50 protein-coding genes and 4 pseudogenes (2 of these 54 cut by a window edge) are annotated in these 56539 nt (G+C 68.7%); 31 read left to right on the top strand and 23 right to left on the bottom strand.

Annotation, left to right across the window (positions count from 1 at the left end; all coding sequences use genetic code 11):
- A protein-coding gene (locus tag ACQEXA_RS20655; protein WP_432932435.1) for a DUF1963 domain-containing protein crosses the window boundary here: on the bottom strand, positions 1-704 show its 5' portion. 190 nt of this gene lie to the left of the window's left edge; only the first 704 of its 894 coding nucleotides appear in the window; the start codon lies at positions 702-704; the stop codon falls past the left edge of the window.
- 264 nt (positions 705-968) lie between these two features.
- Here ACQEXA_RS20655 and ACQEXA_RS20650 point away from each other — a divergent pair, with 264 nt between their 5' ends.
- Positions 969-1367: a YunG family protein gene (locus ACQEXA_RS20650; RefSeq protein ID WP_432932436.1), complete on the top strand. Its 399-nt coding sequence runs from the start codon at positions 969-971 to the stop codon at positions 1365-1367.
- Between the two features lie 205 nt (positions 1368-1572).
- Here ACQEXA_RS20650 and ACQEXA_RS20645 read toward each other — a convergent pair whose 3' ends face one another.
- A complete protein-coding gene (locus tag ACQEXA_RS20645) occupies positions 1573-2391 on the bottom strand; it encodes a DUF1028 domain-containing protein (protein WP_432932438.1) in 819 nt (272 codons plus the stop codon).
- 133 nt (positions 2392-2524) lie between these two features.
- On the opposite strand from ACQEXA_RS20645, the gene ACQEXA_RS20640 reads away from it, so the two are divergent.
- Positions 2525-5071: a SpoIIE family protein phosphatase gene (locus tag ACQEXA_RS20640; RefSeq protein ID WP_432932440.1), complete on the top strand. Its 2547-nt coding sequence runs from the start codon at positions 2525-2527 to the stop codon at positions 5069-5071.
- 217 nt (positions 5072-5288) lie between these two features.
- On the top strand, positions 5289-5672 hold the full coding sequence (locus ACQEXA_RS20635; protein ID WP_433130760.1) for a hypothetical protein: 384 nt from the start codon (positions 5289-5291) through the stop codon (positions 5670-5672).
- A gap of 214 nt (positions 5673-5886) precedes the next feature.
- On the opposite strand, the gene ACQEXA_RS20630 is transcribed toward ACQEXA_RS20635, so the two are convergent.
- Complete coding sequence (locus ACQEXA_RS20630) at positions 5887-6573, bottom strand: hypothetical protein (RefSeq protein WP_432932444.1); 687 nt, start codon at positions 6571-6573, stop codon at positions 5887-5889.
- A gap of 172 nt (positions 6574-6745) precedes the next feature.
- On the opposite strand from ACQEXA_RS20630, the gene ACQEXA_RS20625 reads away from it, so the two are divergent.
- From ACQEXA_RS20625 to ACQEXA_RS20615, 3 genes are all read left to right on the top strand, one after another.
- On the top strand, positions 6746-7951 hold the full coding sequence (locus tag ACQEXA_RS20625; RefSeq protein ID WP_432932445.1) for a HupE/UreJ family protein: 1206 nt from the start codon (positions 6746-6748) through the stop codon (positions 7949-7951).
- Between the two features lie 126 nt (positions 7952-8077).
- Positions 8078-10051, top strand: a complete 1974-nt coding sequence (locus ACQEXA_RS20620) for a fibronectin type III domain-containing protein (RefSeq protein WP_432932447.1) — start codon at positions 8078-8080, stop codon at positions 10049-10051.
- A 73-nt stretch (positions 10052-10124) separates the two neighbouring features.
- A complete protein-coding gene (locus ACQEXA_RS20615; RefSeq protein WP_432932449.1) occupies positions 10125-11204 on the top strand; it encodes a WxL protein peptidoglycan domain-containing protein in 1080 nt (359 codons plus the stop codon).
- Between the two features lie 139 nt (positions 11205-11343).
- On the opposite strand, the gene ACQEXA_RS20610 is transcribed toward ACQEXA_RS20615, so the two are convergent.
- Positions 11344-11814, bottom strand: coding sequence for a GNAT family N-acetyltransferase (locus ACQEXA_RS20610; protein ID WP_432932451.1), 471 nt, complete (start codon positions 11812-11814; stop codon positions 11344-11346).
- A gap of 383 nt (positions 11815-12197) precedes the next feature.
- Here ACQEXA_RS20610 and ACQEXA_RS20605 point away from each other — a divergent pair, with 383 nt between their 5' ends.
- Positions 12198-12863, top strand: coding sequence for a GntR family transcriptional regulator (locus ACQEXA_RS20605; protein WP_432932453.1), 666 nt, complete (start codon positions 12198-12200; stop codon positions 12861-12863).
- 77 nt (positions 12864-12940) lie between these two features.
- Here the strand turns inward: ACQEXA_RS20605 and ACQEXA_RS20600 are convergent, their stop codons facing one another.
- Complete coding sequence (locus ACQEXA_RS20600; RefSeq protein WP_432932455.1) at positions 12941-14995, bottom strand: SpoIIE family protein phosphatase; 2055 nt, start codon at positions 14993-14995, stop codon at positions 12941-12943.
- A gap of 302 nt (positions 14996-15297) precedes the next feature.
- Positions 15298-16389: a hypothetical protein gene (locus ACQEXA_RS20595; RefSeq protein ID WP_432932457.1), complete on the bottom strand. Its 1092-nt coding sequence runs from the start codon at positions 16387-16389 to the stop codon at positions 15298-15300.
- 85 nt (positions 16390-16474) lie between these two features.
- On the opposite strand from ACQEXA_RS20595, the gene ACQEXA_RS20590 reads away from it, so the two are divergent.
- From ACQEXA_RS20590 to ACQEXA_RS20575, 4 genes are all read left to right on the top strand, one after another.
- Positions 16475-16903, top strand: coding sequence for a MarR family winged helix-turn-helix transcriptional regulator (locus tag ACQEXA_RS20590; RefSeq protein WP_432932459.1), 429 nt, complete (start codon positions 16475-16477; stop codon positions 16901-16903).
- A gap of 90 nt (positions 16904-16993) precedes the next feature.
- Positions 16994-17188 carry a hypothetical protein gene (locus tag ACQEXA_RS20585; RefSeq protein WP_433130758.1) on the top strand — a complete coding sequence of 65 codons (195 nt, stop codon included), beginning with the start codon at positions 16994-16996 and terminating at the stop codon, positions 17186-17188.
- Positions 17189-17586: 398 nt separating this feature from the next.
- Positions 17587-19050 carry an ATP-binding SpoIIE family protein phosphatase gene (locus ACQEXA_RS20580; RefSeq protein WP_432932461.1) on the top strand — a complete coding sequence of 488 codons (1464 nt, stop codon included), beginning with the start codon at positions 17587-17589 and terminating at the stop codon, positions 19048-19050.
- A gap of 136 nt (positions 19051-19186) precedes the next feature.
- On the top strand, positions 19187-19732 hold the full coding sequence (locus ACQEXA_RS20575) for an SMI1/KNR4 family protein (RefSeq protein ID WP_432932463.1): 546 nt from the start codon (positions 19187-19189) through the stop codon (positions 19730-19732).
- Between the two features lie 27 nt (positions 19733-19759).
- Here the strand turns inward: ACQEXA_RS20575 and ACQEXA_RS20570 are convergent, their stop codons facing one another.
- From ACQEXA_RS20570 to ACQEXA_RS20560, 3 genes are all read right to left on the bottom strand, one after another.
- The gene (locus ACQEXA_RS20570) at positions 19760-20677 is read right to left on the bottom strand and encodes a class I SAM-dependent methyltransferase (RefSeq protein ID WP_432932465.1); all 918 of its coding nucleotides are present in this window, start codon (positions 20675-20677) and stop codon (positions 19760-19762) included.
- Positions 20678-20989: 312 nt separating this feature from the next.
- Positions 20990-22168, bottom strand: coding sequence for a flotillin family protein (locus ACQEXA_RS20565; RefSeq protein ID WP_433130754.1), 1179 nt, complete (start codon positions 22166-22168; stop codon positions 20990-20992).
- Between the two features lie 10 nt (positions 22169-22178).
- Positions 22179-22430 (bottom strand): hypothetical protein, encoded by a 252-nt coding sequence (locus tag ACQEXA_RS20560; protein ID WP_311700470.1) that lies wholly within the window; start codon positions 22428-22430, stop codon positions 22179-22181.
- Positions 22431-22909: 479 nt separating this feature from the next.
- Here ACQEXA_RS20560 and ACQEXA_RS20555 point away from each other — a divergent pair.
- From ACQEXA_RS20555 to ACQEXA_RS20540, 4 genes and pseudogenes are all read left to right on the top strand, one after another.
- Positions 22910-23459, top strand: a pseudogene (locus tag ACQEXA_RS20555) (response regulator); the annotation flags it as partial.
- Complete coding sequence (locus tag ACQEXA_RS20550; RefSeq protein ID WP_433134586.1) at positions 23456-23743, top strand: DUF6233 domain-containing protein; 288 nt, start codon at positions 23456-23458, stop codon at positions 23741-23743. The pseudogene ACQEXA_RS20555 and the gene ACQEXA_RS20550, both read left to right, overlap by 4 nt.
- A gap of 588 nt (positions 23744-24331) precedes the next feature.
- Positions 24332-25564, top strand: coding sequence for a GNAT family N-acetyltransferase (locus tag ACQEXA_RS20545; protein WP_432932469.1), 1233 nt, complete (start codon positions 24332-24334; stop codon positions 25562-25564).
- Positions 25565-25820: 256 nt separating this feature from the next.
- A complete protein-coding gene (locus ACQEXA_RS20540) occupies positions 25821-26204 on the top strand; it encodes a hypothetical protein (protein ID WP_432932471.1) in 384 nt (127 codons plus the stop codon).
- Positions 26205-26346: 142 nt separating this feature from the next.
- Here the strand turns inward: ACQEXA_RS20540 and ACQEXA_RS20535 are convergent, their stop codons facing one another.
- The 3 genes from ACQEXA_RS20535 to ACQEXA_RS20525 are packed head-to-tail and all read right to left on the bottom strand — an operon-like array spanning position 26347 to position 29296.
- Positions 26347-27273, bottom strand: coding sequence for an NADP-dependent oxidoreductase (locus ACQEXA_RS20535; protein ID WP_432932472.1), 927 nt, complete (start codon positions 27271-27273; stop codon positions 26347-26349).
- 42 nt (positions 27274-27315) lie between these two features.
- On the bottom strand, positions 27316-28623 hold the full coding sequence (locus ACQEXA_RS20530; RefSeq protein WP_433130752.1) for an MFS transporter: 1308 nt from the start codon (positions 28621-28623) through the stop codon (positions 27316-27318).
- A gap of 34 nt (positions 28624-28657) precedes the next feature.
- On the bottom strand, positions 28658-29296 hold the full coding sequence (locus ACQEXA_RS20525) for an HD domain-containing protein (RefSeq protein WP_433130751.1): 639 nt from the start codon (positions 29294-29296) through the stop codon (positions 28658-28660).
- A 133-nt stretch (positions 29297-29429) separates the two neighbouring features.
- On the opposite strand from ACQEXA_RS20525, the gene ACQEXA_RS20520 reads away from it, so the two are divergent.
- Positions 29430-30398 (top strand): GlxA family transcriptional regulator, encoded by a 969-nt coding sequence (locus ACQEXA_RS20520; RefSeq protein WP_432932476.1) that lies wholly within the window; start codon positions 29430-29432, stop codon positions 30396-30398.
- A 119-nt stretch (positions 30399-30517) separates the two neighbouring features.
- Here ACQEXA_RS20520 and ACQEXA_RS20515 read toward each other — a convergent pair whose 3' ends face one another.
- On the bottom strand, positions 30518-30709 hold the full coding sequence (locus tag ACQEXA_RS20515; protein ID WP_432932478.1) for a hypothetical protein: 192 nt from the start codon (positions 30707-30709) through the stop codon (positions 30518-30520).
- Between the two features lie 166 nt (positions 30710-30875).
- Here ACQEXA_RS20515 and ACQEXA_RS20510 point away from each other — a divergent pair.
- Positions 30876-31088, top strand: a pseudogene (locus tag ACQEXA_RS20510) (hypothetical protein); the annotation flags it as partial.
- Positions 31089-31122: 34 nt separating this feature from the next.
- Here the strand turns inward: ACQEXA_RS20510 and ACQEXA_RS20505 are convergent.
- Both ACQEXA_RS20505 and ACQEXA_RS20500 read right to left on the bottom strand, forming a co-directional pair.
- The gene (locus ACQEXA_RS20505) at positions 31123-32352 is read right to left on the bottom strand and encodes an IS110 family transposase (RefSeq protein ID WP_432923411.1); all 1230 of its coding nucleotides are present in this window, start codon (positions 32350-32352) and stop codon (positions 31123-31125) included.
- Between the two features lie 224 nt (positions 32353-32576).
- A complete protein-coding gene (locus tag ACQEXA_RS20500; protein WP_432932480.1) occupies positions 32577-33467 on the bottom strand; it encodes a LysR family transcriptional regulator in 891 nt (296 codons plus the stop codon).
- Positions 33468-33599: 132 nt separating this feature from the next.
- Here ACQEXA_RS20500 and ACQEXA_RS20495 point away from each other — a divergent pair, with 132 nt between their 5' ends.
- The 4 genes from ACQEXA_RS20495 to ACQEXA_RS20480 all read left to right on the top strand — a co-directional run bounded on the left by ACQEXA_RS20495 (position 33600) and on the right by ACQEXA_RS20480 (position 36913).
- Complete coding sequence (locus ACQEXA_RS20495; protein ID WP_432932482.1) at positions 33600-34061, top strand: hypothetical protein; 462 nt, start codon at positions 33600-33602, stop codon at positions 34059-34061.
- Positions 34062-34101: 40 nt separating this feature from the next.
- Entirely contained in the window at positions 34102-34527 is a 426-nt protein-coding gene (locus ACQEXA_RS20490; RefSeq protein WP_432932484.1) for a nuclear transport factor 2 family protein, read from the top strand.
- A 381-nt stretch (positions 34528-34908) separates the two neighbouring features.
- The gene (locus ACQEXA_RS20485; protein ID WP_432932486.1) at positions 34909-35967 is read left to right on the top strand and encodes a zinc-dependent alcohol dehydrogenase family protein; all 1059 of its coding nucleotides are present in this window, start codon (positions 34909-34911) and stop codon (positions 35965-35967) included.
- Between the two features lie 343 nt (positions 35968-36310).
- Complete coding sequence (locus ACQEXA_RS20480) at positions 36311-36913, top strand: hypothetical protein (RefSeq protein WP_432932488.1); 603 nt, start codon at positions 36311-36313, stop codon at positions 36911-36913.
- A gap of 499 nt (positions 36914-37412) precedes the next feature.
- On the opposite strand, the gene ACQEXA_RS20475 is transcribed toward ACQEXA_RS20480, so the two are convergent.
- The gene (locus tag ACQEXA_RS20475) at positions 37413-41069 is read right to left on the bottom strand and encodes a S8 family serine peptidase (RefSeq protein WP_432932490.1); all 3657 of its coding nucleotides are present in this window, start codon (positions 41067-41069) and stop codon (positions 37413-37415) included.
- A gap of 1268 nt (positions 41070-42337) precedes the next feature.
- Positions 42338-42997 carry a PadR family transcriptional regulator gene (locus ACQEXA_RS20470; RefSeq protein ID WP_432932492.1) on the bottom strand — a complete coding sequence of 220 codons (660 nt, stop codon included), beginning with the start codon at positions 42995-42997 and terminating at the stop codon, positions 42338-42340.
- 101 nt (positions 42998-43098) lie between these two features.
- Here ACQEXA_RS20470 and ACQEXA_RS20465 point away from each other — a divergent pair, with 101 nt between their 5' ends.
- The 3 genes from ACQEXA_RS20465 to ACQEXA_RS20455 all read left to right on the top strand — a co-directional run bounded on the left by ACQEXA_RS20465 (position 43099) and on the right by ACQEXA_RS20455 (position 45059).
- Positions 43099-43587 carry a hypothetical protein gene (locus tag ACQEXA_RS20465; RefSeq protein WP_432932494.1) on the top strand — a complete coding sequence of 163 codons (489 nt, stop codon included), beginning with the start codon at positions 43099-43101 and terminating at the stop codon, positions 43585-43587.
- Positions 43588-43621: 34 nt separating this feature from the next.
- A complete protein-coding gene (locus ACQEXA_RS20460) occupies positions 43622-44818 on the top strand; it encodes an FAD-dependent oxidoreductase (RefSeq protein ID WP_432932496.1) in 1197 nt (398 codons plus the stop codon).
- A 64-nt stretch (positions 44819-44882) separates the two neighbouring features.
- The gene (locus tag ACQEXA_RS20455) at positions 44883-45059 is read left to right on the top strand and encodes a hypothetical protein (protein ID WP_432932498.1); all 177 of its coding nucleotides are present in this window, start codon (positions 44883-44885) and stop codon (positions 45057-45059) included.
- 169 nt (positions 45060-45228) lie between these two features.
- Here the strand turns inward: ACQEXA_RS20455 and ACQEXA_RS20450 are convergent, their stop codons facing one another.
- Together ACQEXA_RS20450 and ACQEXA_RS20445 are read right to left on the bottom strand one after the other, a co-directional pair.
- Positions 45229-46074 (bottom strand): alpha/beta fold hydrolase, encoded by an 846-nt coding sequence (locus ACQEXA_RS20450; protein WP_432932500.1) that lies wholly within the window; start codon positions 46072-46074, stop codon positions 45229-45231.
- A gap of 338 nt (positions 46075-46412) precedes the next feature.
- Positions 46413-47195, bottom strand: coding sequence for a DUF3592 domain-containing protein (locus ACQEXA_RS20445; protein ID WP_432932502.1), 783 nt, complete (start codon positions 47193-47195; stop codon positions 46413-46415).
- A 574-nt stretch (positions 47196-47769) separates the two neighbouring features.
- Between ACQEXA_RS20445 and ACQEXA_RS20440 the strand changes: the two are divergent.
- From ACQEXA_RS20440 to ACQEXA_RS20425, 4 genes and pseudogenes are all read left to right on the top strand, one after another.
- Positions 47770-47955 (top strand): annotated as a pseudogene (locus tag ACQEXA_RS20440) (helix-turn-helix domain-containing protein); the annotation flags it as partial.
- Positions 47956-48628: 673 nt separating this feature from the next.
- On the top strand, positions 48629-48892 hold the full coding sequence (locus ACQEXA_RS20435) for a hypothetical protein (RefSeq protein ID WP_432932506.1): 264 nt from the start codon (positions 48629-48631) through the stop codon (positions 48890-48892).
- On the top strand, positions 48889-49230 hold the full coding sequence (locus tag ACQEXA_RS20430; protein WP_432932508.1) for a DUF6221 family protein: 342 nt from the start codon (positions 48889-48891) through the stop codon (positions 49228-49230). Before ACQEXA_RS20435 ends, ACQEXA_RS20430 begins: the two co-directional genes overlap by 4 nt.
- Before the next feature lie 8 nt (positions 49231-49238).
- On the top strand, positions 49239-49526 hold the full coding sequence (locus ACQEXA_RS20425; protein WP_432932510.1) for a hypothetical protein: 288 nt from the start codon (positions 49239-49241) through the stop codon (positions 49524-49526).
- 75 nt (positions 49527-49601) lie between these two features.
- Here the strand turns inward: ACQEXA_RS20425 and ACQEXA_RS20420 are convergent, their stop codons facing one another.
- Positions 49602-50027 carry a DUF6223 family protein gene (locus ACQEXA_RS20420; RefSeq protein ID WP_432932512.1) on the bottom strand — a complete coding sequence of 142 codons (426 nt, stop codon included), beginning with the start codon at positions 50025-50027 and terminating at the stop codon, positions 49602-49604.
- Positions 50028-50223: 196 nt separating this feature from the next.
- On the opposite strand from ACQEXA_RS20420, the gene ACQEXA_RS20415 reads away from it, so the two are divergent.
- A complete protein-coding gene (locus ACQEXA_RS20415) occupies positions 50224-51351 on the top strand; it encodes a sensor histidine kinase (protein WP_432932514.1) in 1128 nt (375 codons plus the stop codon).
- Positions 51348-52010: a response regulator gene (locus ACQEXA_RS20410; protein WP_432932516.1), complete on the top strand. Its 663-nt coding sequence runs from the start codon at positions 51348-51350 to the stop codon at positions 52008-52010. The genes ACQEXA_RS20415 and ACQEXA_RS20410 overlap by 4 nt, the downstream gene beginning before the upstream one ends.
- Before the next feature lie 92 nt (positions 52011-52102).
- Here ACQEXA_RS20410 and ACQEXA_RS20405 read toward each other — a convergent pair whose 3' ends face one another.
- Both ACQEXA_RS20405 and sigJ read right to left on the bottom strand, forming a co-directional pair.
- A complete protein-coding gene (locus tag ACQEXA_RS20405; protein ID WP_432932518.1) occupies positions 52103-53299 on the bottom strand; it encodes an NAD(P)/FAD-dependent oxidoreductase in 1197 nt (398 codons plus the stop codon).
- 93 nt (positions 53300-53392) lie between these two features.
- A complete protein-coding gene (gene sigJ, locus ACQEXA_RS20400) occupies positions 53393-54337 on the bottom strand; it encodes an RNA polymerase sigma factor SigJ (RefSeq protein WP_432932520.1) in 945 nt (314 codons plus the stop codon).
- A gap of 613 nt (positions 54338-54950) precedes the next feature.
- Here sigJ and ACQEXA_RS20395 point away from each other — a divergent pair.
- A pseudogene (locus tag ACQEXA_RS20395) lies at positions 54951-55256 on the top strand (transposase); the annotation flags it as partial.
- 857 nt (positions 55257-56113) lie between these two features.
- Here the strand turns inward: ACQEXA_RS20395 and ACQEXA_RS20390 are convergent.
- Positions 56114-56539 carry the 3' portion of a S8 family serine peptidase gene (locus tag ACQEXA_RS20390; protein ID WP_433130749.1) on the bottom strand. The gene runs 3723 nt beyond the window's last position, so the window shows 426 of its 4149 coding nt (coding positions 3724-4149); its start codon lies off the right edge, out of view; the stop codon is at positions 56114-56116.

Here is a 56539-nt window from a genome sequence, read left to right as displayed (position 1 = left end):
TCGCCGTCGAACTCAGAGCTGTTGATGGTCAGGAGATGGTCCATGCGCCGGCTGCACGTCGGGCACGTGGGCCAGTTCGGCTCCTGTGTCCAGGTCGGGTAGCCGCCGACCTTGATCCCGTCGGAGACGGAGAGGTGGTACCAGTACGACCAACCGGTTTCCTCCTCCAGTTGCTCGAACCTGGCTTCGAGCGCGTCGGCGATGTCCTCCGGTAGGTCCCAGTTCGGGTAGTCGGTGACGCGTTCCGGGTGCAGGACGCACGGGTCCGGCAGGTAGTCGCTGTCGGCACCGCTCGGGCGGGGCGGGGCCGCCGGTGCGAGGTCGCTCCCGGAGCTGTTGCGCCAGAAGATCTCGGGGCGGGGTACGTAGCCGTCCTCGTGATCGAAGGGGCACCACAGCACCTGCAGCAGATCGGTGCCGGTCGGGAAGTCCAGGTCAGGCACGTCGGCGGCGAAGAGCTGGAGCACCGGAACGAGGGGGACCGGTTCGTCGGCGGGCGCGGAGTACGCCGTGTGAGGGTGGTCGTCCTCGCAGTGCGGCCATTGCTGCGACGGCGGCCAGAGCAGGGGCCCACCGAGCGAGCTGTCCCGTGCGCTCGGCTCGCCGATACGCGGATGCAGCCGGACGGCCACCTTCCGAAAGGCGGCCACCTCGGGAAACAGTGTCTCGACAGCGACCGGACGCGGCGGGGTGGTGCGAGCCATCGGACGTGCTCCTCGGGCGGGATCGTGTGTTGACAACGGCCGTGGCCGCGGCGGACTGCAGAGTAGCGTCACGATTTCTGTCCACGGACAGGGAGACATCCGGGCGGGCGGACCGGCTCAAGTCTCCGTCGACGGGCGGTTGATCTCCCTGCCCGGTACGGCTGTTCGTCTTCTGTGTGGCGGCTCGTCTGTGTTCCGGTCGGCCGGGCCCGTGGCTGCCGCTGTGCCATGTCCGGTGTCAGTGGTGGCTGCGATGCTGGCGGCATGACCCCGTGGAACCTGATCGATCTCGACAGGGCCCTGCGAGCCGGCTGGGCCGCCGACACCTGTTCGCCCGACGACCAGGCCAACTGGCAACAGAGCAACCCGGCTTGGGGGCACTGCGACATCACGGCCCTGATCGTCAACGATGTCTTCGGCGGTGATCTCATGGTCGGCGAGGTGCACCTCGAGGGCACCCAGCACGGCTTCCACTGGTGGAACCGGTTGCCGAGCGGTGTTGAACTCGACCTGACCCGCGAGCAGTTCCAGCGCGGGCAGACCATCACGGCTGTTCGGGTCGTCGAGCGTCCACCGGGTCCATTGCCGCGTCGTTGGGAGGAGTACCTCCTGCTGCGCGAGCGTGTCATCGAGCACCTCGGCTCGCTGCCGGAGCCCGTCTGAGGGTGCCGGGGTCGCGTCGTCCGTTTCAGCGGAACGGCACATCGCGTGGAAAGGGCCGCTGGCCGACGTCACCGCCGGCCAGGGCCCCTTCTGTCACGGCGGTGACATGAGGCTTCTGTCACCGCGGCGGTATGCGACTCGAAGTTCGTCGTCCCTTACGGGTTGCCTCGTAACATCCCTTGTGCGCTACCGCTGTTGTCATCCCCTACGCGTCGCAGCCGAGGTCGCCGTCCCGGAGTCGGGCCAGCACCACCGGGTCGATCTTGCCGGGAACCAGGCGGTTCTCCAGGTTCTCCACCCCGGCCCACATGTCCAGCGAGGCGTAACCGCGCGCGGTGACCAGGCTCTGCACCTCCTCCTTCAGCTCACCCGACAGGTCCAGCAGGGCGTCCGGGTCGGGCTTGCCGAACAGCAGCTCGTGCACGTCCAGCAGGCGCCTCAGCTCCGTAACGGGGCCGGGATGGTCGTCCAACCGCAGATCGCAGGCGACATCGCTGCCGCCGCCGTACCCGGCGCCCGGGGACACCACATACAGGGCCGCGCTCTGGCGGCCCCTGCGGTCACCGCCCGCGGCGTCGCCCGCCGCCAGCACCGCGACCAGCCGCCGGTCGAGGGGCACCTCCGGCGAGGACAGCCAGGCCGACTCCATGGCTTCGATCACCTCGGGACCGGTGAGGATGTTGCCCTGGATCGCATAACCGTCGCCTGCGGTCCCACCGGCCCAGTCCAGACACTCTTCGCCTGTGTACGTCGCTCCGGGGCCTTCGGGACCGACGATCCCCATCTGCCGGTGCGCGCGCTCCCGGTCCGTGGCCACAAGACCGGCCACCACGTCCGCCGGCTGCACGCCCGTACGCAGCAGTGCCAGTCCCTGGGGGCGATAGCGGAGGTTGGCCGCCGCCTGGGTGGCCACCACCCCGGCTCCGGCCTCCGCCGCCGGCACCACTGCGCCGACCGCCAGAAACTTGCTCGCCACTGCTACGCCGAAGGCCGGTCCGGACCGGGCCACGATCGAAAATGTCATGAGAGTGGACAGTAGAGCGGCCCGGACACCAGCACCAGGAGATCAGCGGCGCCCAAGGACCAGCAGCGGCCGCGGATCCGACGAGGAGCTGATGCAGACCCTTCGTTACCCCATTCAGGCGTATTGTGCGCATATGAGTGATGTTGGGTGCGGCTGGTGTGGTGCCCCACTACCGCACCAGGCCGGCCGCAACCGGCGGTACTGCAGCCCGGCGCACCGGCAGGCGGCCTGGCGAGCCCGGAAGCGATGGGAGGCGGCAGCAACGGCGCGGCAGGCGCTCGTCCTCGCCGGCGCGGAGCTGCTGGCCCGGGCTCAGTCCGTGGCCCAGCAGATGGGCGGTGCGTCCCCTGCGCCGGCACCGCGGGCCGGCTGCCACAGCGCCGCGGTGGCAGAGGTTCTCGAGCTGGCCGAGCGGTTGGTGCGGCACGCGGTACTGGCCGACCGGCAGGCCGGGGCGAGCTGGGCGCGGATCGGTGCCGGCTTGGGGATCAGCGGAGGAGCGGCCAGGAACCGCTTCGGGCGGACGCAGGCTGTCACGGACGAGGGGTGGGGCGGGCACGACGGTGCTGCGCAGCCCGACCACACCGGCCCAGACCTGCTGGATCCGCTGCTGCTCCCGGCGGTGCGGGAGACGGGCGCGTCCGGAGGCGGTCTCTACCTGTGGGCCCCGGGCGAGCGACTGCTGCAGCTGGCGGTGGTGACCGGGGGAAGGACCGCCGAAGCGTGGGATCGGGTGGTGCCGGAGGTCGGGAGCCCCGTTGCCGACGCGGTACGCAAGCGGTGCCTGGTGCGGGTCGCAAGCCACGCGGAACTCGCCCGCCGCTACCCGAGGATGGCGCTCGCGCTGCCCTACCCCTTGTCGATGGCTGCCGCACCGGTCACCACCGGCACCACTCTGTGGGGCGCGCTGGTGCTGCTGTGGCCCGGATCGCACAAGCCGCTGCAGAGCGCCCACGAGCGCGACCTGGTGGTCAGCACGTGTGATGGCATAGGTGCGCTCCTGCAGCATGCCGCCGCCTGCGGTCATCCGGTTCTTCCCGGGCGGACCCCGCATGTGCTCGCCCCGCCGCGAGCCCGTACGCCGAGCCCCCTGGAGGCGCTGGCCGCCGTGGATCTCATCGACCGCCTCTCGGAGGGCTGCCTCGCGCTGGACCTGGACTGCCGGATCACCTTCGTCAGCGCTGGCGCGTGCGACCTGGTGGGCGGCCACGCCACGGATCTGCTCGGGACGCTGCTGTGGGAAGCGCTGCCATGGCTCGACGAGCCCGTCTTCCAGGACCACTACCGGGCCGCGGTGATCAGCTGCCGGCCCACCTCCTTCACCGCCCTGCGGCCACCGGACCGGTGGCTGGACTTCCAGCTCTACCCGGACGCCTCCGGCACCGGCGTCCGCATCACCCCCACCGACAGCAGCGGCCCGGCGGTCCGGGCAGGGCCGGGCCACAGGGACAGCGCGCCGACGCCGACCCGGGCCCGGGCGCTATACGACTTGATGCACCTGGCCGCCACACTCACCGAGGCCGTCAGCGTGCGCAACGTGGTCGAGATGTCCGCCGACCAGGTCATGCCGGCCTTCGACGCCCAGGGCTTCGTCCTGTCCGTCGCCGAGGCCGGGCGACTGCGCATCGTGGGCTCCCGCGGATACCGGCCCGAGGTCCTCAAGCCCTTCGACGGCCCTCCGCTCACCGACTCATCGGCCCCCACCGTGCATGCTCTGACCACCGGAGTTCCCCTGTTCTTCGCCTCCCCGGCCGAGATGGAACAGTCCCATCCCGACATCCCACGGCGGACCGAACGAGCCGCGTGGGCCTTCCTGCCACTGATCGCCTCGGGCCGCCCGGTCGGCTGCTGGGTGCTGTCCTTCGACCGGCCCCACCTCTTCACCCCCGACGAGCGCGCCATTCTGACGTCTCTCGCCGGACTGATCGCCCAAGCCCTCGAACGCGCCCGCCTCTACGACGCCAAACACCAGCTCGCCCACAATCTGCAGACCGGCCTGCTGCCGGCCACCCTCCCCACGGTGCCCGGTCTGGAAGTGACCGCGCGCTACCTGCCCGCGGCCGAGGGCATGGACATCGGCGGTGACTTCTACGACGTCATCCGACTGGGCGACACCACCGTCGCCGCCGCCATCGGCGACGTCCAGGGCCACAACGTGAACGCCGCCGCCGTCATGGGACAGGTACGCACCGCCGTCCACGCCACCGCCGGCGCACCTCCCGGCGAAGTCCTCGCCCGCACCAACCGCCTGCTCACGGACTTCGACCCCGGACTCTTCGCCAGCTGCCTGTACGTCCACCTCGACCTGGCCCACCACGGCGCCCAGCTGGCCACCGCCGGTCACCCGCCTCCGCTGCTGCGCCATCCGGACGGGCACACCGAGGTCCTCACCCTGCCGTGCGGGCTCCTGCTCGGCATCGACCCCGCCGTCGACTACCAGGCCACCGAGATCCCGCTGCCGCCCGACGCCCTGCTCGCCATGTACACCGACGGCCTCATCGAATCGCCCGGCACAGACCTCGACGACGCCACCGCCGAGCTCGCCGACCACCTCGTACGAGCGGGGGACCAGCCCCTGGACACCCTCGCCGACACCCTCATCCGCCACACTCCACAAACCGACCCGCGCAGCGACGACATCGCCCTGCTCCTGCTGCACCGGCAACGCGGCGACGGATGACACCGGCTTGCCGGCCTGCTCAGCGAGAGATTCCGGTGGTCCCTTCCTCAACTCACCACCGCGTGCGGCAAGAAGCCGACTCCTCGCGCCACAGCCGGCCACGGCGGTTTCACCACCGGCCAGTCGGCCGTACGACCTAGGCTCGCGGGGTCGCGGTGGCGTCGGTCCGGCAGGTGCTCGCGCACGTCGACGAGGGTCCCACTTGGATTCCTGGTACATGTTCGAGGTGCCTCGACGCACAGAGTTGCTGCAAGATAAATTGCCGCCACATTCACTTCTGTATGAAACGCAAACCGAACTTCCGGTTGAATTCGTCGAGGTGGCGAGCAGTGGCCTCACCGTCGGTTACCTGTGGGGGACCGACTACGATGACGCGGCAGGGTACGAGCCATACACACCCGCGGGCCAAGCCGCCCTCGATGCCGGTGAGGAGTGGCTGGCACGTCTGAGCGAGGCAAAGGAACGCGGCCTGTCTCCGTCCGAAGCCCTGCGCGAGCTCTCGTCCTTGCCAGGAAACGCGCGGTCCGGCGCTGTCCTGCCTGGCTCACTACGAAGGGCCCCCTCCCTGGAAAAACTGCAAGACATTTCAGGGCGCGAGTGACGAAGACATGACCCAAGGCGTCATTGCCCTCACTTCGGAGGTCTCAATCGACGCCGATGAACTCCGCCGCTGCGGCGCGTGGGAGGGCTCTGCGAGTGCCGTTGGGGGCATGGGACTTGATCTCGTTGATCACGTCCGGAGTATCGCAGCGGGGTCGGACAAGAGGAGAGGACGGCCGGCCCGGCAAGCTCACCGCCAGTTCAATGCCCGTTCCTCACGCGCTCGGTGTGTCGAAGTCGTCCAGCCAGATCACGATTCCGGTCAGGTCGTGCAGGACGGCCGCGGCACCCGCTCTGATGGCGGCCGCGCAGCGCCGGGTGGTGAACGAGGCGGGGTCGTAGGTTGAGGACATGCCGAGGCCTTCGCCGCGGAACGAGGCGCCCGACCAGTCGACTGCCGTCACGTTGTAGGTGGGCTCGGCGAGTTCCGCGCCGACGACGAGGAACCGTTGGGACAGATGGTTCGGGGTGACCGTCGCCAGCGGGTCGATGAGGTCGTTGCCCGCGCTGACGACGAGGTCCGGGATCATTTCGAGGGCCTTGGTGAGGGTGGGAAGGAGGTCGGACGTGCCGTCGGCCCGCACCGTCCTGAGGTCGACGTGTTCGGCTTCGGCCCAGTCCTCGACGGCCGTCACGAGCGCCTTGGTCGGCCGGTCGTCACCCGCACTGACAAGGACCACCCGGTAGCCCTTCGGGGGGTGGACGCCGGTCCACGACCCCGGCCGGGGTGTGGTCGTCGACTCGGGAGCGGGCGAGGAGGAGGCGTCGACGAACCCGGCGCCGAGGGCACCCACGGCGGTGGGCTGGGGATGCGGCCCTGACCAGTCGTCGGCGGAACTGCATCCGGTGACCAGGGCGGCGGACGCGACGAGCACGGCAAGGGTCCGAAGCGGGGGGCGCAAGGCGTTCGTCCTCCGAGTGGTGTGAGTGGTGCGTCCCCATCCTGCGGTGCCCGCTCCCGCAAGTCGCCCCCGGAAGGGCGTTTCCTCGAACCTGTTTTCGTACGGTTCGTCGACGAGCCGAGCCGAGTTCACCCGTGACATGGACGGTGCCCTGGCAACTCTAAGGAGCCACATGTCACGACACGTCCGTCGCGCCGTCATCGGGATCACCGTCGCGGTGATCACCTTTCTGAGCCTGGTTGAGCCCGCGTCCGCCCACGGGTTCACGTCGACGGTGTACGTCCACGCCACCGCGAGCGGGGAGAACCGCATACGCACGACGCTGGAGCTCGAGTACGACCTCTTCATCGTCTCCGCCGCCGACTACGAGAAGGACGACCCTCTCTTCCGGGCCGGAGACGCCGCGTTCGACGCCGGCGACACCGCCGGCCAGGCTGCGGCGCTCAACTCCCATGCGCAGTCCGCCGTCTCGTATGTGACCCAGCGATTCTCGGTCACCTCGGCCGCCAAACACTGCACAGCGATACGGGTGGGCGGCTTCACGATGGGTCGCCGGGAAGGCGTGCCGTACGCCGTTCTGCATCTCGACTGGGCCTGCCCCCAGCGAGGCGGGGAACGCCAGGTGCGCAGCGCGCTGTTCCCCGACTCCGAGGGCTATGTCAAAGGCACCAAGACGATCGCCACCTACGACGTGGACGGCCGTTCAGGGAGTGCCGCGCTCGACGCAGCCCACCCCACCTTCTCCCTCGAACAGCCGTGGTACCAGCGGTTCTGGGAGTTCTTCCGCCTGGGCGCCGAGCACCTGCTGACCGGTATCGACCACATCCTGTTCCTGCTCGCGCTCATCGCGGGGTCGCGCCGCCTGCGGGAGATCGTGCTCGCGGCCACGAGTTTCACCCTTGCCCACTCGGTGACGTTCCTGCTCGCCGCGCTCGGCCTGGTCGATGTGCCGGGCAGAGTCGTGGAGCCCGTCATCGCGCTGTCGATCGCTGTTGTCGCAGGCTGGCACCTGTGGCGGATCCGGCAGCGCGGCGGTCATGCCACCGACCTCGACACCGGTGGCGGTCATTTCAGCCTCGACCGCGCGGGCTGGACACGCCTCGGTGTCGTGTTCTGCTTCGGTCTGGTCCACGGCCTCGGTTTCGCGGGCGCGTTGGGGATCGACACGGCCTGGTCATGGACCCTGCTGTGGTCGCTGCTGGTGTTCAACGTCGGCATCGAGGTCGTACAACTGGCCATCATCGCCCTCGTGTTCCCGCTGCTGGCCGTGCTGCGCCATCGTGCGCCGACGGCCGGCCTCCGGGTGACCGGCGCACTGTCGGCGGGAGTGGCGGTCATGGGGCTCGTGTGGTTCACGCAACGGGTGTTCGCCATCTGAGACGGGGCTCATCTCTCGTTCGAAGTTCAATAAGCACCAAGATCACATTTGCGTCCGGTTTACCAACCCCAGAGACCTTTTTGACCTCCAATCACGCACTTCTGTGCCTCAAAAGGAACGAAAGTGATGAGATTCAGACCCAACACGCAGGTCTCCGGGCCTGCGCGGCACCGCGCGGCCACAGGAGCCGCAGCGGCATTCCTGGGCTTGTCCATAGCCCTCGGTGGCACCCTGGTGTCTCCCGCCAGCGCCGCCGACACCGCCACTCTCAGTGGCATCGTCCTCGGCGTGGGTGCCAACGAGTCCCAGCGCACCGTGACGTGGTACTCCTCGGCGGACACCACGCAGGTCGTCCAGGTCGCGCCGACCGCCCAGGTGGTCAACGGTGAATTCCCCGCCGACGCAGTGACCTTCGATGCCCTCGGCGGGGCGAACATCGCCACCAGCGGCGGATTCAACCGCCATGCGACGATCACCGGCCTGAAGGAGCACACCGCGTACTCCTACCGCGTCGGCACCGAGGGCAACTGGTCCGGGGCGTACTCCTTCAAGACGCAGGACTACGAAGGCGACTACGACTTCCTGTTCTACGGCGACCCGCAGATCGGCTCGTCCGGCGACGTGGCGAAGGACCAGGCCGGCTGGCAGGACACGCTGGACGTCTCGCTGAAGGCCAACCCGGACGCGGAGCTCCTGGTGTCGGGCGGTGACCAGGTCGAGACGGCCAACACCGAGACCCAGTGGAACGCCTTCCTCGCTCCGGACCAGCTGCGCCAGTACCCGTGGGCCGCCACCATCGGCAACCACGACGTCGGCGGCAAGGCCTACGAGCAGCACTTCACCACCCCGAACACCGACCGCTCGGCCCCGTACTACGACAACGGGAACCCGGCGGGCACCAAGTCCGGTGGTGACTACTGGTACATCTACAAGGATGTCCTGTTCATCGACCTGAACAGCAACAGCTACAACTCCGCCAACGGCGGCGGCGACGCGGCGCACATCAACTACGTCACCGACGTCATCAACAAGCACAGCAACGAGGCCAAGTGGAAGGTCCTCGTCTACCACCACGCGATCTACTCGCCGGCCGACCACGCCAAGGACGCCGACAACAAGATTCGCCGCGTCGACTTCCCGACAACGTTTTCCAAGCTCGGCGTCGACCTGGTGCTGCAGGGCCACGACCACAGCTACTCCCGTAGCTACCTGATCAAGAACGGCGAGAAGGCGAACCCGGCCGAGCAGCCCGGTGCCGCCGATGTCTATCCCGGTCCCGGCGGTGTCCTCTACGTGACGGGCAACTCGGCCTCGGGCTCGAAGTACTACGACATCACCGCGCCGGACAACAGCGGCACGAGCGGCGCCGGCAACGGTGCGGACCCGCTCAACCCGAAGAACTACTGGTACAACTCGGTCCAGAACCAGGAGCACGTCCGCTCCTACGTGAAGGTCCAGGTGCGGAACGACAAGCTCGTCGTCGAGAACCTCCGCAGCGGCACCTGCGCGGCCCCGAACGCGGCCGTGGAGAAGGGCAACTGGTGCAACAACACCCCCGCCGACCAACCCGTGGGCTCGGTCGTCGACAAGGTGACGGTGCACCCGTACCACGGCGACAAGCAGGACCTCGCCGTCAACGTTCCCAACCCGGCTCCCGGTGAGTTCGGTTGGACGATCGACGGCTACAACGGCCTGGTGGACCTCGGCACCGCCGAGGAGCGGAACGGCGACCACTTCGTCGCGGACGGCAAGATCAACCCGCTCCTCGTGTCGGACAGCCGCCGGTCCCTCGCCCCGTGGTCCGTCTCGGCCAATGTGAGCGACTTCCGTGACGGCGACAAGACGTTCTCCGGCTCCTACCTCGGTTGGACGCCGTACGTCCTCAACGGCGGCGCGGGCGCCAAGGCCGGCGACCCGGTGGCCTCCGGCTACGACGACCAGGGCCTGGGTCTGTCCGTCTCGCGCGGCATCGGCTCGGTGGACCAGGGTCACCCCCGTGGTACCGCCAAGCTCGGCGCCGACCTGGATCTGAAGATCCCGGACACCGTCACCAAGGGTGGCTACCGGGCCACTCTGACGATCACCGCACTGAGCAGCTGATCCAGTCCGTTCCACTGGCGGGGTAGGCACCTTCGGGCCGGCCTACCCCGCCTCCCGTGCCAGGAGAACCCAGATGTACGCGCTCGCAATGCGCCGGAAGACCGCCGTCGTCTCCCTCGTCCGCACCGCCGTCCTCGCCCTGCTCACCGCCTGTGCGATCACCGGCCTGAGTGTCGGATCCGCTCGCGCCGCGGACGGCGACGTCACCTGGACGGTCAGGACGGCCGCGAACGGGTACGGCGACGACCGGTCCAGCTTCGCCTACGACCTCAACCCCGGCGGCCAGATCAAGGACGCCATGGTCGTCGCCAATCGCAGCAAGGCTCCGCTCACCCTGGCGGTCTACGCCGCCGACGGCTTCACCACGGGCACGGGCCAACTCGACCTGCTCACCAAGGACAAGAAGTCCATCGGCATCGGCGCATGGGTCCATGCCGGCAGCGAGCGCGTCGTGATCCCGCCGGGCAAGTCCGCTCAAGTTCCCTTCACGGTCACCGTCCCGGACCATGCCGTGCCCGGCGACTACGTGGGCGGCATCCTCACCTCCCTCAGGCAGTCCGACGACGCCGAGGGTGTCAACGTGGACCGGCGCCTCGGCATCCGTATCAAGCTGCGGGCCAGCGGCAAGCTCGCGCCGAACCTCGCGATCGAGAACCTCCGCGTGACGTACGCGGGTTCGTTCGACCCGTTCGCCAAGGGCGACGCCACCGTCACCTACTCGATCCACAACACCGGCAACGCGGTCCTGTCCGCGCAACAGCAGGTGACGGTCGCGGGCGCCTTCGGCTGGCTGCGGACCGAGGCCGGACGCATAGCCCCGTCACCGGAGTTGCTGCCCGGCGAGAGCTGGAAGGTGACGGTGCCCGTCCACGGCGTGGCACCCGGAGTGAGCCTGACCGCCACGGCCATCCTCACGCCCCGGCTGACCGACGCCTCGGGTTCCATCACCTCGTTGAAGCCCGTCGAGGCCACGGCACATGGATGGGCCGTGCCATGGACGCTGCTGCTGATCCTGATCGTGCTGATCGCGCTCATCGCCGGAGCCCTCGTCCTCATCCGCCGCAATCGCACGCGCCGCAAGCTGCGAGAGGACGAGCGCGTCCGAGTGGCCGTCGAGGAGGCACTCAGCAGCCGGCCCGCACAGAAGAGCTGAACGCATCGACAACGCAACCGACGGAGGCTGGCGCCGTCGGGGCGGACAGGCAGCTGATGGGCATCGACTCCCAGATGCCCACCAGCTCTTTCGTCGTGTGACCACCGGAGGTCACAACCGTCCGCGTCTCCCGATGAGTTCACTGAGCGGGGAACGTGAGTCGCAGAACGATCTCGTCGTCGTCGATGTCCCCGGTGGGCTCGAACCCGAACTTCCGATAGAAGGGCCATGGCTCGCCCTCACCGGGCTCGTAGCTGGTCAGCAGCTCGGTGGCGCCGTCCTCCCGCACCAGGGCGACGACCTGCTGGAGCGCCTCTCGGCCGATTCCGCGCCCCTGATGCCGCTTGTCGACAAGCAGGCGCCAGAGGAAGTGCCGCCCTTTGTAAGGACCAGTCGGCGGTTTCCAGGACAGCATCACGAAGCCGACCGGCTCGTCGCCGCTGTACACGGCGCGGTACCAGGGGTTGGCCTTCGGTTTCTTTGCCGCCTCCTTGAGCGACTTGGACACGGAGGCGACGAACTGCTTCTGGTCATGCCGGACGTGGAGGGCGCAAACGGCATCCCGGTTGTCGTCGGTGATCTCCCGAAGGTGCACACCTGGGGATCTCATGCCACACCCCTTCCGCATCCGACAGCTGCGCCATCCGGGTCTACGTGACGAGCCGCCACCAGGCGGCATCCCACGCGTCAGCGTCATCGAGGACGCCAGGTCGGACGTCTTCGCAGCGTATGCGACGCAGGCGATCCGGAGCGGAACTGGCACGCCGGGCCGTGGCCGCGCCCGAGGCGGCTCCACGATGCAGTGCGCTGTTCCGCCCGGCCGTGCCGGCAACCGTGTTCCAGGTGGCCGAGGGATCACGCAGACGGTCCAGCCGCAGGGGTGTCATGCTCGACGGGCTACGACCCTGGGTACGAACCGTTCTCACGTTCGCTACTCTCCCTCACGCCGGGTGAGGTACATAGAGCAGCGAAAAGAGCTCTGGGGAGGCCGAGATGCTGTTCAACGGGCTGCCGCAAGGATCGATGCCCAAGTTTGAGCGCCCGGAGCCGCTGCGCGAGCGTGTGTACGGGGCTCTGCTGGAGCTGATCAGCTCAGGGTCGTTGCGCCCTGGCCGGCACCTGGTGGAGAGCGAGCTCGCGGGCCACCTCGGAGTCTCCCGGCAGCCCGTACGCGAGGCGTTGCAGCGGCTGAACACCGAAGGGTGGGTGGACCTTCGCCCGGCCCAGGGTGCCTTTGTCCGCGAGCCGACCGGTGACGAGACCGACCAGCTCTTCGTCGTCCGCGCTCTGCTGGAGACCGAGGCGGCGCGCCTGGCAGCGGTCGGCCCCTCGGGCGAGGGACTTGAGCGGCTGGACGAGCTGTGCGCGACGGGTGAGGCCGCGGTCGCCGCCGACGACGTGGACGCGGTGGTGATCGCGAACGCCACATTCCACGCATGCGTCGTGGAACTGGCCGGGAACGCGGTGCTCGCGGGGCTGGCCGCCCATGTCGAGCGCAGGGTCCGCCGGTACTACACACCCATCGCCCACCAGGCTTGGGTGGAGCACCGCGAGCTGATCGCGGCCATCGCCGCACGCGACGACGCACGCGCCCAGAAGGTCATGCGCGCCCACACGGCGAACGCCAGGACACGCTTCCCCCCGAGGCAGCGTGGTTGACGCCGACGGGGCGAACTCCGGGGCGGACCCGACCGAGGTCGCCGAGTTCGACCTGCCTGACGTGCGGGTCGAGTGGCTCAGAGAGCCTGCTCGGCCCAGACGGTCTTGCCGTCGAGGGAGTAGCGGGCACCCCAGTTCTGTGCGAGCTGGGTGACGATGAACAAGCCGCGGCCGCCTTCGTCGATGGTCTTCGCGTGGCGCATCCGCGGCGCGAGGGGATTGCCGTCGTGGACCTCGCAGGTGAGTGTGCAGTCCTTGATGAGCTGCAACCGCAGAGGCGGGGTTCCGTAGCGGACGGCGTTGGTGACCAGTTCGCTGACGATCATCTCGGTCGTGTAGGCGGTTTCCTCGTTCACTCCCCAGAGGGCGAGCTGGCGTTGGGCGTGGGTGCGCGCCGTGGCGACGGCTTTGGGGTGGTGGTCGAGATGCCACGCGGCGACCTGGTCGGCGGGGAACGGGTGGGTGCGGGCGAGGAGCAGGAAGACGTCCCCGTGGCGGGTGTCGTCCCGTAGCCGGTAGAGCACGTCGTCGCACAGATCCTGCAGTGGCCGGTCGGGGTGGGCCAGCGCCTGTTGGAGGGTGTCCGGGGATCGGGAGGTCTGCAGGAGGGATGCGGTGTAGAACGCGAGGACGCTGCCGTCGGCGACGGAGATCGTGGTGGCGGCGAAGGGGGGTCCCTCGGCGGTGCCCAGGGGCGGTCCGCTGGGCAGGTCGAGGATCTCGGTCTTCCCGTCGGGATGGGCGATGACGGGTGGGGGGTGACCGGCCAGGGCGATGGTGCAGGTCTGGGCGAGCGGGTCGTAGACCGCGTACACGCAGCTTCCTACGACCGGCGGGGGGTCGCCGGGCGGCAGAGCTGCGCATTCCTGGACCAGGCTTATGGCGGTGTCGTTGAGGCGTGCGAGGAGCTCGTCGGGCTCCAGGTCGAGTGCGGCCAGGGAGTGGATGGCGGTCCGTATCTGTCCCAGGGTGGTGGCCGCGTGGATGCCGTGGCCGGCGGCTTCGCCGACCACCAGTGCGGTGCGGGCACAGGACAGGGCGAAGGCGTCGAACCCGCCGCCTCCGCCCACTTCGGAGGGCACGTGGATGCGCGCGGTTTCCACGGCGGTCTGCGTCGTGGTGCGGGGGAGGAGCACCTGGCGCTGGATCGTCAAGGCGATGGTGTGTTCGCGGGTGTAGCGGCGGGCGTTGTCGATGCACAGGGCGGTGTAAGCGGCCATGGCGGTGGCGAGGGCGACATCGTCCTCGTCGTAGGCGTCCGCATCGTCGGTGCGGTACAGGCTCAGCAGCCCCAGCACGGTTCCGCGCAGCGTCAGGGGTGCGGTGATCAGGCTGTGGGCGCCGGATGAGCGGATCGCCTGGCTGCGCTGCGGGACGGCGGCCAGCCAGGGCGTGTCGGGGCCCAGGGCGACGAGGCGGGGCTTGAGGTCGGCCAGCGTCTGGGCGTACGGCGTCGGGAACGGCAGAGCGCGCACGTCACCCACCGGATGTGCGTGGAGCTGCTCGTCGCCGCCCCTGTATGCGAAGGCGGTACGGCGCAGCGGCACCTCCCGTGCCAGAGGGCTTGGCGGAGGGTCATCGCCACGTATCACTGCGTCCACCACTTCCACGACGGCGACGTCGGCGAAGTCCGGCACCACCGCCTGCACCAGTTCCTCGCAGGTGGCCACCACGTCGAGGGTCTGTCCCACGTGCTCGCGCACCGAGCCGAGGACACGCAGGCGGGCGGCCACCTTCTCGCGCTCGGTGACATCGAGCATCTCCGCCAGTACGCCCAAGATCCTCCCCTGCGGGCTTTCCAGTCGAGAGGCCGAGACGGAGAACAGGTACTCCGGCCCCGGCGCGCCCTTCGGACGCACCCCCACCAGTCGCCCCTGTGCCGGCGCGCCGCTCTTCAGCACGTCGCCCAGCATCGCCTCCACGTCACCGGGTGCGGAAAGGTCGTATACGTCGGTGATGTGCCGGCCGACGATCTGTTGCAGGGGCGCCGCGTGCAGCACGGGCCTGGTGAGGTTGATCCGTAGGATGCGCAGTTCCGGGTCCAGGATCAGCAGGCCTGTGGGGGACTCGTGGAACAGCGCCTCCAGTACTGCGGCGTCCCCGACGGGCAAGAGGGCTTCGTTGTGCGCCACGGCAACCCACCTCCACTAACCAGACTGCCCCTGGCACCCGCGCGCCGCTTCCTTGCTTCGGGAGACGCGCAGGACGTCGGGGGCCGGATGTGGGTCTGGAGGCGGCCTCCGCGGCTTGGGTCGTCCTCTGAGTGCGCCCGAGGGTGGGGCGCGAACCCGGGAGACAGCGGCAACGAGACAGGGCAGGAGTCAGCCGGACTGAGTCCCGCCCTCTCGTGTCGGCATCCGTCCTGGTCAGCCATCGAATGCGGTAGGCGTTCGGGCGAGTGCCCTCGGCCGGGGCGCCCTGGCCCGGGATGCGGTCAGACCGCGACGGCCTCGCCGATTTCCTCCTCGGCCGCCTCGTCTTCGACGTCCTGCTTCGCGTTCGCCGGTGGGACCACTGCCGGGGCAGGGGCGGCGCGACGCTCGGCCACCGCGGCGGCGGCCATCAGCAGCAGTCCCGCGACCAGCCAGAGCACCAGGGTGAGGATGCGGCCGGCAGAGCCTGCCGAATCGAAGTAGAGCAGGCTGCGTGCGCCCTCGACGAAGCCGGCGCCGTTCCAGAAGGCGTGCAGTGCGCCGAAGAAGCCGTTCTGCAACGCGGGCTGGAAGATGCCGCCGGAGCTGGTGAAGTTGAGCATCACGAACAGCACCATCATGGCCAGCGTCGTCCAGCGCTTGAGGAAGGTGTGGAGGGCGATGCCGATGGTGAGGATCCCCGCCGAGTAGAGCCAGGCCATGCCCCACAGCCCGAGCAGGTGGTGGTCGGCGATGTGGAAGACCGGCCCGGCCAGCACCGTACCGATGACGCTGACCACGAGTGCGGTGGCGAGGCCGATGGCGGCCCGGATCCCTATGCGGAGCGTGGCGCCACCGGCGCTGATGGCGGCGACGCTGGCGTAGGACCCGATGCTCAGCGCGACCAGCAGGAAGAACAGGCCCTGACCGGTGGGGTCACCGCTGGAGAGCCGGGACAGGTCGGTGACGCGCAGCGGTGCGCCCTGCTTGCCGGCCACGGTCGTGAACACGGCCTCCGCGGCGCCGGCGGAGGTGTCGGAGTTGGCCTTGGCGACCAGCAGCTCGGGGTGTCTGGCACTGGGCACGTAGGCGCCGACCAGGTCCCGGTCCATGATCTGGCGCTGCGCCGCGACCCGGTTGGGCACTGTGGTGACGTCCAGCGCGTCACCGGCCTTGTCCTTGATCGTCTGGGCCAGCACCTGGTAGCGCGGCGAGGTGCCGATGACGGCGACTTTCAGCCCGTGCGCCTGCGGTGCGTGGAAGGCTCCGAGGTAGGCCATGCCCATACCCAGGCACATCAGCAGCGGGGTGATCAGGAGGACCACCACGTGGCTGACGGTATGGCGTGCGGAGGTCACTGTCGGCGCCTCGCCGGCCAGACGGTGGGTACTCATTGAGGGCTCTCTCCTTCGCGTAGATGGTTGTAAAATACATGTGAATATTGTTGTATGCTACAACTACTAGAGAAGGGTGCTCGTCATGTCCGACCGTGAGGCGTCGATGGACGTCATCCAGCGCGAACTCACCTCCTTCGCCCGCCGCGCCCGGCAGAAGGCGGCCCAGCTTCACCCGGAGCTCTCCCTGGTGGCCCACAGCATGCTCGACCACATGTCCAAGAACGGCAGTTGTCACGCCGCCGACCTCGCTGGGCACTTCATGCTGGACAAGTCCACGGTCAGCCGTCAGATCGCCATGCTCGAGGCGGAGGGCATGATCGTGCGTGAGACCGACCCGGACGACCACAGGAGGCAGATCCTGAAGGCGTCCGAGAAGGGCCTGGACCTGCTGAACGGGGCCAACCGGCAGCGTCGTGCCTCTTTCGAGCGGCGGTTCACCGACTGGGACGACGCCGACGTGGCACAACTGGCCGCTTACCTGCGGAGCTACAACGCAGCCGACGGGGACTGAGTTCGGGGCGACAGCACCAGCCGGCGTCCCCTCTCGGTCACACGCTATGAGCCCCCACATCCCGCGCCCGTCCGGCTCCTTCCCCAGCAGATGACGACGTTCGACCTCGTCCGGAAGTCGGCCACGGAGAAGATCTGCGTCGGTGACGACTTCTACGCTCCGCCGTACGCGGGGCACGTCTGGGTGCCCGGTGACTCCGCGGCTTTGGTCGTGTCGTGTCCCCCCCTCGACATCTCCCCCTGCCAGGGGAAGATCGGGATCACCCCGTTCGGGCACGCGGCCTGAAGGCCCACGGCCTCACATGGGGTGAGCGGGTCGGCGCGACCACCCCGCGGGAGATGCCCGCACGATCATCACCACCCCGCGTGGCCCTGTGACTTGCGGTGGAGTCCGTCAGTGACACAGGCGGCGTCGGAGGTGTGCCGGGCGCGCCAGGCGTCTCCGCGCGGCTCGGCCCACCTGGGTGCCGGGGCCTGCCGCGGACGCTTACGAGTGCAAGCCGGGGAGGGGTCGATGGGCTGCACAGGGGAACCCAGTAGGAGCCGGGCAAAGTGTCGTGCCCACGCTTCTCCGCAGGGTGGCGAACGCCGTCGAAGGCCTCGACCCGGTGAGGTTCCGGCCAGGTCCGTATCGACTGGCAGCGCCACGTGAGCGCTTTACGCCAGAGTGAAGGGAGGTGTGGCATGCCTCGTGATCTGGTCAAGGGGTTGACCGCGCTTCTTGCGGCTGTGGCAGTCCCGCTCGCCATCTGCGCGCTTCTGCTGCCCGTCGGAGACGTTCTGTCCCACACCAACGTGGCCCTGATCCTGATGTTGGTCGTCGTGGCGGTGGCTGCCTTCGGCTACCGCTGGGTAGCGGTGCTCACGGCCTTGTCCGGCGCGGTGTGGTTCGTCTTCTTGTTCACCGCTCCGTTCGCGAGCTTCACCCGCATAAACAACGTGGACGATGTCATCACCGCCGGGCTGCTGCTCGTCGTCGGCCTTGCGGTCTCTCAGCTGGCTCGCAGCTACACCCGCGAGCGTGTCATCGCCACCACGCTGCAGCGCAGCCTGCTGCCCCGGGTACTGCCGGACACCAGCACCGTCCGGCCGGCGGTCCGGTACGTGCCCGCCGAGGCCGAGGTCGGCGGGGACTGGTTCGACGTGATCCCTCTCCCCGGCTTCCGCACCGCCCTCGTGGTCGGGGACGTGGTCGGCCATGGCCTGCGCTCCGCGGTCACCATGGGTCGGCTGCGTACCGCGGTCTGCAATTTCTCCACCCTTGACCTGCCGCCCGACGAGTTGCTGGCCCGCCTCAACGAGGTGGTCAATCAGATGGATGCCGAGGTGGACGCCGGTGAGGAGGGGATCGCGGCTACCTGCCTGTATGCGATCTACGACCCGGTCTCCTGCAACTGTGTGATGGCAAGAGCGGGTCACCTTCCGCCTGCCATCGTCTCTCCGGACGGCCGCGTGGAGATTCTCGATCTGCCCGACAACCCCCCGCTCGGTGCATGCGGCCTGCGCTTCGAGGCAGACGAGCGGCAGCTGCCGGAGGACACGCAGCTCGTGCTCTACACCGACGGGCTGATCGCGAACCGGAACCGCGACATAGAGGCCGGCCTGAAGCTGCTGTGTGACTCGCTCTCCGGCGCGGGGACCGACCCGGAGGAGACGTGCGAGACGATCCTGAAGGCGGTGCTGCCCGCCAGTCCAGTCGATGACGTCGCTCTCCTGATCGCCCGCACCCGCGCGTTTCCGCGTGACCGTATCGCCGAATGGGACATCCCGTCGTTTCCTGCCGCGGTGCCCGCCCTGCGCGCCGAGGTGTGCGCGAAGCTGGCCGACTGGAACCTGGAGGAGGCGGCATTCACTACCGAACTCATCCTCAGTGAGCTGGTCACCAACGCCATCCGCTACGCGGCACTCCCTGTCCACCTGCGCCTTCTGCGCGACACCAACCTGGTGATCGAGGTCAGCGACGGCAGTAGCACCTCCCCGCACCTGCGCTACGCAGCGGACACGGACGAAGGCGGTCGCGGCATCTTTCTCGTCGCACAGCTCGCCGAGCGGTGGGGAACCCGCTTCACCGCCACCGGGAAGATCGTCTGGGCCGAGCAGCCGGCCCCGTCGCTTCCCGTCGCCCCCGTCCTGGCATCGGCTGCGTGACCGGGCCGAACCGCCGGCCGGTGACCGGGCCGGACCACCGGCAAGGACGCCCGGCTTGCCTCATCGAGCCCTCGTACACAGCTCTAGGGCCACCCACCCCGTGATCTGATAGTGGCAGGTGATAGCTATGCGCCACATGGACACTGAGCACGCGCGCCCCGAGGACCTGGCCATGCTCCGGGCGGCATTCGACACCGGGGAGCCGCTGGGCTGGGAGGCGGTCCGCGCCTTCGAGACGGAACACGGGATCACACTGCCCGAGCCCTACCGGACCTGCGTCGCGGAGATAGCCGACGGCTGCGGTTTCGGCCCGCCCGATTACGGCCTCGTGCCGCTGACCGAACTGCCCGATGACCGGGACGACGACACGGTCCGTGAGCTGGCCAAGCCGTTCCCGCTCACAGAGATGTGGGTGTGGGAGGACGACGACCTCCCGGATGACGAACTGGGCCCGATGCTGGATCCGGTCTTCGACCATGGGTCGATCGTGCTGGGCACCGACGGCTGCGGCATGTACTGGCACCTGATCGTCACCGGCCCCCACCGGGGACACGTCTGGAACATCAGCGGCGAGGGTGCCGGGCCGTTCGGGTCCGAGTTCGGGTTCACCACCGGCGAGTCCGGCTTCGCCGGCTGGGTCCGTCACTGGGACGAGGGCAAGCCTTGGTCGGACGCAATGTGAGCTCCCAGCGGCTTGTGGGACCTCACGTCAGCGGCTCTCCGCCACGGCTACGCGACCCGACCGCAAGGACGATCGCCGCGTGGCCGGGCTGCCGAGGGTGTGCGCGAGGGAGAGGAGGGAGTCGTCCGACACCACACGAAGGCCGTACTCCGCGAGTAGTGCGGCCATCCGCTGCGGCCGCCACAGTGAGCGCCACGGCTCGCCCGCCGTGACGGAACTGCCGAGCACGCGTGTCAGCAGCCGCCCTGCGTCCGCTTTCACCGACGGCGCTTGGTAGTTGACGACGAGTGCACTGCCCGGGACCGTCCGGGCGGCGAGCGCCGCCACCGTGGCACGCACCTGGTCGCGTGTGAGGTACGGGACGACGCCTTCCCACAGCCATGTCGTCGGCGCGGACGCGTCGTGCCCGGCGGCGTCCAACGCCGCACCGAGATCATCGACGGCGAAATCGACCGGCGTGAACCGCACGGAACGGGCGAGGGCCGGTAGCTCGGGGCCGGTGCCTTCGCCCGCATCCGGCTCGCGCCCCACGTGCGCGGCCTCGGCGAGGCGGGCGCGCTTGTCCTGCTGGGAGGCCGGATGGTCGACTTCCCACACATCCGTCTGCGCGAGCTCGGGCAGACGCCACGCGCGCGTATCCAGACCGGCGCCGAGGATCACGAGCTGGCGGGTTTTGTGGGCTCGCAGGGCGTCGTCGATCGCGACCGTCCGCGGTACGACCACCTCGGCGCATGCCCGCACACTCTCGTACGCGGTGCGCGCCTGCCAGCCCTGGGGCGGAGTGCTCGCGCGTACCTCGTCCACGGGCGTCCGCTCCGCGCCGTGCAGCAGCCGCACCGCCACCCGATCCGCGAACCGGCCTGTGGCAAACCGTCCGTCGGCGGCCGCCCGCCCCTGGCAGACCAGCACCGCCGTCCGGCTCGCCGCGCGCCCACTCTCCTTCACGGAGCCGTATTCAACACCACCCTCAGGTGCCTTTCCCCGCTTTCCGCTGTGGGCCGGGCCGCTGATGTCCTTGTGGTTGGGGCGGTCCGGCTGTGCGGTGTCACGACGACCTGCGGAGGGCGGCGCGTGCCGCGCCACGACCTGCGGAGGCGGCGCGTGCCGCGCGGCCCCGCTTCGCGGCGGCCACCTCGCGTGATCACGTAGCCGAGGGAGGTCGGACGTGCCTATCACTGATCAGTAAGGCAGTTCTCCGACCGCGTGGTGCGGCGAGCACCGCGCAGTCGGAGAGCCCCGAGAGCGACCTGAGGCCGACTACCTCTCCTCGCCGTTGTCCTGCCCCGGCGTACGCGGGCCCTGCAGTTCGAACCGGCTGTTGCCCTCCTCGGGGCGGCCGCTGGTGTTCTGGCCGCCCTGGCCGTTGAGGTTCTGCCGGACCGAGTCCAGGATCGTCAGGCCCTGGGCGACCAGACCGGCCGCGATCTCGCCAAGACCGTCCGCGCCGTTCAGGACGTTGACATTGGCACCGGAGAGGCCGCCCGCGGCCTCCTTCACGATCTGCGGGAGCTGGTCGATCAGCATGCGGTCGAGGGCGACCCGGTCGTGCGAGGCCGCGGCCTCCGCCTGGATCTTCATGCGCTCCGCCTCGGCGATGGCGAGGATCCTGACCCGCTCCGCCTCGGCCTCCGCGGGCTTCACGACCTCGGCCACGAGCTGCTGCTGCCGCAGCTTGGCCTGGCGCTGCGCCAGCTCGGTCTGGGCGGCGAGCACCTCCTGCTGGGCGTGCGCCTGGGCGAGCGGTCCGGCCTGGGAGGAGTGCGCCTGGGCGCGGTCCACCTCCGCCGAGTACTCGGCCTTCACCACCGCCGTCTGCCGGGCGTACTCGGCCTGCTTGCGCGCCGCGTCCTGCTCCGCCTCGGCCGCGGCCTGGTTGGCCTGGGCCTGGGCGATCTGGGCCTGCCGCTGGATGGCCGCTTTGTGCGGCGCGGACATCGCGTCGATGTAGCCGGTGTCGCCGTCGTCGATCGACTGGATCTGCAGCGAGTCCACTATCAGGCCGATCTTCGCCATCTCGGTCTTGGAGGTGTCCAGCACCTCGGCAGCGAGCTTCTGCCGCTCCGTGACGATCTCCTCGACCGTCATCGAGCCGATGATGGCGCGCAGATGGCCGGCGAAGATCCGGCCGGTCAGGACCGACATCTGGTCCTGGTCGGAGAGGAACCGCTGTCCGGCGTTGATGATGCTCTCGTTGTCGTTGCCGACCTTGAACGCGATCACGGCACGGACGTTGAGCGCGATGCCCTGCCTGGTCACGCAGGTCTCGGTGACCTCGGCCTCGCACATCGACAGGGTAAGAAAGCGGACCTTGCGGACGACGGGAAGCACGAACTTGCCATGCCCCGTCACCACCCTGAACGGCGCGCCCCCCAGTCCCCGCCGTCCACCCGAGATCAGCATCGCCTCGTCGGGGGCGGGAACGCGGTAACCGAACATCCTCTTCTCCTTAACCGACGTCGGCGGCATCGCCGCGCAACGTGTCCAATGGATCGCCCCACTCGATGACGTCGACCTCACGACACCCCCGGGACTCGACCACAAGCACCGTCGTCCCGATCGGCAGGGGCTCCTGCGACCAGGCGAGGAAGGTTTCGGAGCCGCCTCTGACCCGCACCAGGATCTCGCCGGGACCGGCGGATCCACGCGTGCCGATGAGCAGTTCCCCCGTGCAGCCGATCACGGCCTCGTCCTGCGCCATTTGCCGACTGCCTCCCATCGTTCTGGCCCTGATATTCCGACCTTAGACCCACCCGTGACAGGCGCCTACACTGCGGTCGAGCCCTGCTTTTCAGCACGGCGCACCACCCGTCCCGGCCAGGCATCCGGCCGCGTCGACACCGGGATGACCGCGCTGTCACGCATGAGGTCCCGCACCTGCGGTCGGCCAGGACGTTGAGGGCGACGAGCTCGATGAAGACCGAAGACCCCTGGTTCATCGGAGCCCTCGCCGGCCATCCCGGACCGCCGACCTGCCGGCACCGCCTACCAGGCGGTGCCGCGCACCCCAGACCGCCCGGCTCGGGTGGACACCGTTCGCGCGCCGATCTCCACCCCTGGCTCCACCTGTGGGTCCAGGTGCTTCCCGCCTGGTCAGAGCAGCCTTGAGGGCATGACAACGACCGAATGGTTCACCGACATCGCCCTCATCCTGATCGTCTTCCGGCAGCTGCGGGAAGGGCGACCGCGGCCAACGGGAGCGAGGTTTTGGCAGCCGCCGCCGCTGGCCCAGTGGACGTCGTCCTCATGGACCTGAGAATGCCCGTCATGGACGGGACCGAGGCGACTCGCCGGCTGAGCGAGGCGCACCCGGACGTGGCCGTGGTGGTGCTCACCACCTTCGCCGACGACGACTCGATCATGGCCGCCCTGAGCGCGGGAGCCCGCGGCTACCTGACCAAGAACGCCGGGCGCCAGGACATCACGCGAGCGATCCGGGCCGCCGCCGCCGGCCAGTCGGTACTCGACCGCGAGGTCCAGGACCGGCTCCTCGCCGCCGTACGGACCAAGCAGCCGGCACCCCAGGAGCCATTGCCGGCAGACCTCACGCCCCGGGAACGCGAAGTGCTCACCCTCATCGGCCAGGGGCCTTCCCAACCGGGCCATCGCCGAGCGGCTCTTCATCAGCGAAGCCACGGTGAAGACCCACATCAACAACCTGTTCGCCAAGGCGGACATCCGCGACCGGGCCGACGCCGTCCGCCGCGCCATCGACGCCGGACTGGCCTGACGAGCGGAGGCCTGACCAGGTTTCCCTGCCTCTGCCCACTGCACGTCACGCGCCGGGATGTACCACTGGGACCCGGAGGCGATCAGATTCGTTGGCGCCGACCAGGCGAAACGGGCGACAGCTGGACGGTCGTCAAGGGCAGCCGGTGTGTCGGTGTCACGCGGGCGCAGGCGCTGGATGCGCTGCGACGGCAGGTGCCGGCGTGCACGCACCGCCGAGCGGATACCGCGCTCGGTTTCATGGAGCAGGCCGCCGGGCGGGCCGAGTGCCGCAGTCGTAGGTGATCGCGGAGAATTCCCCTGTGGAATTTACCCGAAACCTATTGACTTGCGACATATAGGGAGCACCCTGGTTCTTAGGCCATAACACCGAAAGAGCTGCAAAGTCGACGAGGACGCCTAGTCGGCGGAGTGACTTGGACAGGATGTGGTTTAGGCCCCCGGCAAGCCGGCGCGATACCGAGGCGACAGTGACGACTGAAACTTCAGGACACGGGCAGCACTACCGGGGACTGATTTGCTTAGGAGCCTTCGCACAGGCCGGGTGCCGGTGCGAAGGCTCTGGCATGCCCACTCTCCCAACAGGAACCGAAGAGCAGCAGACGTAGCCCGTTCTTGCAGAAAGACGACGTCGCTTCTTTGGTGGTTGGCGGTTCGCGTTGGCGGATGACGGATTGGTCCGCTCGTTGACGCAGATTTGCTGGTGCCGTGGCCGACCACCGCAGCACCCCCGGGGTCGGGTTGGGACCTGGCCGTGCTGTGACCGGCCGCGGGCCCGACCGTAATCCGCTTGACCCGGCCACGGGTCAACGCTGCACTGTGGCGGGGCACCACGAGTCGTGGTGCCGGTATCCCGGGGAGGCAGCGGCAGCAATGGAGATACGTTCCACGACCGACCAGGACCACGACGTCTTCGTCGACACTCTCCATGCCGCGTTCGGGCGCTTCCCGGAGACTCCGACCGAGGGCCGCGGGGTCTGGTGGTCGGCGCTCGAAATGGACCGCAACCTGCTCGCCATGACGGCGGACGGGCGACCCGTCGGCACCGCCGGTGCGTACTCCTTCGAACTCACCCTGCCCGGCGAGATCCTCGCCTCGGCTCCCGGAGTGACCGCCGTCGGTGTCCTGCCCTCGCATCGACGCCAGGGCGTGCTCAGCGCGATGATGCGGCATCAGCTCGACGATCTGCGGGCCCGAGGGGAGTTCCTCTCTGTACTGCTGGCCTCCGAGGCCTTGATCTACCGCAGGTTCGGCTACGGACCGGCGACCTACACGCAGCGGGTGACGGTTCCGCGCCACAAGGCCGCCCTCGCCCTGCCCCGGGCGCGCGCAACGGCCGACGCTCCGGCGACCGGGTCGGACACCGGCTCGATCGAGCTGCTGCGGCGTGCCCACTGCGGCGAGATCCTGGAAGAGGTCTACGACCGGTACCGCCGTGCACAGCCCGGCGCGCTGTCCCGGCCGCACCGCTGGTGGGCCCTGGGCGCGGGGCAGCCCCCGGTCTCTCCGGCGCCACGCCACGTCGCCGTCCACCGTGACGCCGACGGCGTGCCGGACGGGTACGCCAGCTACTCGCTGAGCGAGCCCGACATCTTGACGGTCGACGAGACCATCGCCACCGACGACGCCGTCTTCACGGCCCTGGCCCGGTTCGTGCTCGGACACGACCTGGTCAGCCAGGTCGTTTTCAAGCACGTCCCGCCCGACCACCCGCTGCGCTGGCAGCTTGCGGACTTCCGCGCCGGCCAGGTGAGCAACGACACCGACTGGCTCTGGGTGCGGCTGCTGGACGTCCCGCGTGCGCTGACGGCGCGCGGCTGGTTCACGGACGGCGAGCTTGTCCTCGACGTCGACGACCCGTTCCTCGGCGAGCACGGCCGCTACCTGCTGACCGTCCGCGACGGCAAGGCCGACTGCGTCCCGACGGACCGGGAGCCCGACCTGTCGCTGGACGTGAGCGACCTGGGCTCCGTCTACCTCGGCGGCACCGCCCCGAGCACGCTCGTGCGTGCCGGACACATCCGGACCCACAGCCCGGATGCGGCCACCCTCGCCGACGCCCTCTTCCGCGCCGAGCGCTCCCCGCACTGCCTGCACTGGTTCTGACCGCGCGCTCGCCGACCCTGCACACGTCTCGTCAGGTGCCGTTTTTGGGCCGACTGGTGCGTTGGGCTTGATGTGAAGGGTCTCGTTGAGCTTCTGGCGCCGGCGTGCGCCGCGACCTGGCAGCCCTGGAGCGGCACGACCTCAAGTGCCTGGCCTACGCGCCGGCGGTCCTGAACGACGAGCTCCTGGTCGTGCTGCACCGGCCCTCCGGGACCCGGTTCGAGGTGCGCATCGGCGGCATGGGGACAACTTCCAGTTGGACACGCTGCTCGCCCACGTCCTCGTCGGCGGCCACGTGCCCGGCACTGCGCCTTCGGCTGAGAGCGTCCGCCTGGCCACGGACCCCGAGCCCGCCCGGGGACGCACCGAGGCCGTCGCTACCGAGGCCTTCCAACTCTTCGCCCCGGACGGCGAGCGGATCTGGAACGAGGGACTGCCCGACGACATCCTCGTGGTGGAGGGATGCCGTCTGCTCGTGCTGGACGAGCCGATGTACCAACGCAGTTGGAACACCGACCGGCTCTTCCCGCGGCTCCCGGGTACGGCCGTGCTGACCCGCGTCCTGTCCGCCGACGAGGCGCGGACTTGGTTCGCCCGTACCTCGTTCGGCAAGGGGACCGGGACCTGCCGGTCTTCCTGACTCGGTGGCTCCGGCCGTCACCGCGCGGCGGCTGGAGCCGGAGCTCGGACCTGATCCCCTCCGTCGAACAAAGAGTGCGCCGGGGTCCTGTCGAAACTGCTGAACATCCTCCTGATGATCACGGAGTTGCGACACTCTGTGATCACTGGGGATCTTCGGCGACCCGGATGATCGTCCTGCCGGTGACGCGCCGCTCAGGGGTGAAGGCGGCGGCTGCCTCGGCCAGCGGGCGGACCGCGCCGACCCGCACGTCGAGCCGCCCGTCCCGGAGCCGCTGAGCAAGATCCGCGAGGCGTGCGCGGTCGGGTTCCACGACGAAGAACAGCGCCCGCCCGTCCTTGGGCCGGACGGTGGGCGGCTCGGCGATCGTGACGAGCGTGCCACCGGCGCGGACGAGCGCCGCCGAGCGGTCGAGGATGTCACCGCCGATCACGTCCAATACCACGTCGACCTCGCCGGAGTCCTCCAGCCGGCCGGCCTCGAGGTCCAGGAACATATGCGCGCCCAGAGCGAGGATGGTGTCCCGGTCGGCGGACCGACCGGTGCCGATCACGCGGGCTCCCGCCTCCAGCGCGAACTGCACCGCGATCGAACCGACGCCCCCCGCGGCGCCGTGGATCAGGACGGTCTGGCCTGTCATGATCCGCGCGTGGTCGAACAGGCCCTGCCAGGCGGTCAGCCCGGAGATCGGCAGCGCGGCCGCCACCGTGTGGTCGACATCCGCGGGAAGCGGGGCGAGGTTGCGGGCCTCCACGGCGACGTACTCGGCCAGCGAGCCGTTGCGGGCCCAGTCGGTCAGTCCGAAGACCCGCTGGCCGACGGTGAGGCCGGTGGTTCCGTATCCGAGCTCCGCCACGACACCAGAGACCTCGTGCCCGGGCACGCTCGGCGTGCGGTCGCGGCCGGCACGATCGGACCACGTTCCGGGCCAGTCGAGCTCTCCACGGGTGAATCCCGCGGCATGCACCCGCACGATGACGTCGTTCTCGGCGGCATGGGGATACGGCATGTCGGTCAGGGTCAGCCCGCTGACGCCGGCGTCGCGGTCTGAGGCGGTGATGGCTTTCATGACTGTTCCTCTGTCTGGCTTTCCGAAGAGCGCATGTATCGATCACATCAGTGGATCTTTACCGTCGTGCCGTTGCCACTCGCAGGTACTCCGACAGGCGACGGCCGCCTGCACCGGCCCGGTACGGCCGATACGGTCAGCATGACCGGTGGGTCCGTCGGCACGTGACCGACCGGCATGGATGAGGGCAATCAGTGACAGAACCCCGACGAACCCGATGGAGAGATAGCTCGTGGCTTTGAGCCCCCATGAAGGAGCCAGGAGGCCGGCCGCGAGGGACGGAAGACTCAGCGCCGCGTAACTGACGACATAGACGGCCGAGAACACCTCCGATCGCGAGTCCGCCATGGTGATCTCTCCGATGGCGCGGAGGTTGCCGTTGAACGTCAGGCCAGCCCCCAGTCCCGCCACGACGGATCCGCCCGCAAAGGTGACCGGCGACGACAGGGCGATGGCCACCGCCAGTCCCGCCGCCCCGAGGGCCAGAAAGACCGCCCCCAGCAGCGTGGCCGACCGCGCCGCGTGCCGGAGGGACCACAGACCCCCCATGCCGCTGGCCAGGAACAACGCCGCGATGTCGAGCCCGCCCGCAGCACCCCAGGTCACGTGCAGGACGCCGGTGACCACAGAGGGGGTCAGCGCGAGGAACAGCCCCGTCACGGACCACCCCGCGACGAGGGTGGGTACGGCGGCCAGAAACGGGGGCCGGGCTCCGTGCAGAACCCGCACCCTCGGGCGTAGCGCGGCCCGCACGCCGGCTCGCGGCGCAACCGTCTCGGGGATCCGGACAACCGTCACCGCGAGGATCAGGAAGACGAAGGTGAGGACGGAGAAGACGAACATGTCGGGGCGGGGGATCGATTGCACCAGCAGCCCGACCACCGCGGCACCGGCGGCCAGGCCGACACTCGTGCCGACCACTGTCACCGTGGTGCCCACGTGCGGACGTCTCGCGGGCGAGAACTCGACCGACCCGGCGGCCAGACTGCACATGGCCGTTCCGGTGGCGACACCCTGCACCACCCGCGCGATCACGAGGGACAGGACGCCGTCGGCTGTCCAGAAGATGGTCGTACTGGCCGCCGCCAGCAGGAGTGCGGTGAGCAGCACCGGACGGCGCCCGAGGTGGTCACTCAATGACCCGAGTGTCAGCAGGGCACCGAGCAGCCCTATGACGTACACGGCGAAGACGACCGTGACCATGGTGACCGAGAAATCCCAGCGTTCCCGGTACAGCGGATAGAGCGGTGACGGTGCGCTCGCGGTCGCCATCATCACCACGGTGGCGAGCGCCAGCACTGTGAAGGCGGCAGGCCGTCCAAGACGACGATGATTGTGGCCGGAAGCCACCGGTGTCATCGGATTGCCTCTGGCTTCTTCGAAATCAATTCGGCCAGGGCGCATCAATGACGCGCTCGACCATGGTCTTGCGGCGGAAACCTGGAATGAAGCGTTCCAGTACGTCCGCATTCACGGTCCCGTAGGTGGTGTCCGGACGATTCTGGAGCCCGTCGACGAATGCCTGCAGGAATTCCTTCTTGAATTGTCCGCGTGGATGGGCGGCAATGATCTCGTCCACCTGGCCGCCATCCAGCCGGTCCAGCCCCCAGCCGACCGCGTCGGTCAGCACGCCGTAGTTCGTGGCAGCCGTCTCTGGGCCCATCCGGCCGGGAATCCCCGGCGTCGTGTGCAGCGCGATCGCTGTCCAGACGACCTCGGCGGCGCTCTTCGGGAACCCGCGGTCGAGCAGGAACTTGCGCGCGTGGTCGGCGCTGTCGAGTTCGAAGCGCTGCTCCATGTCGGAGAACGGGGTCGAAAGCCCCGTGTCGTGGAACATCGCGGATATGTAGAGCAGCTCCGGATCAGGCTGGAGGCCGAGTTCGCGCGCGTGAAGAGAACCGAAGAGGAAAACACGCTGGGAGTGATGGAAGATGAGAGGACTGGTCGTTTCACGAAGAAAACTGGTGGCCTCCGCCACTGCCACGGTCTCGGGTATTTCCACTGCTGCAATGATGGCTGTCATGATGTTCGCGCTTTCAATGCGGTGGTGAGGAGCAGGTAGTGCGTCTGGTCTCTACGATGCCGATTGCGTGGCTTCGCCGCCGCCTCGGTTCGGCCGTGAACCACTCGAATCCAGACACCTGAGGAATGGGACTGTGAGCTCCGAAACGCATCGGGTCGCGATCCTCGTCTATGACGGGGTCGCACTGCTGGACGTCGCCGGCCCCGCAGAGGTGTTCGGGGAAGCGAATCGACTTGGCGCCGACTACCGGATCGCCCTGCTGTCGACGACCGGTGCCGACGTCGCCTCGTCGATCGGCGTACGGATGGCCGTCGACGGCAGCCCCGCCTCCGAGCCGGACCCTGACACGTTCGTGATGCCGGGCGGGGTCGTCTATCCCAGAGCTCCCGTCACCCGGGATCTGATCGAGGCCGCGAGGGAGCTGGCGGTCCGATCCCGCCGGGTCGCCTCGGTCTGCTCCGGAGCATTCGTCCTCGGCGCCTCCGGCCTCCTGGACGGCAAGCGTGCGACCACCCACTGGAAGATCGCGGGCGAACTCGCCGCCCGGCACCCGAAGATTCGCGTGGAACCCGATGCCATCTACGTTCGCGACGGGACTACCTACACCTCGGCGGGCGTCACCGCCGGCATCGACCTGGCGCTGGCTCTCGTCGAGGAAGACCACGGTCCTGACCTGAGCCGGGACGTCGCCCGGGCCCTGGTGGTCTACCTGCAACGCGCAGGCGGCCAGTCACAGTTCTCCGCGCCCCTGCAGGGCCCACCGCCCCGGTCCCCGGCCCTTCGCACCGTCGTCGACCTGGTGACGGCGAATCCCGCGGGGAACCACTCCCTTGGCGAACTCGCCGGGCACCTCCACCTCAGTCCCCGCCATCTCACGCGGCTGTTCCGGGAGGAGTTGTCCACCACACCGGCCCGCTACGTCGAGTCGATCCGGTTCGATATCGCGAAGGCTCTGCTCGACCAGGGGCATACCGCGACCCAGGCGGCGTCTTTGGCCGGGTTCCCGAGTTACGAGAGTCTCCGACGGGTCTTCGCACGTGAGTTGTCCCTCAGTCCCGCCGCATACCAGCGCCGCTTCAGCACCGCCCGCCGCACCCGGTAGCACCGACAGACGCCGACGGCAGTTGCCGCATCGCTTCCCGCGGCGGTGGGATGCGCGTTGGGCGATTGACCGTCGAGCCAAATGGCATGTGCCTGGCTCGCCTGAACTCGCGAACACGATCAGGCGTTGTAGCCGAGCTGCCTCACACCGGGCGCCCACTTCGCTGCGACCTCGGCGAAGCACTCGCGACACAGTGGGTTGCCTCCCGACCCGTACCGCTTGCACCTCGCCGTGCAGCGTGAGCACAGGCCTTCCTCGGCCGCCGTCCAGACCGGAGACGGGTAGTCGCGAAGCTCCAAGGGTGTGGCCATCGGACAGGTCCTGTTCTACGCGCGCGGCCGAACAAGGTGGATTCGAACGAAGAATAGAACAGTCCTGGGATGTCGGCATCACGCCGCGCGGAGTGGGTATGTCCGAATTTCTTGACCTTGTGGTCAGGGCGCGCCCGACCTGGAGTAGGGGAACGGCGGGACCCGCCTCCGACACTCGGTGCTGTCGACGTGGCTCAACTCCGGAGTGGATCCGACCGAAGTGGCCGAACGTGCGGGCAACAGTGTTGAGGTGCTGCTGAGCCGCTACGCCAAATGCGTTGATGGACGACAGGAGATCGCCAACCGCAAGAGTCCCGGCCGCACCATGCCGCGACGCACCGTCGGACATCCCCCAACCGACAAGGTGACAACGCTCTGAAGAGAAAACGGCGTTCAGCAGGTCCTCGACCCGGTCATGGTGTGGCTGGGGCGGGTTCGGCCTGGACGTGGTAGCCGAGGGCTTCGAGTTGGCCGATGAGGCGGCGGGCCTGTCGGGCGGGGTCGTTGCGGCGCAGGAAGTAGTCGCCGCCGAGGTCGTGGTAGGCCTGGTCGCGGGTGAGCATGTGGAAGATCGAGACGAGGATGCTGTGTTCGATCGCCACCAGGGCCTTGGCGTGTCCGAGCCGTGGCCGTAAGCGGGAGTACTGGGCGGCGAGGTAGGTGTTCTTGGTGCGGATGGCGCCCATCGCGGCGTCATGCAGGTAGATCGCGAGCCACTTGGGGCCCTTGCGGGATCTTCCCGAGCGCTTGCGTCCGGCGGACTCGTGGTTGCCAGGGCAGACCGCGGCCCAGGATGCGAAGCGCGACGCGGTACCGAAGACGCTCATGTCCGCACCGAACTCCGCCAGCAGGCCCTGGGCCGTCCGCAGGTCGATGCCCGGGACGGTGTCCAGGAGCTCAACCTGTCGGGCGAAAGGGGCCACCGCCTCTTCGATCTCGGCGCTGAGACGGCCGATGAGTTCGTCGAGGAAGTCCAGCTTGGACAGGACGGCCGCGACGAGCAGCGCGTGGTGTCCGGAGAACCGCGAGGTGAGTGCTTCCCGCAGGGCGGGGAGCTTGGCCCGCAGCCGGCCGATCGCCAGGTCCGCCAGGACCTCGGGGTCGGTGGTGCCGTCGACCAGGGCCTGGAGCATCGCCCGACCGGACTTGCCCAGCACGTCGGAGGCCACACTCGACAGCTTCACGCCGGCGTCCTGCAGGATCTTGTCCAGGCGCTGGGTCTCCCGGGTGCGTTCCTCGATCTGCGCCTTGCGGTAGCGGGTGAGGTTCCTCAGCTCACGGACCGGCTTCGGCGGCACGAACGAGGGACGGACCAGCCCGAACTCGATCAGCTGGCAGATCCACGAGGCATCGGCGACGTCGGTCTTGCGGCCCGGGATGTTGCGCATGTGCCGGGCGTTGAGCAGCCAGACCTCCATGTCGTCCTCGAGCATGTAGTACACGCACTTCCAGTACACCCCGGTCGATTCGATCCCGACGCGGGTGACACCGTGACCGACCAGCCAGTCCCGCAGTACCAGCAGGCCGGGGGTGGTCGTGGCGAAGCTTCCCTGTTCGACGGCCCCTCCGGGGAGGTGCACCTCGGCGACGACCACGTCCTTGTGCACGTCCAAGCCCGCGGGCCGCTTTACGATCCGTTCCACCAAGCCTCCCCTCGCAGTGACCACCAAGACCGTCCGGGAGGGGCTCACATCACGGAGTCTGAAGATCGCGCTCGAAGCGGCAGTTCACGGCGCCCGAGACCCTCACGTCTCGCTTTGAGGCAGGCTCACCCGCGCTAAGGAGAACCGACGTCGGCCGGACAGCACACCCAGTTTTCCCAAGATCATGCCGTCCCGGAAGGGCCCCAGACGCTTTGAGGCAATGCTCACCCTCGCCAGAGGAACTCGTGCGCCATCGCGATCATGGCACGTGCCGGAGCACCGGGCGTTCGCTCGGACGGAGCGGCCAGGGAAAACGGCAATTCCAGGTCGGCGTCGTCGACGGTCAGGGTGGCGACGTCCTGCTCCTTGCCGAGGGCGATCCGTGGCAGCAGCGCCACGCCCAGGCCGTTTCGGACGTAGGCGACGCCGGTGGTGAGGTCGGTGATCTCGATGGCGACGCGATGGGGGACGGAGGCGGCGGCGAAGGCCCGGTCGGCAACGGTCCGGTTGCTGTAGCCCTCGGGGAAGTCGACGAAGTCCAGGCCGGCCAGTTCGATGATCGACACGGTGCGGCGTTTCGCGAGCGGATGGTCGGCCGGCACGACGAGGTCGAGCACCGAGGTGGCGAGGTCGGTCAGCGTGATGCCTGTCGGGCACGGTCCGGGCCCCGAGACGAAGGCGAGGTCGAGCCGCCGTTCGAGGAGGGCTTCGATCAGGCCCTGGGAGCCGGAGGGGGCGGCGCTGGTCTGCAGGAACACGCCGGGATGACGCCGGTGGAATTCACCGAGGAACACGGGAAGGTCGATAAGCCCAACCGTGGTGATCGCGCCCAGCCGTAGTGTGCCGCGCAGTCCGCTGCGGACCTCGGCCACCGCGTCCGCGGCCTCCCGGGTGGCGTCGAGAGCGGCCTGGGCGCGCGGCAGCAGGGCGGCACCGGCATCGGTGAGCAGCACGCGTTTGGGGGTGCGTTCCAGCAGCGTCGTGCCGAGTTCTCGCTCGAGGTTCTTGATCGTGGTGGAGACCGCGGACTGGACGACGTGCAGCCGTGCGGCCGCACGGGTGAAGTTCGCTTCCTCGGCGACGGCGACGAAGTACTCGAACTGGCGCAGTTCCACCCTCCGAGTATCCCTCAGAAAGCCCCCAAGGTATCTCTCAGAGAGATGGCGGCAGTCTCTGACTTTCGTTGGACAGCGTCTGTTGCGGCCAGCGATTCTGTTAGAAGTTCAACCGATACAGGAGGCTGAAAGATGACCTACAAGACGCCACCGACATATCTGGGAAGCGGCGACCCGGCGCGGCAGCGCAAGGACTACTACCCGCCTTGGCTGGACAATCTTGCCGACGATGTGACGCTGGAGGCCGGCGTCTTCAACGGGACCATCCACGGAGCCAAGGACGTTCGAGCGATACTGTCCTACGCGCGCACCCTGTACGAATTCCAGGACTTCATCTACATCGGTAAGTACGGAGAGAATGGCTTCGTCGAGGACTACGCAGCGACGGTGGACGGTAGACCGATCGCCAACATCGCTGTCGTCTACAAGAACGAAGAGGGGAAGACGCAGCATCTTGTGATGAACCACCGTCCGCTGCCGATGCTCCAGTACTTCTCCCGGAAGCTGGGCGAGCACTTCGCTGGTACAGAGTACGCGAAGTACTGCGCCGACCCGTCAGCGGACGCCGATCCGTCGGATGCCGACCGCGACTGAACGGATTCCCCGCTCACTTCTTCTGCGATATGGAGGAAACATGTCGCGGAATCAGGCGATCGTGGATGCCTGCTGGCGAGCATATTCCGGATTCGAGGAGAACGATTCCTCTGACCTGGTGGCCCTGATGTCACCCGAGGTGATTTTCGACTTCCCCACCTCCCTGCCTTACGGTGGGACATTCCATGGGCCTGAGGGGTTTCTCGCCTTCTACCGGGATATCTACGATCACTACTACGAGACCTTCAACTACGACGCACACACGGTGCTCGATGCCGGGTCGCATGTGGTCGTTCCCGTCAGGGCCAGGGCGAAGGCGAAGACCGGCCGCACCATGGAGAACGAACACTGTCTGCTGTTCACCGTGAACGACGGGCTGATCACCGACGCCCGTCTGTACGCGGACACCGCCAAGGGGCGTGACTCGATCGACGGCCTTCACGTATACCCCTCGGCAGCCTCCTGAGCCCTGAACCGGCGCAGTGGACATTCGCGCCACGCTGCATCGTCCGCCCCCGGGAATCTTTCCTGGGTCGGACGCAGCGATCCCGAAATGACAGATTCATAATCTGAGCTCCGAGTAGTGCGCTGCAGCGACCTGACCTGATCATGGACCTCGGTAGGCCGCACGAACCCACCACACCTACGTGATCCTGCTGAGTGAGTCGGTAAAGGCCCAGAGGGGCCTGACACCGATGACACTCTGCGCACGGGCCGGTTCCATGGAAAAGGAAGGGCCCGGAGCCTGGGCGCCGACGACGATGCCGGCACCAGCACCGTTCTTGTCCAGAACGCCCGCCGAGTTCATCAGGCGCTGAAAGACGAAAGGTCGCTCATGCCTCAATCCATGCGCGCGCTCGTAGCCGGAAAGGTCGGCGAGCCGACCGATGTCCTGCGGCTGGAATCCCGGCCTGTTCCCACGCCGGAAGCCGGTCAGGCGTTGATCCGTGTGAAGGCGACTCCGATTCACGCCAGTGATCTGCACGTGCTGCGTGGCCGCTACGGTTTCTCCCCCGATTTTCCCACTGTCGGTGGTCACATGGAATGCGTGGGCCGTATCGAGGCCCTGGGCCCGGATACCGAGGGACTGAAGATCGGCGAGCGCGTGGTGGCCGTTGCAGTCCCGGCGGTACCCGGCCCCCCCGTGGCCGGCACGTGGCAGGAATACCTTGTTGCCGATACGCGAAGGCTCCTGCCGATTCCCGATGATCTCAGCGACTCCAGCGCCTGCCAACTCGCCGTCAACCCGTTGACCGCGCTGCTCCTCGTGACGCGCGAACTCGACGTACAGCCGGGTGAATGGTTGTTGCAGACGGCAGCGGGCTCCACCGTCGGCCGGCTCGTCATTCAGCTGGCCAGGCATCTGGGTATGCGCACGATCAATGTCGTGCGGCGCCGCGATGCCGTCGAGGAGATCAAAGCGCTCGGTGGTGACGAGGTCATTTGCACTGAGGACGAGGACCTGTTGCAGCGCGTGGCTGAGATCGCAGGACCGTCCGGCGTGCACAAGGCCATCGACTGCGTCGCGGGCCACGTGGGTGCCCAGGTATCCCAGGCATTGGCTCCGGGAGGAGAGGTCGTGGTCTACGGCGCGCTCTCTACCCATCGGCAGACCGACCCGGCAGCGCTGACGATCCCGCTGCAGGCACGCTCGGTCATCTACGAGACCAAAGCAGTCCGTGGCTTCTGGCTGAACCGCTGGTTCGGCACTGCCTCGCCTGAGGATGCGCTGCGCGCGCTGTCCGAGGTTCGCGGTCTCGTCGCTGATGGGGTGCTGAGCATCCCCCAGGGCCAGCCGTTCCCACTCGAACGCTTCACTGAAGCCATCGCGTTCGCCGAAACACCCGCACGTGGCGCCAAGCCACTCTTCGTCTTCGAAGATGTCCGGGACAACGACAACAGGTAGGACGCGGCCCGGCCGGTGCCGGCGGCGGTGCGGGCCGATGATCTAAGCAGCCGAGTACGCATGATGCAGCGGTGGTTGTGAGCGAGAGCGGGCCCGCCGGAGTCTGAAGCGTATTTGCCTCAGCGATCTTGAAGCCCCTGACGGTCGTGCTCCCTGCCCCCGGCCGGCCGGATGTGGCGGGGGTTCTGTGGGCCCTGAGGCCGCATGGCAGTGTGTGCTCGTGCTTCCTTCCGCTGATGATCTGCCACGAGTCCTGGCCACATGCTGGCTGTACTGGATCGCTGTACCCACGGGTGATCAAGCAGGGGTCATGGAGATGATGGGGCTTGTCCAGCCTCGTCCCGTGACGTTCGCCGAAGCCGAGGAGATCATCGACGAGGACGGCCACGGAGAGTCGGAGGGCAATCCCGACGGGATGGCTCGGGTGTACGTCAGCCCGGAACTTGACGGGTGGACCTTGGTCATCGGCCCGTGGTGCGACCCGTGCGACGTTGAGCGCAGCGAAGACGTGCTGCATCTGTGCAGGGATCTGAGCGCCCGTTACGGCCAGGCACAGGCGTACTACTTCGGGGCCCAGGGCGATGGTTCGGCCTGGCTCGCCGCTCAGGACGGGGTCGTACTGCGGCGCTACTGCGAGACCGGTGAAGGAGAGGACGGCTACTTGACGCTGGGGGAGCCCCTGCCCGTCGAACGGGCTCACCGACAGCAACTCGGATTGCCCGCGGTATGGGACGAGGCGACGGAATCAGAGGAAGACGAGGACGAGTGGAAGTGGGCCGCGTTCGACCTCGCTCCTGAGATCGCCGCGGCTCTGGGTGTCAGCCCGCTCCAACTGACGGCGGAGACGCGCGTTGAAGGTACTGGGGTCATCGCTCTCACCCCGAACGCGAGAGAGGTTCAAGCTGAGTCCTCGTACTTGGACCATGAGGCCGGCCAATCCACCTGATGGCCTCCCTGGGCCTTGGACCCGGCGGGCGCCGGTCCCGGCGACGCTCCACAGGGCTGGCTCGGTCTATTCCGGGTGCATCCGCCGACCGCGTGGAGCCAGCCGTCGAGTACGGCGCCGGCCGCCCCGAAGCGCCCCTCAGGGATGTCGGGGCCCTTGGTTCTGCACCACGCAGGAAATGGCGTATGCGGTGTGACGTCACTCCGAGGGCTTCGCCCTCCCCAGCAGCCACCACCTGCTTCCGCCAACAACAGCGCACAACGTTGACTTTGTCCGGTCTCCCGGCTGCGTACGGAATCGTTGAGGCGGCGGTACCTGTCGTGATCGTAACCGCGGTCGGCGAGCACGACGTCGGGTCGGCGCCGTGGCCGGCCGCGCTCGGCCAGAGCGGCCGGAAGAAGCGCTCCTACCTGTACACCGCCATCGAAGACTGCGGGGGCGGGGCCGCCGGATGCGGCCCCGCCCCCTGCCGGTCAGCCAAGGCTGATCCGAGAGGTACTTACTTCAGGCCGAAGGCCCGGGTGATGCTTTGCGTGACGGTGTTGCCCTCGGTGTCGCCTGCGCTGGTGCGCAGCGTCACGAACCGCGCGTGGGCGGGGGCGTTCAGCTGAGTGCTCCAGCCCTTGGCGGTGCGGGTCAGGGTCGTGTGCTGCCAGGTGGCACCGTCGTCGTAGGAGACGTCCAGGCTCACCGTTTTGATGGTGTCGGAGCCGGGAGCGCCCGGGAGGTGCGAGGGAGTGACGGTGATGCCGGTGTGGCGGTGTGCCTTGCCGGAGGCGTCCACGCCCTCGACCGTGTAGTCGAGCTGGATCAGCGGCAACGTCTCGAAGACGCCGGCGGCGCCCTGCTGGGAGGTGAAGCCCCACTCGGTCCGGGTCGTGGTCGAGTAGTCGTTGGCCCAGGTGCCCCGGGCGTTCTCCGACACCAGGCGGTACCGCAACTTCTCGGGGGCCAGGATGAGCGGGAACCGGTAGCTGCCCAGAGTGTCGGTGTCGGATGCCCTGAGCAGGGTGTCGCCCTGGTACATCTTCACCTTGTTCTCGACACCGACGTTGTTGAAGGTCGTGCCGACGTGTCCGGGAACCGAGTCGCCCCAGCCCGGGACCTCCACGTAGACCGCGTTGTTCAGGCGCACCGGTCGGTAGTAGCCGTTCATCCGAGGACGCTGGATCGGCCCGAAGTACTCCACGTGGGAGGTCGTGCCGGCCGGGTACCGCGTCAGGGAGTCACTGGAGATCTGAAGCTGCTGGTTGACCCAGGCGCTCTGAGCCCAGTCCGTGTCGCTGGACACCCAGTCGGTGCGCTCGGCCTGGGTGGGGGTGGGCAACGGGTTGTATCCGTAGTCGCCCCGCCAGACGGCGGAACGGAACTCCATCCCCTTGGCGGGCCGGTTGTTGCGGAAGGACACATCCACCCGCGCAAGATCACGGCGCTGCGGCCGGTAGGTCAGGTCCGCCGGTATGCCAGTCGCGTCGCGGGAGATGTCGTAGAGGTAGTCCGTGGTCGGGTGGGAGGTGACCTCAAGCGCCGTCCTCCGGCCCTGCTTGATCTGGGCGATCAGCTCGTCGCCCTCGTCCGCGGTCAGCGTGGCCACGGTCAGGGGAGGCAGGTGCTCGGTGTCGGACCAGGGGAAGTCGTCCCACGGGTCCAGACGTCCGTCGCCGTCGTTGACGACGAGCAGCACACTCGCGCCGGCCTTGGCTGCCGTCTCGGCCTGCTCGGCCTGATCGACGGCATCGCTGCGCCGGACCACGACGACCTTGCCCCTGGCGTCGAGCCCCACGTAGTCGGCGGCACCGCCCTCTCCGGCATAGACGGCCTCGTACTGGCGCGTGCCCTCCTTGAGCGGGATGCGTCCGCGCTCGACGATCATGTCGTCAAAGGAGCGCGTACGAGACGCGACCGTCAAGGCCGGCTCCGTCTGCCGCCAGTTGAACCCGGACTCGAAGGTGCCCGTGGAGACCGGCTTGCTGGGCAGGGCCCAGACGCTGTCATAGGTGGGATTGGGCCACCGCGTCATGGTCAAGGAGCTTCCGTTGTCGAACCCGCGGTAGAGGCCGATGCGGGTCTCGGCGGGGGTGGTCTCCTGCGGGGTCACGACGGAGACCTGCTTGGCCTTGGAAGCGTCCAGGTTCACCGTGGTGTCCTGGTCGACGACGACCTCGGGAGCGGTCAGGATGGCCTTACCCATGGAGTGCGGCCCGTGAGTGCCCTGAACATCGCTCTCCAGGCTCACGAAGTACTTGCCCGCAGGCACGTTGACCGTGCCGGTTCCCGAATCGTCCAGCTGCAGCGGCAGGAAGACCTTGTCGCTGAACACGTACACCTCACCGCCCATCGGGCGGCCGTCGCGGTCCTTGCCGCCCACCGTGAGGGTGTAGCGCGGGGACTGCTTGTAGGCGCCGATGATGGTGTGGGCCAGCAGGCTACCGGACGCGTCGGTGGCGAGGATCTGCCCCGAGGTCGTGGTGTCTTCCTTCACCAGGTCGAAGCTGGTGGTGAGGGTGACCTTGCTACTGCCGTGCGCGGGGACGGTGACCTGAGGTGCCGACAGCGAGAACGCGCCGGCGGCCGCACCAGGGGCCTGCAGCGCCAGGTCGAGGGTGACCGGAGCGTCCCCGGTGTTGGTGTACGTCACCTCCTTCTCGGACTTGTCCCCGGCCGGCTCCTTGCCGTCGCGGTAGCCCCCGAAGACGCTGCCGGTGGCGAACACCGTGCCCTTGACGGCGGCCGCGACATCCACACGGCCGCTGCCGCCCTCGTACGGCGTGTACTGGGGCGTCGCCTTTGTGGTGCTGACCAGGGCGTCCTTGAGCTGCTGCCCGGTCCAGTCCGGGTGGGCCTCGGCGAGCAGCGCGGCGGCACCGGCGACATGCGGGGTGGCCATCGAGGTCCCGCTCAACGTCTGGTAGTAGCCCTCGCCGCCCTCGGCGTACTGCGAGCGTGCCGCCAGCACGTCGACGCCCGGCGCGGTCAGCTCCGGCTTCAGGCCGGCATCGCCCTGCCGCGGACCAGTGCTGGAGAAGTAGGCGAGCTGGTCCGAGCCGTCCACAGCGCCGACGGACAGCGCGGCGTCGGCGACACTGGGCGTCGAGACGGAGTGCTCGCCGGCGTTGCCGGCCGCGATGGTGAACAACGCACCGGTCTCGGCGCTGAGCTCGTCGACGGCCTCGCTCATCGGGTCATGACCGTCGCTGGGCCCGCCGCCGAGGCTCATGCTGATGATCTTGGCGTGCTGGTCGCGGGCAGCCCACTGCATGCCCGCGATGATCCAGGACTCCTGGCCGCTGCCCTCGTTGCTCAGAACCTTGCCGATGTGCAGGCGCGCGCCGGGGGCAACGCCCTTCTCCTTGCCGTCCGAAGCGGCGCCCGTGCCGGCGATGGTCGAGGCGACGTGCGTGCCGTGACCGAGGTGGTCCTCGATGTCCTGGTCAGGCACGAAACTCGCACTCGCACTCACCTGACCGACCAGGTCGGGGTGCTGGGTGTCGATGCCGGTGTCCAGCACGGCCACGTCCACACCCTGGCCGGTGTCGCCGCTCGCCCACACCTGGGGAGCGCCGATCTGTGCGGTCGTGTCGGCCAGGTCGGCCTTGACCTTCCCGTCCAGCCAGACCTTCGCGATCCCGCCCCGCAACTGGGGCTTGGCTCCGGCGCTGCGACCGGTCGCCGGCGCGGTCCCGCCGGTGAGGGCGGTCCAGAAGTCGTCGGCCTTCGACCGCGACTCCGACAGCGCCGCGCCCTGAATGCTGTCCAAGGCGCGGGCCCTGGTGGCGCCGGCGGGCACGGCCTGCGTGCGCGCACGGGCGGCAGCGTCGGTGTACCTGACGATCAGGGGCAGACCGCTGCTGTGCTCGTCGTCGTAACCGTCCGCCAGCAGTTGGGTGACGTTGAAGAGCTCGCGGTCCAGCTTCCCGGCAGCGATGTACGGAAGGGCGCTGTCCGGGTACACGTAGGTGTCTTTGCCGGCCTTGTAGGTCACGAAGCCGGTGAGTGCACCGTTCGCGCCCTGCACGGCACGGGTGACCCTGCCGTCGGCGCCGGTGTTCACCGTGACCTTGTCACCGGTCACCAGGGTGACGGTACGTGAGGTCGGCTGATGTAGGGCGATGCCGGTCAAGGGCCGGTCCGGGGTGTCGGTCCTGGGCGCGGCCAAGGCGGAGACCATCGGCTGCGCGGCCAATACGGCCAGTGCAACGCCGACAGCGGTCAACGCCCGTCTACGGGCGGGTATGGATGGCAAGGATGATCCCTTCGCTGGAACAGCAAACGCTGCGTCTGACGTGGCACATCGTCGGGTTGCACAACGCCATCAGGGGCCGCACGGGCAAGGAGGGAAGCAGGCGATTTGCCGTGCCTCAGTACACCGGCGCGGACATGGGCAGGGCTGGTATGGCCGCCGAGGAAAACCCGGCTGGAAACGAGGCCGCGTTGCTGCCGCAGAGCGGCAACGAAGCGTCAGGTCCCACAGCGCGAGTCCCCGATCACACTCCGGAGAGCCCGCGCGGCAAAGCGAGCCTCCGGCACGGCGGCAAGACGAGCGGCGCTCCCCGTAGATGCCGTCGGCGCCGCGACTGCAGCCGGCAAGCCTCCGGCAACCAGCAGCAATCCTGTCGATAGTGCCGCCTTCAGGCGGATCCAGGCCATCAGCGAAGCACCTTTCGTTCAGCTGGCAGTCACAACCCGCCTGAAAGAATCCGCTGATGAAGCCGGACATGTCACTGGCCTCACGTGTCGCAACTGCGACACGTCCCAACGATGACATGGTCCCTGCGCTCCGCTGCCAGGCTGCCAGCGGCGATATACGGGACGTTCGGAAGGACCTGCAGGTGCCGAAAACTCCATCGCATGAGACGTGCAGGTTTTTCGTGAACGGCCTTTCACTGCTGCACGGTTGTGTCTGATGGATCGGGCTGCTGCGACTGCCCTACCTCGCCGTGTCGAGTGTGTTCGCCTTGATACGCCTGCTGCCGATGAGCGATGCGGACAAGGACATCGAAATAGTGTCACCGCGCCACCAGTTGGCTCTCCTGCAACGGCAGATCGGCAGACCGCGCCGCGAAGCCGGATCGCCACATCGCATGCTCGGGCCGCCATCCTTGCGAGCGGGCCCGTGTGTTGGACGCTCCGCGTGACCAGCTCTGCCGTCCTGATGTGGGTTGCAGTGCGGGCAGGCCGAGGGGGATCGGACGCTGGTGGACGCCAAATATTTCGCTTGGCGCCCGCAGGAAAGGCACAGGTCAGAGGGGGTGAGTGATCCCTCGCTGCTGTGCAGCTTTCCACTCAGGTTCCGACTCATGGCGTGATCACTGTCAGCGCGGTGCGGCAGTTGTGGGGTTCTACGTCGCGCGCGAGTGGAAAATCTCCCGGAAATGCAGAATCCCAGGTCCACGACTTGGGGTCGCCGTGCTGCACGGCTTGTGGTCACGACAGGTCGTGGTCCGGCTTTGAGGGCGTTTGGCCGGCCAGGGCCTGCTGCCCGGTGCTCTGGGCGAAGCCGATCAGCTCCTCAGGGCTCCAGCTGAGCAGACCGCTGCGCAGATCGTCTGCGACGGCGCGGATCCAGTCCAGTTCTGCGGCGGTCATGGCGCGCAGATACTCCCCTTCGAGCATGGTCACCCGCGGCAGACCGTGGACTTCCGACTCCTCCGTCAAGGACTTGTCGTGCGCGTCAAGGGTCTGCGCGAGGGCCGCGGCGCGCTGTTCCAGCACGTCCAGGGCTTCCTCCGGGGCGAGCATGAGGACGAAGGACAGCGCGGCGGGGAACTGAGGGAACTCCTGTTTCGGCGCGGCCAGCATCTCGTTGAGCCAGACGCGCATGGTGGAGCGCCCCGCGTCGGTCAGCTCGTACACCGTCCGCTCGGGGTACTGCTGGTCGCGGCCGGTCTCCCGGACCGTGACCAGGCCCGTTGCGAGGAGCCGGTCGATCGTCCGGTAGAGACTCGCGCGCTGGCCGACGTTGACGACCTGGTCCTTTCCCCACTGCTTGATCAATCTCTGGATTCCGTACGGGTGCAGCGGCTGGAAGTGCAGCAGGGCCAGCACGGTCAGGGCCAGCGGGGAGTTGCGGGGCGGGGCGCTCATGCCCGCATACTACCCACGGTGCAACTAGTTGACATGAGACTAGTTTCATTGCAACTATCAAATCAACGAGCAGGAACCACGAGCGGACGGAGACCACGGAGATGATCACCACCAGCACTGAGACGACCCCTGCCGAGCGCGTTCACGCCGACCACGCCGTGACCAAGCGGCTGGGCAACTGGACCCGCGCCGGACACATCCAGGTGCGCGCCCGCCGGGGCCTGGCCGTGCTCGACCTGCGCTCCCCGGACCTGCCCGACGACATCGAGCTGTGCCTGGAACTCCAGCGCGCCACGGTCAAGCTGCTGGTGCCAGACGACGCCGTCGTCGAGCACTGGGACCTGCGCTGGACGGGCCGCGGCAAGGTCAAGGACGCGCAGGGCCGGACCGCCGAGGGATCGGCTCTCGCCGGCGCTCGTCGGATCCGACTGACCGGTGTCGCAACCGACAGCGAGGTCCGCGTGCACCGCGGCGGCATCGCGGTCCTCAGTGCCATGTGCTCCCGCGCCTACCTCCAGGACCTGCGGCTCGCTCACCGGACCGGCGGTCACCCGACCGTCGACGACCCGGCACGCTCGCACGGCCACTGAACATCCGACCCAGGCACGGGAAAGGGGCAGACCCATGAGTGCGATCAAGACGGCGGCCGTCATCGGAGGCGGCATAGCCGGACCCGTAACGGCCCTCGCGCTCCGCAGGGCGGGCATCGAGGCGACCGTCTACGAGGCCTACGAGAACACCGCGGACGGCATCGGCGGCATGCTGATGGTCGCCCCGAATGGGCTCAACGCCCTCGAAGTCGCCGGTGTGGACCAGGGCTTGGCCGGTCAGCCGATCCACTGCATGGTCATGACCGACGGACAGGGCCGACGGATGGGCGAGTTCGGCGGGCTGACGGGCCTGCCGCCCAGCCAGGTGATGTGGCGTGCCGACCTGTACCGAGCGGTGCGCGAGCGGGCCGCCGCAGCGGGCGTACGGACCGTGTACGGCAAGCGGCTGGCCGGGGTCGAGGAAACCCCGGCGGGCGTCAGCGCCGAGTTCACCGACGGGACCCAGGTGACCGCGGATGTCCTGATCGGGGCCGACGGCATCCGGTCGACGGTCCGGCAGCTGATCGACCTGGCAGCGCCCGGCCCCCGGTACGCCGGCCTGCTCGGCTTCGGTGCGTACTCGAAGGCGGAGGTCCCTCAGGCGCGGCCGGACACCATGTACTTCGCTTTCGGCGAGCACGCGTTCCTCGGCTACTGGCCAGTGCCCGGCGGAGGCACCGCCTGGTTCGGCAACCTGCCGTACGACGAGCCGCTCAGCGCGGAGCAGACCCGTGCGACGCCGCCGGCCGCATGGATGCGGATCCTGCGGGAGAAGTTCGCCGGGGACGTGCCCGGCCGCGACCTGCTCCGGGGCACGGGCGACGGCGAACTGCTCACGTTCGGAGGGCTGGAGATCCTGCCTTCGGTGCCGAAGTGGTACCGGGGACGGATGGTCCTGGTCGGCGACGCGGCCCACGCGCCGTCCTCCAGTTCCGGACAGGGCGCGTCCCTCGCGGTGGAGAGCGCGGTGCAACTGGCGCGGTGTCTACGGGACATCCCCGACGTGCGCGCGGCCTTCTCGACGTACGAGCAACTGAGGCGGGGCCGGGTGGAAAAGGTCGCGGCCCAGGCCGCGAGGACCAACAGCCAGAAGTCGATGGGCCCGGTCGCGACGAAGATCACGGCCCTGCTGATGCCGCTGGCGACGCGGACGTTCCTGACGCCGGAGAAGATGTTCGGTTGGACGCACCGATACCGGATCGACTGGGACGCGCCTGTGGTGCCCGCCTGACGAGCAGGCGACATCCGGCAGTGACTACCCGGTCCGGGCACGTAGGTGGTATCCCCTGGTCGGCTTGCTGCTGATCTGCGCCCGCGCATTCGCCTCCGGTGCCCGGACCGTCACCGAGATCACCGAATGGGGACTGCGCGCCGGCACCGCGGTGCTGGAAGAATTCGGCATCCGCCGCCACCTGCCCGGACGTCGAGCAGCTGATGCATCCGACGGCTTCTCACCCAGCCCCGGCGCGTAAGAGCCTGCGCACCCGTGCTGCCTGTCGACCAAGCGCGTATCCATAAGTCTTGCGCATGACGGGGGACGTGGCCGCCGGGGGCGGCGGGCGTTGTCGTCCACCGGGTCCACTCGGCCCAGTCGTCACCGGACGCGGCGTCGCCGTGATGTCCGGCGGCAACCTCGACCGGCTATGCGGCGAGTGTCGCCAGCATCTGCTCGGGTGCGGTGACGATCGAGAAGTGGCCTTGGCCGGGATGGACGTGAAGGCGTGCGCCCGGTATCGCCGCGGCGAAGCGGCGGGCGTGCTGGAGCGGGACGGTAGTGTCGGCGTCCCCCTGATGGATCGACGTGGGCACCCTGATCGACTCGAGGTCGAAACCCCACGGTCGGGTCAGCACGCGCAGATCCTGCCCGACTCCCCAGGTGCCGCGGTGGAACGCTTGCAGGTAGTTGGTCAGGAAGGCCGCGCGCGCGGCCGGCTGGGCGAGGGCACGCCGGTCGCCGGCGGGCATCTCGCTGGTCGCCAGGCGAAGGAACAGCCCTGGTTCCCGGCGCGCCAGCGTGGCCAGGCGGCCCAGAAACCAGCCACCGAAGGCCGGAACGTGCCGGGCGATCTGCAAGGCCGCGCGCTGCCCGGCTGCCATCCCGCGGGTGGGCCAGGCAGGCAGGCCAAGGGGCGCGATGAGCAGCAGGCTGCGGACGCGGTCAGGCAGCTCGCACGCGCAGGCAGCCGCGAACGCTCCGCCGCCCGAGACGCCGAGCAGCGCCACCGAGCCGACGTCCAACGCGTCCAGGACCAGGGTGGCTTCCGCAACCCAGTCCACCACCCGCGGCAGGCGACGGACGTCGGTGCCGCCGATGCCGGGGCGATCCGGGGCGATAAGGCGCAGTCCGAGCGCATGGGCCGCGCCCGCGAAGCCGTACACGGCCAGCCGGGAGTCGGCCAACCCGTGGCAGAACAGCACCGCGGGCGCGGCCGGCTCCCCCACCACCTCGACCGCGATCACCCCGCCGCCGGCTCGCCGCAACTCCACCCTCACCTCATCTCCCGCGACCTTGATCCGAGCTGCCTGAGCGGCTTTCCAGAGGTTCTGCCGGTAGCCGGCTGGCAGCCACGGGCCAGTCCGGGGGCTGCGGCGGTCAGGAGCCGGCCCGGTGATGCTCTTCGACAACACCTGGACCAGCCCCTGACTCCCCGACAGTCACGCGCAGGACTTCGGGAAACGCGCTTAGATGTCGCCGGCTGGTCCGGTGGCCTGGGCTCGTTCTGCGGCGAGTAGACGCTCGAGGTTGCTCCGCGCGCTGTCGAGCGTGGCGAGCATCTGCGCACGAGGCCGCCCGGGCGCTGCAGCCGCGAGACCGCCCCGCGGCACTAGGTCCTGGGGTGGTGGGTGTCTGGCGTCTTGCCTGATTCCGTTTGCCGCTTCGTGCACACCACCTCTCTGGCAGTGGCCGCCAGGAAGCCTGCCGCGAGCAGCCCGATCAGGATCGACCCCTGTCGGATTCCGTCGGCGTCGCGTCCGTCGAGGTAGGCAATGTGGCGGACCTCGGTGGGGCGCGTCGGGTTGTAGACGACGGGTATGTGCGTTCCTGGCATTGCATCGGTCGCTGAGCTGACCGCGACGTCGATATCCGTGCGCACGGGGCCGGACGGTGTGCCAAAGCGCACGGTCACGGAGGTCGCCCAGCCGTCCTCCGACCGGCTGGTGATCTCGACTACGGTTGCGTCCGTCCTGTGGCCCCGGTCCCGAAGGTTCGACAGCATCTGGTACTCCTGACCAGCTTTCCATCCCATGCCTCCGGCAATGGTGGCGGCTATCAGGAAACCCACGGCGATCGATCGGGCCTTGGCCCAGCGGGGGGCCAGCAGCCACGATTCCGGACCGAGCCGCAGCAGCCCCGCCACGAGCCGGCCCGGCGCAGAGATATGGCCGGCCCCGCGATGAGCCCAGCCCAGGCGGCGTATCAGCAGCCTGGAGACACCGTTCGCTGCAGCCAGCGCCACCGCCCAGCTGAGGACATAGAGCCACAACGGCCCAAGCGGCCCGAATGCCATCCACACCACGATGGCCACGACGATCGCCAGGGCCCCCGACCCAAAGGGAGGGGCGTACTTATCCCGGTCGCCGCTCAGGGCGGACTTGCGCTCGTCCATGTGCGCCTCCACACCCGTTATGAGACTCACGGGCTGCCGCGCTGGTTTTAGTAGTACCACCAGGCCGCCCCGCGTCAGAAGCCTCGGCCGCTTCCGGGCCTCACCTGCGCCGATGCCCCAAGATCCCGTCCACAGCTCGCCCACGGATCCCGGCATAGGGCCGCTTTCGGTGGCATACGGCTGCACAAACACGAAGACCCCGTACTCAGCGTTTCCGCTGGTGACGGGGTCTTTGGGCACCTCATGCAGGGTGCTCCCGGCAGGATTCGAACCTGCGCACACGGCGCCGGAGGGCAGGCGCCAGGCGTACGGAAATGAGCCCCTGAACTGGGCGAACGTCCATAGCGCTCTTTCCGCACACGTCCCTCACTCGCTGCTCACTCGGAGGTCGGGTCCGCGGGGCCGGCGCCACGGCGGACCAACGGTTTGCAGCGGGCGCCCCGGCGGCGACCAGGTGTTCTGTCCGGGGAGGTTGTGGACAGGTGAGTCAGGCCTCGGTTGAGGAGGCTTGAACAGGTGAGGGTCTTCCGGGCTCGGTGTGGATTGCGACGTCTACACCGACCGGAAGGCCCTCGTGCCCCACCGTGATGCACCCCTGACCGAGACCGGACGTCTGCGTCTGGCCCGCTGCGTGGGCGAAGACGGCCGGCCGCTGCGGCGGGCCGCCGAACGTTTCCAGGTCTCGCCCACCACGGCCCAGCGGTGGGCCGACCGCTACCGCAGACTGGGCGAAGCGGGCCCGGTAGACCGCTCCAGCCGGCTGGCGACGGCCCACCCGCCCGGAGGAGCTCCAGCCCTGCCGCATGCGGGTACGTGTCTCAATACCTCGGCTCAGTTGCCCCCTAACGCAGGAGTCGAGGCTCACAGCCCCTGTCTCCCGTGGTGCCCGGAGGCAGGGGCCGTCAGGCCGTGGCAAAGCTGACCGGCATGGGCCTCCGCACCAGAACGCGCGACCAATGCATCGCTCGAAGGGCTTCCGCGCAGCGAGGCTCGCCCCCCCGCTCGCCTCCCTCACACCAGCGAGGCGGGCCCACCTTCCGGGCCCGCCCAGCCGTCGGGACAAACCTGGCGCGCCCACACTTCCGGCCCACCGCCGTGCCACTCGATGAGGTCCGATTCGGCTACGTCCAGTTCATCCCAGCCCACCAGCCCCGCGTGTCGCAGGAACACTGCCAAATCGCGCAGCGAGTACGCCGTGCCCAGGACCTCGTCATCGATGCGTATGCGGCGACCGCCAGGTCCGCAAGACGCCTCCACGCTCACGCAACGCGTGACCATGGCCACAGTTTCCCCTAGGCGAGGGGCAACTGCATTCCGAGAATGTGTGATCTTGGAGGTGCCGGCTGCCAGGAGTGCCGCATCCCTTCACAGGAACTGCACAGGCCTGCACACTGGCACCCCGCCCCCCACGCAGGCACGACCTAGGGATCGCCATGCCCCGTAACGATCCGCCCGTGTCGGTAAGCGCCCTCGCCATCCTTGCTGGCTTAGCAGCCGTGTGGGTGACTTGGCGCACCATCATCGTCCTCGTCGGCGGCACGATGCCCCTGATCGGCATTCGCCCCGAGACCGGCAGCCTCATCGGCTTCGTCCTGATGCTGTTCGTCGGCGAGCCGATCCTCATCACCCTGGCCTATCGGGCGAGCATGCTCATCCTCTTGCCCCTTGCGCTCGCCACCTCCAGGAGACCCCGGTGAAAGATGCCCTGGTGGCGTTCCTGCGCGCCCGACTCGATGAGGACGACGAGACCGCCCGTAACGCCACCGTCCGCCGGACAGGTGGAGAGGCCTGGTCGTACGAGGAACCCGCCGTGCTCGCGCAGAGCGGCATAGTCATCGCCGAGCGCATCGTGCCGGTCCTCGGCGAGCACATCGCCCGCTTCGACCCGGCCCGCGTCCGGCGGCAGACTGCTGTGCTGCGCGACAGGGTCGATCTGTGGTCCTGGATGGTCGGCAGCCACGCGCGGGTCTGCCTTCGCGCCGTGGCGGCCATCTGGGCCGACCACCCTGACTACCGAGAGGAATGGACGCTATAAGCGAGCGCATGACGGCCCGTGTGGGGCTGCTGTTCGGCGACCAGGCGCTCATCGAGACCGCGCACACGGCCGGCGGCGAGCCGGAGCGGGTACCGGTGGACCGCCTCGTCGCCGACACCGGCATTCCGCGGGAGCAGCCGCCCGGTGTCGAGTTGAGGTGGGGGATGCCGGGAATCTTGGTTGATGTAGTCCTGGGCGAGTGGATGCCGGATGTTGTCTCAGTTGATCTGATGCGGTTCAGCTGCTTCGGACTGATACCACGCCTGGGCCATCAGCCAATGACTGGTAGTCCTTGAAGGTTCGGCCAGGCCGTCGGGCTGCTCTCGCGTATCGAAGAACTTGCCCAGAGGCCGACGAACAGGGGGAAATTTTCAGGCAGATCCGAACGTGCGCTCATATTCGCTGTGGTCAGTCGATGCGGCAGTGCGGCGGGAGCGGGTCAGAGCCAGCCGACCGAGGACCATGGCGATCAGCCCCAGCACCAAGGCCAAGGCGCCACCGACTACTCCGTTGCCGGTGCCGGGACCACCGTCGGCGACGGCCAGATTCAGCGCACCGTTAAGCACGGCGATCAGCCCGGACACCAGGGCCACGACAGCCCCCCTTTTCCCACTGTTGCCGATGCGGCGGACGGAACGTGCCAGCGCCAGCCCGCCGATGACCGCGCCGGCCAGCCCCAGCAGCGCGGCCGAGGAGGCCCACAATCGCGCGGCGGTCAGGGTGTATGAATCGACGTGGGCCGACTGGGCCAAGGCATGCGCGGCCGTCGGTGCGGCAAGCGTAAATCCGACTGCCATGAGGTACTCCTTCTCGTCCTGCGACTGGTCAGGGCCTGAGCATGTCCGACGGCCCCACCGCCGGTCGTTCCGCAGACGCAGACACTTTGCGCTACCGCCGATGCCGCACGCGCCGCGAAACTACCGCGTGCGCGGTAACCTGCCGCTCGTCCACGAGCGGGACTCGCCCGCCGCGACATCCGGCTAGGGTGCGCGCATGGTCAAAGGACGGATCCGTGTCCCGGCCGCTGTCGCAGACTGGGCGATCGCCGCCGGAGTGGCGGCGCTGCTTCTGGGCACGGGGCGGTCCGGGGAGCACCCCGGCACGGGACCCGATCTGTTCGGCTACGCGCTGCTGGCGGCCGGCGGACTGGCGCTGGCCGCACTCCGCCGGGCTCCGCTTGTTGTCCTGGCCGTCACCGGGCTGTGCGCGGTGGGGTATCAGGCGGCCGGTTTCGACGTGCTCGCCGTGTCGTACCTGGTCGCGGTCTACGGCGCGGTGCGCGCCGGGCACCGTGCCGTCACGGTGGCGGCGTCCGTGACCATGCTGGTCGCGCTGAACCTGACGGCACTGGTCTTCCACGACGGGCCTGCGGGCGAGGCGCTCGCGCGACCCCGCAGCGTCCTGGAGTTGGCCTGGCTGATCGCCGCCTTTGCCGCGGGGGAGGCAGTGCGGCAGGCCGAGCGGCGGGCGGACGAAGCCGAGCGCACCCGTGAGGAGACCGCGCGACGCCGGGCCGATGAGGAACGGCTGCACATCGCACGTGAGTTGCATGATTCCCTCACCCACCAGATCTCGATCATCAAGGTGCAGTCCGAAGTTGCCGTCCACCTGGCCCGTCGGCGCGGCGAGCAGGTGCCGCACACCCTGCTGGCGATCCAGGAAGCCGGACGTGAGGCGACTCGCGAACTGCGCGCGACCCTTCAGGCGCTGCGCGACGACGACACCGCACCGCCCCGTGGGCTCGACCACATCCCCGAGCTGGTGGAGCGGGCCGGCAGCACCGGTCTGAAGACGACGCTGACCATCAAAGGACAGCGGCCCGATGTGTCGGCCGCGGTGGGCCGGACCGCCTACCGGATCGTTCAGGAGTCGCTGACCAACATCGCCCGCCATGCCGCCGCCGCTACCGCGTCGGTCCGGATCGACTACCGGCCCGACGCCCTCGCGATACGCATCGACGACGACGGCAAGGCCACGCCAGACACCGCGCCAACGCTCGGCCTCGGGCTGCTCGGCATGCGCGAACGCGTCACCGCTCTCGGCGGCCGACTGCGCGCCGAACCCCGCAGCGAGCGCGGCTTCACCGTCCAGGCCGAACTCCCCGTGGAGCAGACGTCGTGATCCGCGTCCTGCTGATCGACGACCAGCCACTCATTCGCAGCGGATTCCGCGCACTCCTCGACCTCGAAGACGACATCGAGGTGGTGGCCGAGGCCGTCGACGGGAAGGAGGGCCTGGCGATGGTCAAGGAACACCTGCCCGACATCGTGCTCATCGACATCCAGATGCCGGTCGTCGACGGCATCGAGGCCACCCGGCTCATCGCCGCAGACCCGGCCCTGGCCCAGGTGCACGTCGTCATCCTGACCAACTACGGCATGGACGAATACATCTTCAACGCGCTGCGCGCCGGCGCCGCCGGATTCCTCGTCAAGGACATCCTGCCGGAAGACCTCCTGCACGCCGTACGCGTCGCCGCCCGCGGCGACGCCCTTCTCGCACCGTCCATCACCCGCAAGCTGATCAACCAGTACGTCGCCCAGCCGCTCAACACCACTGCCGGCACCGGACTGGAAGAGCTGACCAACCGCGAACGCGAGGCGGTCGCACTGGTCGCGCAGGGCCTGTCCAACGACGAGATCGCCGACCACATGGTGATCAGCCCGATGACCGCGAAAACCCACATCAACCGGGCCATGGCCAAGGTCCACGCCCGTGACCGCGCTCAGCTCGTCGTCCTCGCCTACGAATCCGGCCTGGTAGCCCCGCGCAACTCCTGACATCCACGGCCTGGGTACAGGCCTGCCCGCCGATGATCCTCTGGGGAACGCGCCGGCTCACGGCCAAGTCGGGCGCCCTCGCGCCGTGCGAGTCAGACCGACGCCTTGACCACCGAACCCGCCCGGGCCGGCTCCCGCAGGACGCGGCGGCGCCGGGTCGGCATCCCGAGCGTCGGATTGGCGACGCCCCAGGCCGCACCTTTGCAGACCAGTTCCTTGTAGACGGCGGCGAGCCGTCCTGTCATGGCCGCCCTGACGGCGCGGTCGTCGGCGGTGACGTACTGAATCACGCCTTCCTTACGGCCCAGCGAGATGCACTGGTTGAAGTAGCGGATCGACACGGTCGGCACCTTCCCGCCGGTCAAGCGCGCCGCGATGGCGTCGGCGGCCTGCCACGCGGTGGGGACGCCCGAGGCGCACGACATCCGCAGCGGCCGGTCGCCGGGGCCCATCACCATGGCCGCGTCACCGATGGCGTACACGTCCGGGTGCGAGACCGAGCGCATGGTCCCGTCGACCACGATCTGGCCTGTGTCGGTGACGTCCAGGGCGGTGGCCTTCGCGATCGGGTGGACGGCGAAGCCGGTGGTCCACACGGTGACCGCGGCCGCGATGGACGTGCCGTCGGCGGTGACGACGCGGCCGGCCTCGACGCCGGTGACGGCGGCATGCTCGTGCAGGGTGATGCCGAGCTTGTCGAAGACCTTCCGCAGGTGGCGACGGCCCTTGGGCGAGAGCCAGCCGCCGAGGCCGCCACGGGCGGCGAGGGCGACGTCGAGGTCCGGTCGGGCCTCGGCGATCTCGGTTGCGGCCTCAAGTCCGGTGAGGCCACCGCCGACCACGACCACGGTCTGTCCGGCGACCAGGCGGGCCAGGCGCTCGCGCAGCCGAAGCGCTCCGGGGCGACTGGCGATCTCGTAGGCGTGCTCGGCGGTGCCGGGGACGCCCTGGTCGTTCCAGTCGCTGCCGAGGGCGTACACGAGAGTGTCGTACTCCAACTCCTCGGCGCCGTTCGCGTCGATGACGGCGACTGTCTTGTGGTCGACGTCGACGCCGGTGACCTTCGCCTGCTTCAGTTCGACGCCGGTGCCCGCGAACATCTCGCTGAAGGGCCGGGGCTTGAGGTCCTGGCCGACCGCAAGCTGGTGCATCCGGACGCGCTCGACGAAGTCGGGCTCGGCGTTGACGAGGGTGATGGCGACGTCTTCGCGGTGCAGCCGCTTGGCGAGGCGCCCGGCGGCGGTGGTGCCGGTGTATCCGGCTCCGAGGACGACGATGCGGTGCTGCATTTCCTGGCTCCTGTCTTGAGCGGATTCGCCACCTGAACCGGGCGGCCCGCCGTTTCCTGACAGGAACGCGATGTGAAGCACCTCACATCAGGGTCAGAAGGCGTTGAGCAGGGGTTCGCCGTGGTCGGCGGCCGCCCACCGCTGGGTCGCGCGTTCGAGCTTGTCGGGGTTGACCTGGTTACGGATGGCGGCGATGCCCTCGGCGGTGACCTCCAGGCACATGACGCCGACGACCCGGCCGTCGACGACCGCCACGATGGCGGGGTCGCCGTTGGCGGTCATGGCGTAGACCTCGGGTGAGCCGCCGACCAGGGCGCGCTTGGCCTTGCTGGGTTTGAACAGGCCCCGCATGAACTTCGCGACCTCAAGGGCGCCTTCGAACGCCTTGGCGCGGGCCGGGACCTTCCCGCCGCCGTCGCCGATCGAGATGGCGTCCTGGGTCAGCAGCCGCACGAGCGGCTCGGTCTGGCCGCTGGTGGCGGCAGCGAGGAACTCATCGATGATCCGCCGGGCGGCGGCCTCGTCGATCTCGGCGCGGGCCTTGCCGTCCGCGACGTGCTTCTTGGAACGGTGGAAGATCTGCTGGCTGGCGGCCTCGGTGATGTCGAGGATCTCGGCGATCTCCCGGTGCGGGTAGTCGAAGGCCTCCCGCAGCACGTACACCGCCCGCTCGTTGGGGGAGAGGCGTTCCAGCAGGGCGAAGACCGCGTACGAGACCGACTCGCGCTGTTCGGCGGTGTCAGCCGGGCCGAGCATCGGGTCCCCGGTGAGCAGCGGCTCGGGCAGCCATTGGCCCACATAGGTCTCGCGCCGCGCGCGGGCCGAAGTGAGCTGGTTGAGGCACAGATTGCTGAGAACCTTCGTCAGCCATGCCTCGGGGACCTCGATGTGGTCGACGTCGGCGGCCTGCCAGCGCAGAAACGTCTCCTGAACGGCGTCCTCGGCCTCGCTCGCGGAGCCGAGGAGTCGGTAGGCGATGGCCTCCAGGCGAGGCCTGGAGGCCTCGAACCGGTCCACGTCGTTCATGGTCAGAGCCATGGCCCGGATCCTAGCTCTCGCGGCGCACGACTGCCGCTGCACTGCGGTCCTCTGCTGCTCGACCGGTGCTGTTCGGCTTCCCGTACGCAGTGGCGCGGTGCGCGTCTCATGCGGGTGTGCGGGCGACGGCGCAGTACGGGGCAGCGGCCGCAGACGGAGATCGTGAGCGAGGTCTACCGGTTCAGCGAGGTCTACCGGTTCATCGCCGTGGGTCGTGGACGGTAACGTCAGCACTACCAAGACCATCGTCAACAATGTCGTCGTCGGCGTGACCGGTCTGCTGCTGGCTCTCGCGGCCGCCGCGTTCGGCCGCCCGGCAGATCGAGCGTCCTCACGCCGCATGTCCGCACCTTACGCGGGCGGTCGAAGCTGACATGGCGCGTAACGGGGCGGCAGGGCTGGAGCCGCGTGACCGCCACGCGGCACTAGGTCCTGGGGTGGTGGGTGTATGGGGTCTTGCCTGATTCCGTTTGCCGCTTCGTACGCACCACCTCTCTGGCAGTGGCCGCCAGGAAGCCCGCTGCGAGCAGCCCGATCACGATCGAACCCTGTCGGATTCAGTCGGCGTCGCGTCCGTCGAGGGCAACCTGCATGAGGTGCCCAAAGATTCTCCTCGGCCCGCAAGCTCGCTTCCTGGGCCGGACTCACAGCTACCGTGCGCGGCTCGGACCGCACGGTGTGCTACGGACACATTTCCAAGCAGGGGGACCCCTGGCTGCGCTGGATCATGAACCAGGCCGCGCAGACCGCCAAGCGCACCTCGCCCTATGCCGCCTGCTTCGAGCAGATCGCCCACCGCCGCGGCCGGAAGATCGCCACCATTGCGGTGGCCCGCAAGCTCCTCACCCACGCCTACCACGTGCTGCGCACACTCGACGCGGCTCAACAGCAGAAGGAGTCGGCCCCCACGACCCGATGACCACACTCCTAGGACGGGACACCAAGCCCCGGCTGAGCCCGCTCTGCCGCATGAGCCGGCAACGGCCGCGCTCGTTGACCTGAATGAGCAGCCCGGCCCCCGAAAGAAGGTCATGATCCGGCCCGCTCGGTCACGATCGAATGGGTGCGCGCGAGTCCTCCGCGCACGACCACGACTCGGGGGACCACGGCCACCGGCCCTATCCACAACGGCAACCAACCCGGCGCCAGCACAACGCCGGGCCGCGGCCCCATACGCCTTGACAGCCCCAGCCCTCATGGGTGCGGCGGAGTTCGTCATAGGGCACCAGCGGCACAGACTGTGTCGGAGGTGTGTCGGGTGCCCTCCTTACGAGATTCCTCCCAGCCCGCTGAGCGTTCACGGGAAGGATGCGGCGCCGGCAGATTTACAGGCCGCGCCCAGCGTCCTGGCTGACCAGGTGCTTACTCCGTGACCGCCTCGCGCCCCGCGCAGACCCCACAGGACCGATCAAGGCTCACCAGTTGGATTAGCGAAGCGTAGTGAACCTGTGGCAGAGTGCTACGCGCACGCCCGGCGCCCAGGCGACGTCGGGCACCCTCCTCGGTCGGGTCTTGCGGCCCGGTCGACCAGCGTCCGGAGGGACGTGCCACGCGGGCTGGCGGCTCCTGTCGTTCAGTACCAGGGCACGAAGGCGATTGGCTCCCAAGGCTGAGCAACGCTCAGGATCGCTAAGCCAATCAGAGACGCTTGAGGAGCAGCACTCCCGGAGTTGGGTCTGATCCTTGAACCCCTGTTCTGCCGAACCAGGGTGCGCCAAGGGGCGAGGAACGGGCTGCCGTTCCTCGCCCCGGTACCTGCCGGTGGTCAGCTCACCATCAGTAGGAGAACTGCTGGATCTCCTGGTGGTTGATGCCGATCGTGTATCCCGTGCGGGTGGTGGGGTCCAGCTGGATGGACTGTCCGTCCTGAGATTGCCGGGTCGCGCCGAGCGGGAAGGTCATCAGCGGGCTGCCGTCCGGGTACGCGTAGGTGCCGTTGATCGTCTTCACGCGCTCGCCGGTCTTGAGGTCCACGACGTCCATCTGCCCCATCGCGTTGTTGTCGAAGACCAGCGTCGGAAGCCCGAAGAGGTGGAGGCCGTCGGGTCCGTTGAACTTCTCGAAGGCGAGGTCGCGCCCGCCGTCGACGGTGAGCTCGGAACCACTCCGGTCCTGGCGGACCAGCATCGAGTCGGGCTCACCACTGGGGTCGATCTTGGTGATCACGCTGGGGGCGGGCAGCTTGGTGCTCCATCCCGTGTT

The organism is Streptomyces sp. CA-106110 (assembly GCF_050936285.1).
Lineage (GTDB): Bacteria > Actinomycetota > Actinomycetes > Streptomycetales > Streptomycetaceae > Streptomyces.
This window is presented reverse-complemented; position numbering and strand designations above follow the sequence as displayed.

Bases quoted from the DNA above. Each gene is read 5' to 3' on its own strand.
- ACQEXA_RS20650 (WP_432932436.1), top strand. From the start codon at position 969: ATGACCCCGTGGAACCTGATCGATCTCGACAGGGCCCTGCGAGCCGGC.
- ACQEXA_RS20645 (WP_432932438.1), bottom strand. From the start codon at position 2,391: ATGACATTTTCGATCGTGGCCCGGTCCGGACCGGCCTTCGGCGTAGCA.
- ACQEXA_RS20640 (WP_432932440.1), top strand. From the start codon at position 2,525: ATGAGTGATGTTGGGTGCGGCTGGTGTGGTGCCCCACTACCGCACCAG.
- ACQEXA_RS20635 (WP_433130760.1), top strand. From the start codon at position 5,289: ATGTTCGAGGTGCCTCGACGCACAGAGTTGCTGCAAGATAAATTGCCG.
- ACQEXA_RS20625 (WP_432932445.1), top strand. From the start codon at position 6,746: ATGTCACGACACGTCCGTCGCGCCGTCATCGGGATCACCGTCGCGGTG.
- ACQEXA_RS20620 (WP_432932447.1), top strand. From the start codon at position 8,078: ATGAGATTCAGACCCAACACGCAGGTCTCCGGGCCTGCGCGGCACCGC.
- ACQEXA_RS20615 (WP_432932449.1), top strand. From the start codon at position 10,125: ATGTACGCGCTCGCAATGCGCCGGAAGACCGCCGTCGTCTCCCTCGTC.
- ACQEXA_RS20610 (WP_432932451.1), bottom strand. From the start codon at position 11,814: ATGAGATCCCCAGGTGTGCACCTTCGGGAGATCACCGACGACAACCGG.
- ACQEXA_RS20605 (WP_432932453.1), top strand. From the start codon at position 12,198: ATGCTGTTCAACGGGCTGCCGCAAGGATCGATGCCCAAGTTTGAGCGC.
- ACQEXA_RS20595 (WP_432932457.1), bottom strand. From the start codon at position 16,389: ATGAGTACCCACCGTCTGGCCGGCGAGGCGCCGACAGTGACCTCCGCA.
- ACQEXA_RS20590 (WP_432932459.1), top strand. From the start codon at position 16,475: ATGTCCGACCGTGAGGCGTCGATGGACGTCATCCAGCGCGAACTCACC.
- ACQEXA_RS20585 (WP_433130758.1), top strand. From the start codon at position 16,994: ATGACGACGTTCGACCTCGTCCGGAAGTCGGCCACGGAGAAGATCTGC.
- ACQEXA_RS20580 (WP_432932461.1), top strand. From the start codon at position 17,587: ATGCCTCGTGATCTGGTCAAGGGGTTGACCGCGCTTCTTGCGGCTGTG.
- ACQEXA_RS20575 (WP_432932463.1), top strand. From the start codon at position 19,187: ATGGACACTGAGCACGCGCGCCCCGAGGACCTGGCCATGCTCCGGGCG.
- ACQEXA_RS20565 (WP_433130754.1), bottom strand. From the start codon at position 22,168: ATGTTCGGTTACCGCGTTCCCGCCCCCGACGAGGCGATGCTGATCTCG.
- ACQEXA_RS20560 (WP_311700470.1), bottom strand. From the start codon at position 22,430: ATGGCGCAGGACGAGGCCGTGATCGGCTGCACGGGGGAACTGCTCATC.
- ACQEXA_RS20545 (WP_432932469.1), top strand. From the start codon at position 24,332: ATGGAGATACGTTCCACGACCGACCAGGACCACGACGTCTTCGTCGAC.
- ACQEXA_RS20535 (WP_432932472.1), bottom strand. From the start codon at position 27,273: ATGAAAGCCATCACCGCCTCAGACCGCGACGCCGGCGTCAGCGGGCTG.
- ACQEXA_RS20525 (WP_433130751.1), bottom strand. From the start codon at position 29,296: ATGACAGCCATCATTGCAGCAGTGGAAATACCCGAGACCGTGGCAGTG.
- ACQEXA_RS20515 (WP_432932478.1), bottom strand. From the start codon at position 30,709: ATGGCCACACCCTTGGAGCTTCGCGACTACCCGTCTCCGGTCTGGACG.
- ACQEXA_RS20495 (WP_432932482.1), top strand. From the start codon at position 33,600: ATGACCTACAAGACGCCACCGACATATCTGGGAAGCGGCGACCCGGCG.
- ACQEXA_RS20490 (WP_432932484.1), top strand. From the start codon at position 34,102: ATGTCGCGGAATCAGGCGATCGTGGATGCCTGCTGGCGAGCATATTCC.
- ACQEXA_RS20485 (WP_432932486.1), top strand. From the start codon at position 34,909: ATGCGCGCGCTCGTAGCCGGAAAGGTCGGCGAGCCGACCGATGTCCTG.
- ACQEXA_RS20470 (WP_432932492.1), bottom strand. From the start codon at position 42,997: ATGAGCGCCCCGCCCCGCAACTCCCCGCTGGCCCTGACCGTGCTGGCC.
- ACQEXA_RS20465 (WP_432932494.1), top strand. From the start codon at position 43,099: ATGATCACCACCAGCACTGAGACGACCCCTGCCGAGCGCGTTCACGCC.
- ACQEXA_RS20460 (WP_432932496.1), top strand. From the start codon at position 43,622: ATGAGTGCGATCAAGACGGCGGCCGTCATCGGAGGCGGCATAGCCGGA.
- ACQEXA_RS20445 (WP_432932502.1), bottom strand. From the start codon at position 47,195: ATGGACGAGCGCAAGTCCGCCCTGAGCGGCGACCGGGATAAGTACGCC.
- ACQEXA_RS20435 (WP_432932506.1), top strand. From the start codon at position 48,629: ATGCCCCGTAACGATCCGCCCGTGTCGGTAAGCGCCCTCGCCATCCTT.
- ACQEXA_RS20425 (WP_432932510.1), top strand. From the start codon at position 49,239: ATGACGGCCCGTGTGGGGCTGCTGTTCGGCGACCAGGCGCTCATCGAG.
- ACQEXA_RS20420 (WP_432932512.1), bottom strand. From the start codon at position 50,027: ATGGCAGTCGGATTTACGCTTGCCGCACCGACGGCCGCGCATGCCTTG.
- ACQEXA_RS20415 (WP_432932514.1), top strand. From the start codon at position 50,224: ATGGTCAAAGGACGGATCCGTGTCCCGGCCGCTGTCGCAGACTGGGCG.
- ACQEXA_RS20405 (WP_432932518.1), bottom strand. From the start codon at position 53,299: ATGCAGCACCGCATCGTCGTCCTCGGAGCCGGATACACCGGCACCACC.
- sigJ (WP_432932520.1), bottom strand. From the start codon at position 54,337: ATGGCTCTGACCATGAACGACGTGGACCGGTTCGAGGCCTCCAGGCCT.